This window comes from Rhodococcus gannanensis (assembly GCF_042681175.1).
GTDB lineage: Bacteria > Actinomycetota > Actinomycetes > Mycobacteriales > Mycobacteriaceae > Rhodococcus_G > Rhodococcus_G gannanensis.
In genome coordinates, this window is sequence record NZ_JBHUFB010000022.1 from 174354 (window position 1) to 230806 (window position 56453).

Here is a 56453-nt window from a genome sequence, read left to right on the forward strand (position 1 = left end):
AACCACGCCGTCATGGAGGGCATCGTCGAGGTCCGCGACCACTGACGGTGGCACCACCTCGCAGTAACCGACCGCGTCCGTCCCGTTTCGGCTGAAAGCCACGTTCATTCGGTCAGATCGAATGAACGTGGCTTTCAGCCGTTTCCGGAGTGGTCGTCAGGTGCGTTGTTCGTGCTGGAGTTCGAGGGCGATGTCGATGAGCTGGTCCTCCTGGCCGCCGACGAGCTTGCGCTTGCCCGCGCGCACCAGCATCTCCGCCGCGGACACCCCGTACCGCTCGGCCTGCCGCTCCGCGTGTTTCAGGAAGCTCGAGTAGACGCCGGCGTAGCCCATCATCAGAGCCTGCCGGTCGAGCAGGCATTCGGTCGGCATCGTCGGGCGGACGACGTCCTCCGCGGCGTCGGCGATCGCGAAGAAGTCGATACCCGTCTTCACACCGATCTTGTCGCACACCCCGACCAGCGCCTCGACCGGCGCGTTCCCGGCACCCGCGCCGAATCGCCTGGTACTGCCGTCGATCTGCCGGGCACCCGCGCGCACCGCCGCGACGGTGTTCGCGACGCCGAGCCCGAGGTTCTCGTGCCCGTGGAATCCGACCTGCGCGTCGTCGCCGAGCTCGGCGGTGAGCGCCTCGACTCGTTCGGTGACCTGCTCGAGGACGAGCGCGCCCGCGGAATCGACGACGTAGACGCACTGGCAGCCGGCGTCGGCCATGATCCGGGCCTGCGCGGCCAGCTTCTCCGGCGCGATGGTGTGCGCCATCATCAGGAACCCGACGGTTTCCAGTCCGCGTTCCCGCGCGAGCCCGAAGTGCTGGGCCGCGACGTCGGCTTCCGTGCAGTGCGTCGCGATACGGCAGATCGCGGCGCCGTTGTCCTGCGCCTCCGCGATGTCCTCCTTGATCCCGACGCCGGGCAACATGAGGAAGGCGATCTTCGCCTGCGTCGCGGTGTCGACGGCGATCCGGATCAGGTCCTGCTCGGGGGTGCGGGAGAAGCCGTAGTTGAACGACGATCCGCCGAGCCCGTCGCCGTGGGTGACCTCGATGACCGGCACCCCCGCGCCGTCGAGGGCGGCGACGATCGCGCGCACCTCGTCGCCGGTGAACTGGTGCCTCTTGTGGTGCGAGCCGTCCCGCAAGGAGGTGTCGGTGACCCGCACGTCGCGGGCCGGATCGAGACGAACTGCGGTTGCCGTGCCTGTCATGTCGTCACGCCCTCACGCTCAGGAGTGTGCGGGCGATCTCCTCGCCCACCTTCGTCGCCGCGGCGGTCATGATGTCGAGGTTGCCCGCGTACGGGGGCAGGAAGTCGCCTGCGCCCTCGACTTCGAGGAACGTGGTGACGGTGGCGTGCCCACCGGACACCACGCTCGGCTCGTCGAACTGTGGTTCGTTCAGAAGGCGGTAGCCCGGGACGTAGCTCTGCACGTCGGCGACGGTGCGGTGGATCGACTCGGTGATCGCGGTCCGGTCCGCGTCCTCCGGGATCGCGCAGAAGACGGTGTCGCGCATGATCATCGGTGGATCCGCCGGGTTGAGGATGATGATCGCCTTGCCTCGCCGGGCACCGCCGATCACCTGCACCCCGAGGCTGGTGGTCTTGGTGAACTCGTCGATGTTGGCGCGGGTTCCGGGTCCGGCAGACACCGAGGCGACCGACGCGACGATCTCCGCGTACGGAACGTCGACGACTCGCGACACCGCGTGCACGACAGGGATGGTGGCCTGGCCTCCGCAGGTGACCATGTTGACGTTCGGCGCGGCGAGGTGCTCGCGGAGGTTGGCCGTCGGCACCACACCCGGCCCGACCGCGGCCGGTGTCAGGTCGATCGCGCGGATGCCCGCCGCCTCGTACGCCGGTGCCGCGTCCCGGTGCACGCGGGCGGAGGTCGCCTCGAACACCAGGTCGGGTGTGTCCTCCCGGTCGAGCAGCCACCCGACGCCGTCCGCCGAGACGTCGAGGCCCATCGACCGGGCACGGGCCAGGCCCTCGCTGTCGGGGTCGATCCCGACCATCCACCGTGGTTCCAGCCACCCCGATCGCTGCAGCTTGTACAGCAGGTCCGTCCCGATGTTGCCCGACCCGACGACCGCGACGCGTGCCTTGGCCTGCGGCGTGTCCGACGGTGTCATGGCTCCTCCAGGGGTTTGGTCAGGCCGGCCGTTCCGTGGCCGGTGAGTCGATCGACGACTGGCTTCGGTCCGCGGCGTGCACGGCGGCGCGACGTCCGGAGAACACCGCGTCCGCGAGCGAGAGACCGCTGACATAGGAGTTCGAGCAGATCCCGACCGCGGTGCGGCCGGCCGCGTAGAGACCGCTGACGGGTGCGCCCGCCCGGTCGAGGACGCCACCGGTGTCCTCGTCGACGACCAGGCCGCCGAGCGTGATCATCGGCAGCGGATTGGTCAGGCTCTTCTTCAGCGAGACGTCGAACAGCGAGTACGGCCCGGCGGCGAGCGGGCGCCGGAAGTCGTCGGGCTTGCCCATCGGGTCGGGTTCGCCCTTCTCGATCGCGGCGTTGTGCGCGGCGACCGTGGCGGCCAGCCCGGCGGGGTCGATTCCGACTGCGGCTGCGGCCTTCTCGAGTGTGGCGGCCGTGGTCCCGTCGAGACGCATCATGGTCTCGGCCTGGAGCCGCTGGAACCAGTTGTTCTGGCTGCCGAGTTGGTTACGGGCCTGCTCGACGAGCGCGGCGTCGGCCACGAGCCAGCCGTGGCCGTCGCCCTCGGCGATCATCGCGTGCCCGAGTGCCGCGCCGTACCGCGACTCGTCCACCATCCGGTTGCCGTGCCGATCGACGAGGACGGATCCGAGGAACGCGCTGGGCGGGACGATGAACCGCCACGCCGAGATGTGCGAGAGCTTGGCGGTCGCGCCGCCTGCCTCGGCTCCCATTGCGATGCCGCTGCCGTCGTCGGCGGAGGTGCCGAGCGGAAGTCCGTCGAGGTACCGCGGTGCATGCGTGGCCACCATCTCCCGGTTGCCGATGAAGCCGCCCGCGCTGAGGATCACGCCGCCGCGGGCCTCGATCCGCAGCGTCTTCGCGTGGCGGGCCTCGATCCGGTTGACGATCCGATCGAGGAAGCGACGCAGCGGGGGGTAGTAGATGCCCGGCTTCGCCGAGATCGACGCGAGGCGGGCATGCCGGGCTCGCACCCGGGCGGGTGCGTCGCGAAGGCTCTGGCACTCCACGCCGACCACGTCCCCATTGTCGTCCGTGATCAGCCGGACCGCACGGGTTTGCCGCTCCAGGCGCAGACCCTTGGCCAGCGCGGACTCGACCAGAGGCCGGTACAGCATCTTCCCCGACACCCCGCGCCCGTGGGCTCGGTGACCCCGTGGCGCCGGCGGCGCGACGTCACGGAATCCACCCGCTGCCTCGCTACCGGAGAAGTAGAGGTAGTGCTTGTCGGTGGGATAGGACGTCTTGTACGGGCAGAGCGAACCCTCGAACGGGACACCGTTGCCGCGCAGCCAGTCGATGGTCGCGGGGCTGGTTTCACAGAATCGTCGCAGCGTGTCGGGCCGCACGGCATCGCCGATCTCCCGGGAGAGGTAGGCGAACATCGCGTCGACGGTGTCGGTGACGCCGGCTTCCCGCTGGACGGCGGTGCCGCCGCCCGCGTAGAAGATGCCGCCCGAGATCGTGCTGGTTCCACCGCCGCCGAACCGGTCGAGCGCCAGGACCTCCGCTCCGGCATCCAGGGCCTCGATTGCGGCGGATGCCCCCGCCACACCGGTGCCGACAACCACGACGTCCGCGGACAGATCCCACGTCACCCGCGCACCACCTTCCGCATTCGGTGAACGTGTTTCCGTTCAAGTTCGAGCGAATTGCACGATCGGACGATACTTCCTGGCAGAAAGGATGGACCAACCCACGGGTAATTCTATAACGTGTTCTACATGAGCAAGCAGGAATACGACATCGTCGTCGTCGGCAGCGGCGCTGCCGGTATGACCGCCGCCCTGACCGCCGCCCACCAGGGGCTCAGCGTCGTCCTTCTCGAGAAGGCCGCCCACTGGGGCGGTTCGACGGCCCGCTCCGGCGGTGGCGTCTGGATCCCCGGCAACAAGGCTCTTCTCGCCGCCGGCCGCCCGGACGACCGCGAGGAGGCCCGCAAGTACCTGCACTCGATCATCGGCAACGCGGCGCCCAAGGAGAAGATCGACACCTACATCGATCGCGGTGCCGAGGCGTTCGACTTCGTCCTCGACCACAGTCCGCTGAAGATGAAGTGGGTTCCCGGCTACTCCGACTACTACCCCGAGGCTCCGGGCGGCCTGTCCTCCGGGCGCTCCTGCGAGCCGGCGCCCTTCAACGCGAAGGTGCTCGGCGCCGAGCGTTTCAACCTCGAGCCGCCCTACAGCAAGGCTCCGCTCAACTTCGTCGTCACCCAGGCGGACTTCGTCAAGCTGAACCTGCTCAAGCGCAAGCCCACCGTCGGCATGACCCGCGCGATGCGTGTCGGCATCCGTGCCACCTGGGCCCGCGTCACCGGCAAGCACCTGCTCGGCATGGGCCAGGCGCTCGCCGCCGCCATCCGCAAGGGCCTGCAGGACGCGAAGGTCCCCGTCCTCCTGGAGACGCCGCTCACGGGCCTGATCGTCGAGAACGACCGCGTGATCGGTGTGCGCGCCACGCACAAGGGCGAGGAAGTCGAGTACATCGCCCGCCACGGTGTCGTCCTGGGCACCGGCGGCTTCGAGCACAACGCCGAGATGCGTGCGCAGTACCAGCGTCAGCCGATCACCACCGAGTGGACCACCGGCGCCCCCGCCAACACCGGCGACGGCATCATCGCCGGCCGCGACCTCGGCGGCGCCCTGGACGTGATGGCCGACGCGTGGTGGGGCCCGACGATCTTCAAGAGCGGGAAGCCGTGGTTCTGCCTGGCCGAGCGCAACCTGCCCGGCTGCATCATCGTCAACGCCGAGGGCAAGCGGTTCGGCAACGAGTCCGCCCCGTACGTCGAAGCGGTGCACACGATGTACGGCGGCACCTACGGCGAGGGCGAGGGCCCGGGCGAGAACATCCCCGCGTGGCTCGTGTTCGACCAGCGCTACCGCAACAACTACATGTTCGCCGCGCTCCAGCCGGGCCAGAAGATCCCGTCCCGCTGGATGGAGAACGACAACATCGTCAGCGCGCCCACCCTCGCCGATCTCGCCGCGAAACTCGGTGTGCCCGAGGCGAACCTCGCCGCAACCGTGGAGCGCTTCAACGGCTTCGCCAAGACCGGCGTGGACGAGGACTTCCACCGCGGCGACAGCGCGTACGACAAGTACTACGGCGACCCGACCGTCAAGCCGAACCCGTGCCTCGCGGGACTGGTGCAGGGCCCGTTCTACGCGGCCAAGATCGTCCCCGGCGACCTCGGCACCAAGGGCGGACTCGTCACGGACGTCAACGGTCGCGTCCAGCGCGAGGACGGGTCGACGATCGAGAACCTGTACGCGGCGGGCAACACCAGCGCGCCGGTCATGGGTCACACCTACGCCGGCCCCGGCGCGACCATCGGACCCGCGATCACCTTCGGTTACCTGGCCGCGCTCGACATCGCCGCGCGCGCGAAGAACACCGAAACCGATTCCGCAGCAGCCACTTCGAACTGACAAGGTAATACGTTGCCCATCGATCCCGCTATCGCGATCGGCGCCGAGCTGCCGGTCGAGGAGTTCACCTGGACGGCCTCGGACGTCCAGCTCTACCAACTCGCGCTCGGAGCCGGGTCCAACCCGCTCGACACCCGTGAGCTGCGCTACCTGGACGACGCGAAGCCCCAGGTGCTTCCCACGTTCGCCACCGTGGCGGCGAGTTTCCACGCCACCGAGGCGCCGAAGGTCTCGTTCCCCGGAATCGAGATCGACCTGGCGAAGGTCGTGCACGGCAGCCAGGAAGTGACCGTGCACCAGCCGATTCCGGCCGCAGGCAGCGCGCGCACGACCTCGCAGATCGTCGAGGTGTGGGACAAGGGCAAGGCCGCGGTGGTCGTGCGGGAGTTCGTGACCACCGACCTCGACGGCAATCCGCTGTGGACGGCCCGCTCGTCGATCTTCGCCCGCGGCGAAGGCGGGTTCGGAGGCGAGCGGGGCCCGTCCGAGTCGGTGGAGCTGCCGGACCGCGCACCCGACCACGAGGTCCTGGTGCCGACACTGCCGCAGCAGGCCCTGCTGTACCGCATGTGCGGCGATCGCAACCCACTGCACTCCGACCCGGAATTCGCTGCGGGAGCAGGCTTCCCGGCGCCGATCCTGCACGGCCTGTGCACCTACGGGATCGTCTGCAAGGCCGCCGTGGACACGGCGCTCGACGCGGATGCCACCCGTGTGAAGGGCTACAAGGCGCGCTTCGCCGGGGTCGTGTACCCGGGTGAAACGCTCCTCGTCCGGATCTGGGAGGAGTCGGGTCGCCTGCTGATCTCGGCATCGGTCCCGGCCCGGGAGGGCTCTCCGGCGCTCGCGGACGTCGTCCTCACCCTGGCCTGACCGTACGGGGCGGCCGGTTCGTCCGGCCGCCCCGTCAGGCCAACGCATTCCACCCACGCCGACGGCGTGGGTGCTTGCGTATCCCAAGGCTGCCGGGACCATGGGGACGTCGTCTGTCGATCGTTGATCAGGAACTATCCCGAACCCGCTGACGCGGGCCGAGTACCCGCCTAAGCTCCCTGGCAATCTGCGCGCGAAAGCGCTCATCAGCATCAGCCCCTTTCACCAATTCTGGAGACACGCATGTCGAAGACCGAAACCTCCTCCGGCTTCTCTCGGCGGGGATTCCTCACCGCAGGCGCCGGCGCGGTTGCAGTTACCGCGATGGGCGGTTGGACGCCCGTCTACGCCCTCCCGCTCCGTGCGGCCGGATCGCTCGACACGGGGTCGGCGGGCGGCGCCACGCTCCCCGCGCCCCCGGACTTCCCTGCCGACATCGACCTCGCGCAGCAGGCGTACCAGAACTGGTCCAAGGAGATCATGCTGGACGCGACCTGGACCGCGACGCCGAAGAACTCGGCCGAGGTCGTCCGCCTGACCAACTGGGCTCACTCGGTGGGTTACACCCTGCGCCCGCGCGGCGCGATGCACGGGTGGACGCCGCTGACCGTCGTCAACGGCGCGTCGGTGGACAAGGTGATCCTCGTCGACACCACCAAGCACCTCAACGGTGTCGTCGTCAACGCCGCCGGCTCCCCCGCGACCGTGACCGCAGGCCCGGGCGCCACCCTCGATGCCATCACCTCGGCACTGCAGGACAAGGGACTCGGCTGGGCGAACCTGCCCGCACCCGGCGTTCTCACCATCGCGGGCTGCCTCGCGGTGGACGCGCACGGCGCGGCCCTTCCGGCCGCCGGGCAGAGCACGCAGCCCGGTCACACCTACGGTTCGCTGTCGAACCTCGTCACCTCGCTGACCGCGGTCGTGTGGAACGGCACCGAGTACGCCGAGCGTTCCTTCTCGCGCAACGACCCGAAGATCCGACCGCTGCTGACCGCCCTCGGCCGCACCTTCATCACCTCGGTGACCATGCAGGCCGGTCCGAACTTCCGGATGCGCTGCCAGAGCATCACCGACATCAAGTGGCAGGAGCTGTTCGGCGCCAAGGGCGCATCGGGCCGCACCTTCCAGAGCTACGTCGAGTCCAACGGCGGCGTCGAGGCGATCTGGTACCCCTTCACCGAGAAGCCGTGGCTCAAGGTGTGGTCGGTGTCCCCGAACAAGCCCTCCGGCTCGAAGGAGGTCAACGCCCCGTACAACTACCCGTTCTCGGACAACCTGCCCGAGGTCATCACCGATCTGCTCGGCAAGATGAACAGTGGCGCACCGGGTATCGCTCCCCTGTTCGGACAGACCATGTACACGACCACGGTCGCCGGCCTCGCCGCAACCAACTCGTCGGACATCTGGGGCTGGTCGAAGGACATCCAGTTCTACATCAAGGCCACCACCCTGCGCCTGACGGAGGGCGGCGGCGCCGTCATCACGAGCCGGGAGAACATCGGCCAGGTCATCCACGACTTCGCCGTGTGGTTCAACGAGCGCATCGAGTTCTACAAGTCCAAGGGCCAGTACCCCCTCAACGGCCCCGTCGAGATCCGGTGCTGCGGCCTGGACCAGCAGGCGGACCTGAAGGTCCCGACGGCGGGCCCGCCGACCATCTCCGCGATGCGTCCGCGCCCGGATCACCCGGAGTGGGACACCGCCATCTGGCTGAACGTCCTCGGCGTCCCCGAGACCCCCGGTATGTTCGCGTTCTACCGCGAGATGGAGCAGTGGATGCGCTCGCACTACACCGGCGCGGACTACACCTTCCGTCCCGAATGGTCGAAGGGCTGGGCGTTCGGTCCGGAACTGCCCTACACCGACGGTGCGATCATCAGTGGCGCGCTGCCGCAGAGCTACCGCGAGGGCGTCCCCGCGGGCGACAACTGGGACACCGCGGTCGCGGCGTTCAACGAGTTCGATCCGCACAAGGTCTACAGCAACAGCTTCATGGATCAGCTGCTGCCGTAACCGGATCCCGGGGCAGGGCCCGACAACCCGCCCGGCAGTGAACGACGAAGGTCCGGTGCCCCCCTCCGAAGAGGGCGGGCACCGGACCTTCGTCGTGTCACCGCCGCTGCGGGAGCAGCGTCACGATCAACGCCACGACAGCCACGCCGGCGCCGATCCAGTACATGACGGTGAACGCGGTGAGGGTCGGCACCGTGACACCGGCGACCGTCACCGTCGACGCGGCCAGCACAGCCGCACCCACCGCACTCGCGGTCGAGGTGCCGACCGACCGGAGCAGACTGTTCACGCTGTTCGCCGACGCCGTCCGGTCGACCGGCACCGCCTCTGTGATCAGCACCGGCATCGCCGCCAGCGCCAGCGCCACACCCCCTGAGATCGTCGCGGCGCTCACGGTCACATTGGCCACCGACGCGCCGAGGACGGCGCGCAGGACGTACCCGCAGGCGATGATCGCGGCTCCGACTGCCAGCGTCACCCGGGCGCCGTGTCGCCGCGTCATGCGCGCGGACAACGGCGCGAGCACCAGCATGAGCAGGCCGCCCGGCATCATCGCCAGCCCGGCTTGCGCCTCCGACAGGCCGGGTCCGTAGCCGGTCTCGACCGGCGCCTGCAGTTCCTGCGTCGCGGTGTACGCGCTGAGGAACATCGCGAAGCCGAGCAGTACCGCACAGATGTTGGCGACGAGGACCGGACGCAGCATCGAGATCCGGAGATCGACCAGTGGGTGCGGGACGCGGAGTTCCAGCGGCACCCACGCCGCCAGCGCCACGACGCCGAGTGCGACACACCCCATCGTCGCTGCGCTGCTCCATCCCCACTGCCCGCCCTTGGAGACGGCGAGGAGCAACGTGAGCAGCGCCACGGTGAGCAGGACCGCCCCGGCGTGGTCGAAGCGGCCCCTGGCCCGCACCGGCGACTCGGGGACCGCCACGACGATCAGGATCGCCAGCACGAGGCCGACCACTCCGGTGACCCAGAACAGTGCCTGCCACCCGAGGTGGGTGTAGATGACCCCCGCCATCGGCATGCCGAACATGCTGCCGATACCCATCGTCCCGCTCATCAGGGCGACCGCGCCGCCCAGTCGCCCGGGCTCGAGCAGGTCGCGCAGCAGACCGATCCCGACCGGCAGCAGGGCGATGGAGAACCCCTGCATGACGCGTCCGGTCACCACGGTCGGAAACGACTGGCCCAGCGCGGCGACGGCCGACCCGGCGACCATCACCGCCAGGCACACCAGCATCATCGCCCGCTTCCCGGTCATGTCCGCGAGCCGGCCGATCAGCGGCGTCGCCACGGCACCGGTGAGCAGCGTGGCGGTCACCAGCCACGACGTCGTCGTCGACGAAACCCCGAGCACCACACTGAAATCCGGCAGGATCGGCACGACCAGCGTCTGCTGGAGCGCCACCACCACCCCGGTCACACTCAGGATCGCGACGATCAGCCGCTGGCTTCCGGCGCTCCGGACGACCGGCTGCGGCGATGCGGCCGGGGCACCGTCGCCGACGACCTCGGCACGACTCACCCGGTTACACGCGCGGCGTTGCCTGCGTCGACGGGAAGCACGGTGCCGCTCACGTGGGCGGCGGCCTCGGCGGCGAAGAACAGCACCACGCGGGTGATCTCCTCCGGCTCGAGCCACGGCACCGGCTGCGCGTGCAACGAGGTGAACACCGGCGCCACGTCGTCCACCGTCGGGGCGTCGAGGTCGGGACGCAGCATCGAGTACAACGCGGCGTTGTGGATCATCGGGGTCGAGATGTTGCCCGGGGCAATCGCATTGACCGTGATGCCGTGCTGCGCGAGGTCGAGCGCCGCGCTCTTGGTAAGACCGATGACGCCCCACTTCGACGCCGAGTAGGCGGCCATGTTGGTGTTGCCTGCGCGGCCGAGCATCGACGAGATCGTGACGATCCGTCCGTACCCGCGCTCGATCATCCCGGGAGACACCGCGCCGACCGTGTTGAACACACCCGTCAGGTTGCTCGAGATCGTCTCGTTCCACTGCGCGCTCGTCATCGACTGCACCGGCGCCGCCACGGACACGCCGGCGTTGGCGACCGCGATGTCGACCCGGCCGAACTCGTCGTGTGCCTGCGCCACGACCGCGTCCATCGCGGGACGGTCCGCGGTGTCCGCCTTGACGGCGATGCAGCGGCGCCCCGCCTTCTCGACCAGCCGTGCGGTCTCGGCGAGATCGTCCTCGGTCGCGAGCGGGTAGAACACCACGTCGCTGTCCTCGCACCGGTCGACGATCACGACGTCGGCGCCGCGTTCGGCGAAGGCGAGCGCATGCGCCCGCCCCTGCCCACGCGCGCCGCCCGTGATCAGTGCCACCTTGCCGTCGAATTCACCCATTGTGCTGCTCCTCGTCGTCGGAAGGCCCATCGTCGTCCCGAGCGGCCGCCCGCGGGCGCGAAGTCCCGGACACCGGAACGACGTCGTCCCGTTCGTCCGTTCCGTCCCGGTAGCGGTCCGCCCCACCTATCGTGGATTCACCAGCGGCAACACAGACACCCGGGAGCACCTGATGGATTCCGCGCTAGCCACGACCGCGCTACCGATCGCCTTGGCGATCATCATGTTCGGCCTCGGTTTGTCGCTCGTACCCGCCGACTTCGCCCGGGTCGTGCGGCATCCGAAGGCGGTCGCGGTCGCCCTGGTCTGCCAGTTGCTGGTGCTGCCCGCCGCCGCGTTCGGGCTCGTCGTGGCCTTCGACCTGTCGCCGGTTCTCGCGGTCGGCATGATGCTCCTCGCCGCGTCCCCTGGCGGTACCACCGCGAACCTGTTCTCGCACCTGTTCCGGGGGGACGTCGCCCTCAACGTCACCCTCACCGCCGTGAACTCGGTGATCGCGGTGGTGACGCTGCCGGTGATCACGAACGCCGCGATCGCGCACTTCGATCCGGCCGAGGGAGGAACCCTCGGACTGCAATTCGGGAAGGTCCTGCAGATCTTCGCGATCGTCCTGGTGCCCGTGGCGATCGGCATGTGGGTGCGCGGCACCCGGCCCGGTTTTGCGGCGCGCATGGACCGGCCGGTACGGATCGGGTCCGCGGCGGTGCTCGCCCTGGTGGTGATCGGCACCGTCGTCGCCGAGCGCGACAACGTCGGCGACTACCTTGCCGACATCGGAATCATGGTGCTGGTGTTCTGCCTGCTCTCCCTGTCGGTCGGGTACGTGGTGCCCCGGATCATCGGGGTCACTCAGCGGCAGTCGATCGCATGCTCGATGGAGATCGGCATCCACAACAGCACCCTCGCCATCACCATCGCCGTCAGTCTGCTCGACAGCACCGCGATCGCGGTGCCTGCCGCGGTGTACGGCGTGCTGATGTTCCCGGTCGCGGCGCTGTTCGGCTGGGCGATCACCCGGCGCCGCGAGGACGCGGCTCAGCCGGGTGCCGAGGATTCCGTGTCCGAGCCGGTCGAGCGACGGTAGGTGGTCGGGGTGAAGCCCAACACCGACCGGAAGTCGGTGCAGAGGTGCGCCTGGTCTGCGTAACCGAGGTCGGCGGCGACCGCGGCGACCGTCAGGTCGGGTTCCTCCCGTAGCCGCACCGCCGCCTCCTGCAGGCGGTAGCGGCGGATCATCGCCAGCGGCGGAACACCGACGTACCGGCGGGTCAGACGCTGCACGGCACGCATCGACAGGTCGAGTCGTTCCGCGAGCTGCTCGACCCGCACGATCCCGCGGTCCGACGCGACCAGGTCCTCGAGGTCGTTGGCCCGCTCGCCGTCCGCATCCGGCGGCGGCAGTCGCTCGCCCAGCCAGGCGCCGTACGCGGCGACCGCACCGTCCCGCCGGGCCACCGGGTCCGGAATCGCCATCGCAGCGACGACCGCCTCGTGCAGTTCCGGTGCGTCGACGCCGATTTCGTCGTCGCGAATCTCCCGCGGCTCCCTGTGCAGGGCCGCGATCCCGGCGGGCCGGAGCAGCGCCCCGACCGCCCACCCGGTGCCCGACAGGTCCCGGTGGGTGCGGCGCGTGGTGGGGCCGGACAGGGTGGTCCCGGCCGGTTCGACGACAAGGTTGGAGGCGGGGAACGCCAGCACCTCCTGCCGCGACGTCCGGCCCGGCGCGAGCTGCCACTCGGGGATCCAGAACCAGCGGACCAGGCCGCGCAGGGTGTCCGGAGCGAGGACGCGGGTGAACGTCGGCAGCCTCGCCGGGTAGAGCACTCCACGCCTGTCGATCTCGTCCACGTCGACCCCTGTCGCGAATCCACAAGTCGCATCCGTCGATCCGACCCTAGCGTCGGGGTATGACGAACAGCATCGCACCGGGCATCACCGGCACCCACACCACCGACGGAATTCCCCACGGCCACACGAGCCTGACACCGTTCCTCGCCGTCCCGCGCGCAGGGGAAGCCATCGAGTTCTACCGTGACGTGTTCGGCGCGCGCGTCGTCGACGTCACCGAGATGGGCGGCGTCGTCGTCCACGCCGACCTGGACTTCGGCACCGGACATCTGCAGCTGGGCGAACCGAACGCCGACTACGGACTCGTCGCAGCCCCAGCCGGCGACGAGGACTGCTACTCCATGGGCCTGTACTGCGCGAACGCGGACGAACTGGTCACCCGCGCCGAACGGGCAGGCGCCACCGTCCGCGAACCGCTGTCCACCTTCGTCTCCGGCGACCGGTACGCGTCGATCCGCGACCCGTTCGGGGTCCGGTGGTCGATCATGTCGCGGGTGGAGGACCTGTCGGAGGAGGAATCGGCCAGGCGCGTGGCCGAGTGGGCGGCGGAGCAGACCGGGTCGTGACGCGCCCGGCCGCGACAGCCCGCGCCGGACCGCTCGCCAACCTATATTCGGACGGTGGACACCACCGCGGAACCACTCGTCGAAGTCGACCAGCTGACCCGCCGCTTCGGTCCCCGGCGCGGCGTCACCGACGTCTCCTTCACCATCTCGCCCGGTGAGGTGTTCGGATTCCTCGGCCCCAACGGCGCCGGGAAGTCCACCACGATCCGGCTCCTGCTCGGGCTGTACCGCCCGACGTCCGGCCGCATGCGGGTGTTCGGTCTCGACCCGACCCGCGACGGGGTCGCGATCAACCGGCGCGTCGGCTACCTGCCGGGCGAACTGGCGTTGCCACCGAAACTGACCGGCACCCAACTGCTGGACCGCTTCGCGAGCTTCCGCGGGCTCACCGACCGGACCTACCGAGATGCCCTGTCGAAACGGTTCGGCGCGCAGCTCGACCAGCCGGTGCGCACCCTGTCGAAGGGGAATCGGCAGAAGCTCGGCATCGTCCTCGCGTTCATGCACCGGCCGGAACTGCTCGTGCTCGACGAGCCCACGTCAGGACTCGATCCGCTGATGCAGGACGAGTTCGCGCACCTGGTCCGCGAAACCGTCGACGACGGTCGCACGGTGCTGCTGTCGTCGCACGACCTCGAGGAGGTGCAGCAGCTCGGGGACCGGCTCGCGATCATCAAGGAGGGCCGGATCATCGTCACGGACAGCGTCGAGGGCCTGCGACGCAGCGCACCGAGGACCGTCGACCTGTGGTTCGAGGGCGACGTCGACACCGCGCAGATCACCGACCTCGACGGCGTGGAGCTGCGCGGCCACGAGGACGGGCGGTACACCTTCTCCGTCACCGGGACGGTCGCCGAACTCCTGTCGACGGCGGGCCGGCTCGGCGCGGTCGACATCTCCGCGCGGCGAGCCGATCTCGACGAGCTGTTCCTGAGCTACTACCGCGACGCCGCCGACGGCGGGACCACGGGCGGGGAGGTCACCGATGCGCACTGAGATCGCCGGGATGGATCTACTGCTGCGGCGGCGGTCGCTGCTCTGGTACGCGTTCGGGATGGGGTTGTACGCGCTGGTGGTGATCGCCCTGTACCCCACGTTCAAGGACGACTCCGGCCTCGACGACTTCGCATCGAGCAGCGAGACGATGGCCGCACTGTTCGGGGTCAGCGGATCGCTCACCTCCCCCGTCGGCTGGCTGAACGCCAACATCTACGGCAACTTCCTGCCGCTGGTGGTGTTGCTGGTGACCGTCGGGTACGGCGGAGCATGCCTCGCCGGGCAGAACGAGGAGGGCACACTCGGGCTGCTGGCGACCGAACCCCTGTCGCGGCGGACGATCGTCGCGCAGAAGTTCGGAGCCATGACGTTGCTCGCCATCCCGGTGTGCGTGGTCACCGCACTGTGCGTGGTGATCGGACGGGAATTCGAACTGTCCGTGGACTACTGGGCGCTGACCGGGACGACGGTCGGGGTGATCCTGCTCGGGGTGGTGTTCGGCGCACTCGCCATGGCGATCGGAGCGGCGACGGGCAGCCGGGGCGCCGCCGTCGGCATCACGTCCGCCGTCGCCGCCACCGCGTACTTGCTGAACTCGCTTGCCCCGGTGGTGAACTGGCTACACCCGTTCCGGTTCCTGTCGCCGTTCTTCTACGCGACCGGCGACAACCAGCTCGAGGACGGGATGCCGCTGGGATGGCTGGCGATCCTCGTCGCCATCGCCGCGGTCCTGCTCGTCGCCACCGTCGCCGCGTTCGAGCGGCTCGACATCAACTAGCTGTGCGCACTTTTGGTAGTTGGGGCTACCAAAAGTGCGCACAGGTCTAGGCGGTGAGGACGAGACCGGATGTCGGGACACCGGTGCCCGCGGTGACGAGGACGTTCTGCACGTCCGGCACCTGGTTCACGGAGGTGCCGCGGATCTGACGGACGCCCTCGGCGATGCCGTTCATGCCGTGGATGTAGCCCTCGCCGAGCTGACCACCGTGGGTGTTCAGCGGCAGGCGGCCACCGAGCTCGATCGCGCCGCCCGCGATGAAGTCCTTCGCCTCACCGCGACCACAGAAGCCGAGTTCCTCCAGCTGCATCAGCACGTACGGGGTGAAGTGGTCGTACAGGACCGCGGTCTGCATGTCCTCCGGCCGCAGACCCGACTGTGCCCACAGCTGATCGCCGACCAGACCCATCTCCGGCAGACCCGTCAGGCCGTCCCGGTAGTAGCTGGTCATGATGTACTGGTCCGCCCCGCTGCCCTGGGCCGCGGCCGCGATGATCGCGGGCGTGTTCGGCAGATCCTTCGCCCGCTCCGGCGACGTCACGACGATCGCGATGCCGCCGTCGGTCTCCTGGCAGCAGTCGAGCAGGTGCAGAGGCTCCGCGATGTACCGCGAGTTCTGGTGATCCTCGATGGTGATCGGCTTGCCGTGGAAGAACGCGTTCGGGTTCGTGGCCGCGTGCTTGCGGTCCGCGACCGCCACCGCACCGAAATCGGCACTGGTGGCGCCGGACACGTGCATGTACCGCTGCGCGATCATCGCGACGAACGACGCCGGGGTGCTCAGCCCGTGCGGGTAGGAGAACGCGTTGTCGGTGCCCGACGAGTTCACCTGCTGCACGAGCGCCGAGTTGACCTGGCCGAAGCGCATCCCCGACCGCTCGTTGAACGCCCGGTACGCGACCACGACGTCCGCGACGCCGGTGGCCACGGCCATCGCCGCCTGCTGGATGGTCGCGCAGGCCGCACCACCGCCGTAGTGGATGCGGGAGAAGAACTTGAGGTTCGGGATACCGACCGAACGGGCAACCGCCACTTCGGTGTTGGTGTCCATCGTGAACGAGGTGAGCCCGTCCACGTCGGACGGCTTGAGGCCCGCGTCGTCGAGTGCCGCCTGCACGGCCTCCGCGGCCAGGCGCAGTTCGCTGCGCCCGGAGTCCTTGGAGAAGTCGGTGGCGCCGATGCCGACGATCGCGGCCTTGCCCGAGAGTGCGTCGCTCATGCGCCTGCTCCGTCCATGACGAGGGTGACGGTCGACTTGATGTGGTCGCCGAGACTGTCCTTGCCGACGATGTCGAGCGTCACGAGCCCGTCCTCGACGGACGCGACGGTGCCCGTCAAAGTGAGGGTGTCGTAGGCGTACCACGGCACCCCGAGGCGCAGCTTGATCGACTTGATCACCGCACGCGGACCCGCCCAGTCGGTGACGAAGCGCTGCACCAACCCGGTGTCGGTGAGGATGTTGACGAAGATGTCCTTCGAGCCGCGCTGCTGCGCCTTGTCGCGGTCGTGGTGGACGTCCTGGAAGTCCCTGGTGGCCAGGGCCGTCGAGACGATGAACGTCGGGTCGCCGTGGATGGAAAGCGGCGGCAGCTGTTCTCCGACAGCCACATCGAGCACGTTGGTCATCACTGCTCCTTCACGGGACGCCACGCGTACAGCGTCCACGGCTGCTGGTCGGTCTCGTCGTCGCCGGGCAGGTCGAGGAACTCCACCTGCACGCGTGCGCCGATCGTGACGTCGGCGGGGTCGATGCCGCGCAGCTCACCGAGCATGCGGACACCTTCGTCGAGTTCGACGAGCGCGACGACGAACGGTACGGAACGGCCGGGCACCTTCGGTGCGTGGTGCACGACGTGGCTGAACACCGTACCGAGACCGGACGCGACGACGTAGTCGGTGGTCTCGGTCTTGTCCTTCCAGATCGCCGGGACCGGCGGATGCTGCAGAGACCCGTCGGGGCGCTGCTGGATGCGGAGTTCGTGTGCGGCGACGCCCTCCCAGAAGAACTCGGTGTCACGCGAGACGGACGGACGGAGCATCCGGGCCGGGTTCAGGTCGTCGAGCGAACCACCCAGCGACGACGACGCCTCGGTCCGGGTCGGCTCGGCCTGCTCGACCTTCGCCGGCGGCGCGAACTTCAGGATCCGGAAGAGCATCTCGGCGACGACCTCGTCGCCCACCTTCCAGTAGTTGCGAGTGGTGAAGAACCAGCCCTCGCCGAGCCCCGTCTTCTTCGGTCCCACAACGTCTTCGAGGACCGACTCGATCGTCACCTCCTCACCCGGACGCAGGTAGCGGTGGTACGTCTGATCGCAGTTCGTCGCGACGACCGAGGTGTATCCGGCCTCGTCGAGGATGTCCGTCATCCGGCCCAGCGGATCGTCCGCCTCGCGCACCGCGCCGAGGCCGCGCATCGTCCACACCTGCGCCATCGCGGGCGGCGCGACGATCCCGCCGTGCCCGGCCGCGACCGCGGCGTCCTCGTCGACGTAGATCGGGTTCTCGTCGCCGATCGCCTCGACCCAGTTGCGGATCATCGGCATGTTGATCGGATCCCGGCCCGCGCGCGCCTTGCTCGCGCCGGCGTCCCGAACCTGCTGCGCGGCAGCGAGGATTCCGGCTTCCTTCTCGGTCACCTCGTCGTTCACCTGGTTCTCCGTGAGGGTCATCGGCGGGCCACCTTCGGCAGTCCCAGGCCGGCGGTGGAGATGAGGTCACGCATGACCTCGTTGACGCCACCACCGAAGGTGATGACGAGGTTGCGCTTGGTCTGCGCGTCCAGCCACCGCAGCAGGTGACCGGTCTCCGGGTCGGCCGGGTCGCCCCAGCGTCCGACGAGTTCCTCGGCGAGCCTGCCCATCCTCTGGATCTGCTCGGTGGCGAAGACCTTGGTGGCGGAGGCGTCGGACATGTCGACCTCCCCCTCCGCGGACGCGACCTGCCAGTTGAGGAGTTCGTTGAGCCGGTAGATCGCGCGGATCTCGCCGAGGGTGCGCTGCACGTCCGGCTGGGTGGCCAGCGGCGCGCCGTCCTGGCCGGGACGGGTGGCCCACGCGCTGACGTGGTCGTAGAGACCGCCGACGCGACCGGACGGTCCGAGCATGACGCGCTCGTGGTTGAGCTGCGTGGTGATCAGCCGCCAGCCCTTGTTCTCCTCCCCGACGAGCATCGACGCCGGAACGCGGACGTTCTCGTAGTAGGTGGCGTTGACGTGGTGCGCGCCGTCCGCCGTGATGACCGGGGTCGACGAGAAGCCGGGATCGGTGGTGTCGACGATGAGGATCGAGATGCCGCGGTGCCGGTCCTCGGTGGTGCCGGTGCGGACCGCGAGCCAGATGTAGTCGGCGGCGTGACCGCCGGTGGTGAAGTACTTCTGGCCGTTGACGATGTACTCGTCCCCGTCACGGACGGCGGTGGTGCGCAGCGACGCGAGGTCGGTGCCGGCCTCCGGCTCGGTGTAACCGATCGCGAAGTGCACCTCCCCGGTGAGGATTCCGGGCAGGAACTTCTGCTTCTGCTCCTCGGTGCCGTACGCCTGGAGGGTCGGGCCGACGGTCTGCAGCGTCACCGACGGCAGCGGCACGTCCGCACGGACGGCCTCGTTGGTGAAGATCTGCTGTTCGATCTCACCGAAACCCTTGCCGCCGAACTCCTTCGGCCAGCCGACCCCGAGCCAACCGTCGCGTCCCATGCGGCGGATGACCTCGTGGTAGACCGGTCCGTGCCGGTCCGTCAGCATGATCTCCGCCTCCTCGGGCGAGATCAGGTCGGCGAAGTACTTGCGCAGTTCCGCCTGGAGCTTCTTCTGTTCTGGCGTCAGATCGATGAGCATGCTGCCTCCACACCGAGGTCGCGGGCGCTGAGGGCGCCGAGGATGGACAGACGCGACGACGGGCCGCCGACGAGTCGGGCGAAGTCCTTGGTCTGTTCGTAGTACAGGTGCGCCGGGTAGGTGACGTCCGCGCCGAGACCGCCGTGGACGTGGCTGCACTGCTGCATCGACACCGGCAACTGCTCGGCCAGCCAGTACGCGGCGACCGCGGTGTCCTCGGTGGCGTCGAGTCCCTCCGACAGCCGCCAGCACGCCGACGTCGCGGCCAGCTCCAGGGTGCGGGCGGTGACATAGGAGTCGGCAATCTGCTGCGACACCGCCTGGAAGGCGGCGATCGGCTTGCCGAACTGTTCGCGGGTGCTCACGTGCTTCGCCGCGAGTTCGGTCATCCCGGCACCGAGGCCTGCGGCCTGCGACGCGACGGCGGAGAGGGCGATGCGGTACAGCGCCTCGACCGGTGCGCCCGTGAGGAGTGCACCCGCGTCGATCCGCACGCCGTCGAGGGCCATCGTGTACTCCGGGGCCAGCGACGCGGTGAAGGTCCGGGTGAGGGTGACACCGTCGGCGTCGGGTGCGACGACAGCGACTCCTGCGTCCGTCGGAACCAGCACGTACGCAGCCTGTTCCGCGTACCGAACCCCGACCTTGCGGCCGGTCACCAGGTAGCCGTCGCCGTCCTGGGCCGCGGTGGTCGCGGGAACGGCGGGCAGCGGCGCGCCGGGCTCGGCGAGCGCCGCGGTGAGGATCGCGCCGCCGGGGACACCGGCGAGAAACCGCTGCGGGTCGCCGCCGAGCGCGAGCAGCGGCAGCACACCGAACCCGAGGGTCTCGAGAAGCGGGACCTGCGCCGCGTGCCGGCCGACCCGGTTCAGCAGCACACCGATCTCGGCGATGCCGAGATCGTCACCGCCGAGCGAGGACGGCACCGGCAACCCGAGCACACCCTCATCTGCGAGGCGCTGCCACAGGGACGTGTCCCACACGGGGGCGTCCCGGTCCATGGCGGCGAGGGTCTCGGCGCTCGCCGCCGTCTGCAGCACGGCGTCGGCCACCTCGGCCACCGCCTGCTGCTCACTGCCAAGAGTGAAGTCCACCTGAGAAATCCGTCCTGTCGTGATGAATTCAGCCGCGGGGAAGCCCGAGCAGCTGTTCTGCGGCGACCGTGAGCAGGATCTGCTCGGTGCCCCCGGCGATGGTCAGGCAGCGCGTGTTGAGGAACTGCTTGGACAGCGGACCCTCGACCGCACCCGCGACACCCGCGCACTCGAGCCCGAACTCGGCGACCGCCTGCCGGTGCCGCACACCGACCAGCTTCCGCACGCTCGACTCCGGACCCGGGTCCTGCCCGTCGATCTGACGCAGGGTGGTGCGGTGCTCGAGCAGGGAGCCGACCATCGCGTCCCCGACGAGGAAACCGATCCGGTCCTCGGTGACCGGGTCGGTACCGCCGCGCGCGGACAGTTCCAGGAGGTCCTCCATCGCCTTGCCGAGCGAGGAGCCGCCGCTCATCGCGACGCGCTCGTTGGCGAGGGTGGTGCGGGCCAGCTTCCACCCGCCGTTCACCTGCCCGACGACGTTCTCGTCCGGCACGAAGACACCGTCGAGGAACACCTCGTTGAACAGCTCGTCGCCGGTGATCTCGCGCAGCGGGGAGATCCGGATTCCGGCGCTGCGCATGTCGACGACGAAGTACGTGATTCCCTTGTGCTTGGGCGCGTCCTTGTCCGTACGCGCCAGGCAGATCGCCCAGTCCGCCTCACGGGCGAGCGAGGTCCACACCTTCTGCCCGTTCAGAACCCAACCGCCGTCCACCTTCTCGGCGGTGGTGCGCAGCGCGGCGAGGTCGGAGCCGGCACCGGGCTCGGAGAAGAGCTGGCACCAGATCAGGTCGCCGCGCAGGGTCGGCATCGCGAAACGTTCGATCTGCTCGGCGGTTCCGTGCTGCAGGATGGTCGGCACGGCCCACCAGCCGATCACCAGGTTCGGCGTCTCGAGCCCCGCCCGGGACTGCTCGTCACCGAACAGGATCTGCTCGGCCGCCTTCGCCGACTTCCCGTACGGGGCGGGCCAGTGCGGGGCCAGGTATCCCGACTCGGCGAACGCCACCCGGCGCTCCGCCTCGGGCAGCCCCGCGATCGCTTCGATGTCGGCGCGGACGCTCGCGCGCTGCGACTCCAGGTCACCGAGATCGACGGTCAGGTGCCGCCGCGCGCCGGCGCGCGTCAGTTCGGCGACCCGCGCCCGCCACGCCGCGCCGCCGCCGAGCAGCTGCCGCAGGGACACCATCCGGCGGAGGTAGAAGTGGGCGTCGTGCTCCCAGGTGAAACCGATGCCACCGAGAACCTGGATGCAGTCCTTCGCGGTGTCGACGGCCGCGTCCAGGGCGACCGACGCGGCGACGGCCGCCGCGATCGGCAGCTCCTCGCCCGACTCGGCCGCGACCGCGGCGTCCCACGCCACCGCCCGGATCTGCTCGGCGCGGCACAGCATCTCCGCGCACAGGTGCTTGATCGCCTGGAAGGAGCCGATGGGCTTGCCGAACTGCTCGCGGATCTTCGCGTACTCGACCGCGGTCGTCAGGCACCAGCCCGCGACGCCTGCCGCCTCCGCGGCCACCAGGGTGGCGGCGAGGTCGCGGACCCGGCCGGACGGCACGTCGGTGAGCACCCGGTCACCGGGGACCCGCAGCCCGTCACAGGTGACCGTCGCCAGCGGAACGCTGACGTCGACGTTCTGCACGGCCTCGACCACGAGGCCGTCGGTGCCCGCCTCGACGAGGCACCACACGAGCTCGTCACCGCGGGTCGCGGACAGCAGAATCCCCAGGTCGGGGGCGGCCCCGAGCGCGTGCCCGGCGGTACCGTCGAGCACGAGCGAACCGTCCGCCTCGGCGGTGGCGGTCACGTTCCCACCGAGCGCGACCCCGACGGGAAGCGTGCCCTCGGCGAGCTCCGGCCCCCACTGCTTCGCGGCCGGCTCGCCGCTGCGTCCGACGACCAGCGCGGCGAGCGCGGTCGAGAGCACGGGGCCGGGGACCAGTGCTGCGGCGGTGGCCTCGAGCATCGCGGCGAGGTCGACGACCTCGCCGTCGGCGCCGCCGACCTCCTCCGACTGGGCGACCATGAACACGCCGAGTTCGGCGAGCGCGCCCCAGTGCGTGCGCCACGCGTTGTTCTCGTCCGCGCGCAGCGTCTCGACAGGGCTCGCGGCGCGCGCCCAGGACCGAATCGACTCCTGAACCGCACGCTGCTCGTCTGTGGTGGCAATTGTCACAAGCCTGGTCGCCCTTCTCGGTACTGACAAATCACTCTAGAACGTGTTCTAATCTCTTAATCGGCTCTCAGTCAAGGCCGAGCCGCAAGCGCACATAGTTCCCTTAGACGATTCAGTTCGGAAAACACACAAGGAAGTTCGTTGATGACGTCCTCATCCCGCACCCGTTCGGCCGCCAAGGCCGGAACGAACGGCGCCGTCAGCACGCTGACGGACGACGACCTCAGCTCCAACGCCCAGCGCGAGCGCCGCAAGCGAATCCTCGATGCGACCCTCGCACTCGCGTCGAAGGGCGGGTACGAGGCCGTGCAGATGCGGGCGGTCGCCGAACGCGCCGACGTCGCCGTCGGGACCCTGTACCGCTACTTCCCGTCGAAGGTGCACCTGCTGGTCTCCGCACTGGCACGCGAGTTCGAGAAGATCGACAACCGCAAGCGGATGCCTCCGGGCAACAGCCCGATCGAGCGCATGAACCTGATCCTGGGGCAGATCACCCGTGCGATGCAGCGCGATCCCCTCCTCGCCGAGGCGATGACGCGGGCGTTCATGTTCGCCGACGCGTCCGCCGCCGCCGAGGTCGATCAGGTTGGTCGCCTGATGGACTCGCTGTTCGCCCGGGCCATGAGCGACGGCACACCCACCGAGGAGCAGCTCCAGATCGCACGCGTCGTCTCCGACGTGTGGCTGTCGAACCTGGTCGCGTGGCTGACACGACGGTCGTCCGCGACCGACGTCGCCAAGCGACTCGAACTGACCGTCGAACTGTTGCTCGGTGGCTACAAGGATCAGGGCGGTTTGTAAGTAGACTCTGCGCAGTGAGTGCGCAGGATCTACCAGTCGAGCTCCGTCGACGTCTCGTCGCCATCGCGCGGACGCCGCGCCTACTCGTCGCGTCCGACTACGACGGCACCATGGCGCCGATCGTCTCGGACCCGTCGAAGGCATTCCCCCACGCCGATGCGGTGCGCGCCATGCGCGCCCTCGCGATCCTCCCCGGGACGACGTCCGCCGTCATCTCCGGTCGTGCCCTGCGCGACCTGGCGATGCTGTCCCGGCTGCCGGTCGAGGTTCAGCTCGTCGGCAGCCACGGCTCCGAGTTCGACGTCGGTTTCGTCCACGAGATCAGCGACGACGCCCAGCGGCTGCTTCGCGAGGTGACCACCGAACTGCAGTCGATCGCGCAGGACGGACCCGGCATCGCCGTCGAGACGAAACCCGCCAGCGCTGCCCTGCACGTCCGCAACGCGGATCCCGACGTCGGTGAACGCGCACTCGAGAAGGTGCGCCAGGGCGCCGCCAAATGGAAGGGCGTCCAGGTCACCGAGGGCAAGGCGGTGATCGAGCTCGCCGTCATCGTCACCGACAAGGGTGAGGCCCTCGACATCCTGCGGCACCGCGAGGGCGCCGCCGCGGCGGTCTTCTTCGGTGACGACGTCACGGACGAGAAGGCGTTCGCCCGCCTGCAGGGACCCGACATCGGCGTCAAGGTCGGGTCCGGCGACTCGCTCGCCGAGTTCCGCATCGACAGCACCGAGGACGTCGGCACGGCGCTCGCCTTCCTCCTGGAGGAGCGGCGCACCTGGCTGCACGGGGAGAGCGCACCGCCGATCGAGCGGCTGACGATGCTCGCCAATCCGCGCACCGTCGCGCTGCTGACACCGGACGCGACCGTCACCTGGCTCTGTCACCCCGAACCCGATTCCGCAGCCGTGTTCGCGCACCTGCTCGGCGGCGTCGGTGCCGGGCACTTCAGTATCGGACCGCACCGCACGGGCCTTCCGCTGAGCCAGCGGTACGACGACGGCACCATGACGGTCCACACCAGCTGGGCGAGCCTGCAGGTCACCGACTACCTGCCGCACGACGTCCCCGTCGGACGCACCGAACTGACCCGGGTGATCACCGGCCGGGCGAAGGCTGTGGTGACCTTCGCGCCCCGGCCCGAGTTCGGTCAGGTGCAGGTCCACCTCGAGCAGGAGGAGGACGGCCTGCGGGTGTACGGCACCAACGACCCGGTGGTCCTCCGCTCACCGGGAGTCGTATGGGAGATCACCAGCGACGGCGTCCAGCAGACCGCGCACGCCGTCGTCGATCCGAGCACGGGCCCAGTGGTCCTCGAACTGCGCTGCGGCACAACGGACCTGAGCCCGTCGGTCGTGCCCGAGCCGGAGCGTCGAGCCGAATCGGAGTCGTACTGGCGGGAGTGGGCGGACAGCCTGACGCTGCCCGCCCGCAAGACCGGACTGATGAAGCGTTCCGCGCTGACGCTGCGCGGACTCGTCCACTCGGACACCGGATCGATCCTCGCCGCCGCGACCACGTCCCTGCCCGAGGATCTCGGCGGCGTCCGCAACTGGGACTACCGCTACTGCTGGCTCCGGGACGCGTCGATGACCGCGTCGGCGCTCGTCGCACTCGGCTCGCTCGGGGAGGCCGAGGCGTTCCTGGAGTGGGTGCACCGGGTCCTCGACACGCTGCCCGGGCCGGAGCGTCTGCACCCGCTGTACACGATCCAGGGCACCAACCTGCCTCCCGAGGCCGTGATCGACGAGCTTCCCGGGTACGGCGGCTCACGGCCCGTGCGCGTCGGCAACGCCGCGAATTCCCAAGTCCAGCTGGACGTCTTCGGCCCGATCGTCGAATTGATCGTCCACCTCGCCGAGGCCCGTCGGGACAAGGGCATCGTCGACGCCCTGACCGATCGGGACTGGAACCTGGTGCTGGCGATGGTGTCCGCGGTCGAACGACGGTGGGCCGAGCCCGACAACGGGATCTGGGAGATCCGCGGCAACCCGCGCCACCACGTGTACTCGAAGGTGATGTGCTGGGTGACCGTGGACCGGGCGCTGATCCTGGCCGAGGAGTTCGGCCGGGACGCCGGGGTCGGCTGGGCAGAGTTGCGCACCGAGATCGCCGACGAGGTGCGGGACCGCGGCTGGAGCGACCGCGCGAACTCGTACACCGCCGCCTACGACGGCACCGACCTCGACGCCGCGACCCTGCACATCGGGCTGTCCGGACTGATCGACCCGTCGGATCCCCGCTTCGCGGCGACGGTCACCGCGACCGAGGCCGAATTGCGCAGCGGTGCAACGGTGTACCGCTATCACCACGACGACGGCCTGCCGGGCGGCGAGGGCGGTTTCCACCTGTGCGCGGCGTGGCTGGTGGAGGCGTATCTGCTGATCGGGCAGCGCTCCGACGCCGAGGCGCTGTTCGCGCAGCTGGTCGCCGCAGCCGGACCCACCGGCCTGCTCGCGGAGGAGTACGACCCGGTCGCCGAACGCTCACTGGGCAACCACCCGCAGGCGTACAGCCACATCGGCCTGCTGCGCTGCGCCCACCTGCTCAGCTAGGCCGCTTCGCGGCTCGTGCGCGGTTAACGGGTTCAGAGACCCGTTAACCGCGCACGAGCGCCGGAGGCGCCTATTCGGCCGGGCCGCGGTGCCAGGTGCGGGGCGGGGCGGCGGTGTGACCGCGGATCAGCTCGGTGCCCAGGATCTCGACGCTGGATTCACCCGAGCTCGATCCCTGTTGCAGCAGCGCGCCGGCCCGGCGGCCCTTCTCCTCGGCGGGCTGACGCACGGTCGTCAACCCCGTCGCGAGCGCCTCGGGCACGCCGTCGAAACCGGTCACGGACAGCTCGGAGGGCACGTCGATGCCGCGCCACCGCGCGAATTCCCGTGCGCCGAGCGCCAACACGTCGGTCGTACAGATCAGCGCGGTGATGTCGGGGTTGATCGCCAGTGTCCGCTCCGCCGCCGCGTGGCCCGCGACCACGGTGTGCGCGGAACTCTCGACGACGGTCAGCGTCGCCGGGTCGAGACCGGTGGCCAGCATCGCGTCCTGCACGCCCGCGATGCGCTCGCGCTGCACGTGGAAGTGCGGCGACTGGAGTCGCTCGGCGTCGGCGCGGCCGTCGCGGGCGTCGTGCCCGAGACGCATGCACAGCACGCCCACCCGCGTGTGCCCGAGACCGAGCAGATGGTCCGCGAGTTCCCGCATCGCGCCGCGGTCGTCGATACCGACGAGGGAGGCCCCCTCGATCTCCCGCGGCTGGTCGCACACGACCATCGGCAGCCGCCGTTCGAGGACGGCAGCAAGATAGGGATCGTCGTCGGCGACCGAGTAGACGACGAAGCCGTCCACGCCGGCCTGCTGGACGACGGCGGCCGCCTCGACGTCGTCGCGGCCGGGTCCGGCGGGAATGAGCAGCAGCCCCTGGCCTGCCTCCTCGCAGGATTCGCTGAGGCCGGCGACGAAGCTGGTGGCGGCGGGGTCGCGGAACGAGTAGCTCAGCGCCTCGGTCAGCAGCAGGCCGACGGCACCCGCCTTCCTGGTGCGGAGCGACCGGGCGACCGGGTCGGGTCCCGGATAGCCGCGGCGCTTGGCGGCCTCGAGGACGCGGTTGCGCAGTTCCGCGGACAACTGGTCGGGCCGGTTGTACGCGTTCGAGACGGTGGTGCGGGAGACCTTCAACTCGGCAGCCAGCGACGCCAGTGTCGCCTGACGACGTGGATGACCGGATCGGGGCATATCGGGACGGTACTGGGTGCGCGCGTGATCGACAGCACGACCCCGCCAATGTACAACGGAAACGGTTTCCATTAATATTTAAACCATGCCCCACACACCCCGCAGTCTTCGCCGTGCCCGCACCCGTCTCCACGGGCGGACCGGCCGTGCGACCGCGGTGGCCGTGGGCTTGACCACGGCCGCCGCACTCGTTCTCGCCGGCTGCTCCTCCACCTCCGATGCCGCCGCCGACGGCCGCCTCACCGTCGTCGCCTCGACCAACGTGTGGGGATCCGTGGCCTCCGCCGTCGCAGGCGAGTACGCCGACGTGACGTCGATCATCAGCGAGCCGTCCGCCGATCCGCACTCCTACGAGGCCAGCCCTCGCGACGCGGCCGCCGTGACCGACGCCGACCTCGTCGTCTACAACGGCGGAGGGTACGACGAGTTCGTCGAGGACATCCTCGCGGCCGAGGGCGACAAGCCGACCGTCAACGCGTACGAACTGCTCGGCGCCGAATCCGATCTGCACGCCGGCCACGACCACGGCACCGAGGCGACCGAAGCAGTCGCCGAGGACACCGCGGCCCACGACGAGGCCGAGGGTCACGACTCGCACGCGGGCCACAGTCACGGCGGCGTCAACGAACACGTCTGGTACGACATCGCCACCGTCGACACCGTTGCCCACGCGATCGCCGCCGAGCTCGGCGACCTCGACCCCGCCAACGCCGCCGCCTACACCGCGAACGCCGAGTCGTTCCACGGGAAACTGCACAGCGTCGCGGACATCACCGCCGACGTCGCCGCCCGGCACGCACACACGCCCGTCGCCCAGACCGAACCGACCGCCCACTACCTGCTCGCGGCCGCGGACCTCGACGACCGCACGCCGGAGGACTTCACCCGCGCGATCGAGGAGGGCAACGACCCGCCGCCGGCCGCCATCGCCGCGACCCGAGACCTTCTCAGCGGCAAGCAGGTTGCCGTCCTCGTCTACAACAACCAGACCGAGGACAAGGTCACCCGCGACATGCGGTCCGTCGCCGAGGCCGCAGGCGTCCCAGTCGTCGAAGTCACCGAGACGCTGCCCGAGGGTGTCGACTACGTCCAGTGGCAGCTCTCCATCGCCGAACAGCTCGCGGCAGCGCTCGACGGCGCCGCGGCCGGAACACCCGAATGACCGCGACCCCCACCGTCTCGCTGCAGGGTGCCGAACTGTCGTACGGCACCCGCACGCTGTGGTCGGGGCTCGACCTCGACGTCGCGCCCGGCGAGTTCGTCGCCGTGCTCGGCCCCAACGGTTCCGGCAAGACCTCGCTGCTGAAGATACTGCTCGGCCAGGTCCCGCTGACGTCCGGGAGCGCCCGCATCGTCGGTGAACCGGTCCGCGCGGGCAACCCGCACATCGGCTACATCCCGCAGCAGAAGACGATGGACGAGGGGCTGCCGCTGCGTGGCCGCGACCTCGTCGGGCTGGGCGTGGACGGGCACCGCTGGGGCCTGGGATTCCGCAGCCGCCGCACCCGCAACGCCGTCGTCGACGCCGCGATCGCCGAGGTCGGAGCCCAGGCCTATGCCGACGCACCGATCGGCGCACTGTCCGGTGGCGAGCAGCAGCGCCTGCGCGTCGCACAGGCCCTCGTCGGCGATCCCGCCGTCCTGCTGTGCGACGAGCCGCTGCTGAGCCTCGACCTCGCGAACCAGCAGCGGGTCGCCGGCCTCATCGACGCCCGACGCCGCAGCCACGACACCGCGGTCCTGTTCGTCACCCACGAGATCAACCCGATCCTCCCGCTCGTCGACCGCGTGCTCTACCTCGTCGACGGGCGGTTCCGCATCGGCACCGCCGCCGAGGTGATGACCTCCGAGGTCCTCTCCGAGCTGTACCGCACCGAGGTCGAGGTACTGAAGGTCCGCGACCGGCTCGTCGTCGTCGGGACGGGCGACGCCATCGACGCTCTCGGCGGTGCGGGCGAACTGAGCACGGACTGCGCACACCACGAGGTTCACGAGTGAACGACAAACTCTCGGACGCGCTCGGCGCGATGTTCGACTGGCAGACCACCGTCGATCTGCTGGGGTACGACTTCGTTCAGCAGGCGGTCCTCGCCGCGGCGATCCTCGGCCTCCTCGCGGGTGCCATCGGACCGCTCATCATCAGTAGGCAGATGTCGTTCGCGGTACACGGCACCAGCGAGCTGTCCCTGACCGGCGCCTCCGCCGCCCTGCTCGCGGGCATCAGCGTCGGTGTCGGCGCGATCATCGGATCCGTCGTCGCCGCAGTCCTTTTCGCGCTGCTCGGCAGCAAGGCCCGGGAACGGGACTCCGTGATCGGCGTCATCATGTCCTTCGGGCTCGGCCTGTCGGTCCTGTTCATGTGGCTCTACCCGGGCCGCACCGGCACCAGCTTCTCGCTGCTCGTCGGTCAGATCGTCGGCGTCGGAAACGAGGGACTGCAGCTGCTGCTGGTGTGCGCGGTGGTCGTCCTCGCCGTCCTCGCCGTCGTGTACCGGCCGCTGCTGTTCGCCAGCACCGACCCCGACGTCGCGCGCGCCCGCGGCGTCCCGATCCGGGGGCTGTCGCTGGTGTTCGCGGTGCTCGTCGGCGTCGCCGCCGCCCTCGGTGTGCAGATCGTCGGGGCGCTGTTGGTGCTGTCGCTGCTCATCACGCCCGCCGCCGCGGCGGCGCGGGTCACGTCGAGTCCGCTCAAGACGACGCTGCTGGCGATCCTGTTCGCCGAACTCGCGGCGGTCGGAGGGATCATCCTCTCGCTCGCACCCGGCGTTCCGGTGTCGACGTTCGTCACGACCATCTCGTTCGTGATCTACCTGATCTGCCGCTTCATCGGTTCCCGCCGCCGCGCCAATTCCGGACGGGTCGTCGCCGCGGCCTAGGCTGAGCACGTGGCCATCGACCTGAACAGTGACCTCGGCGAGAGCTTCGGCGCCTGGCGGCTCGGTGACGACGAGGCGATGCTCGCGCTGGTGACGAGTGCCAACGTGGCGTGCGGTTTCCACGCCGGCGACCCGGCCACCCTGCTCGCGACGTGCCGCGGCGCGGCGCAGCGGGCGGTGCGGATCGGCGCCCAGGTCGGATACCGGGACCTCGCCGGATTCGGGCGGCGCTTCGTCGACGTCTCCCCCACCGACCTGACCGCCGACGTGATCTACCAGATCGGTGCCCTCGACGGCCTCGCACAGGCGTCGGGCTCCGCGGTCGCGTACGTCAAACCGCACGGCGCGCTCTACAACGCGATCGTCAACCACCGCGAGCAGGCCCGCGCCGTGGTCGCGGCGATCGTCGCGTACGACCCCACCCTGCCCGTCCTCGGGCTGCCGGGCTCGGTGTTCCTCGCCGAGGCGGAAGCGGCCGGACTGCGCACCGTCACCGAGGCATTCGCCGACCGCGGATACCTGCCGAGCGGTGAACTCGTCCCGCGCACCCGGCCGGGCGCGGTCCTGTCGGACCCGGACGTCGTCGCTGCCCGCGTGCTTCGGATGGTCGAGGACGGCGAGGTCGAGGCCGTCGACGGCAACATCGTCGCCACCCGGCCCGACTCGATCTGTGTGCACGGCGACAGCCCGGACGCCGTCGCGATGGCCGTCGCCATCCGCGACCGTCTCGCCGCAGCAGGCGTCGACCTGGTGCCCTTCGTCTGATGCGCCTCCTCGATGTCGGCGACGGCGCCGTACTCGCCGAATTCGACACACTGGACGCCGTTCTCGGCCTCTTCGGCGCCCTCGACGGGACCCGTCCGCCGGGAGTGGACGACGTCGTCCCGGCCGCCCGCACGATTCTCGTCCGCTTCGATCCACGCGTGACGACGCGCGACGAAGTCCGCTCGTGGCTCCGTGGCACCCGCCCCGCCGCCGTGACCGCCGACGGTCAAGGCGACACCGTGCACATCGACGTCCGCTATGACGGCCCCGATCTCGAGGAGGTCGGGGCCGTCACCGGATTGGGGGTCGACGGGGTGGTCGCCGCGCACACCGGTGCTGTCTGGACGGTGGCGTTCGCCGGATTCGCGCCCGGCTTCGGCTATCTCGTCGGCGGGCCGGAATCACTGCACGTACCGAGGCGGTCGACACCGCGTACCGCCGTGCCGCCGGGATCGGTCGGACTCGCCGGCGAATTCTCGGGCATCTACCCCCGCAGCTCCCCCGGCGGCTGGCAACTGATCGGCAGCACCGACGTGGCGTTGTGGGACACCGACCGCGACCCGCCGGCGCTGCTGCGCCCCGGCGTCACGGTCCGCTTCCGCGCTCTCTGAGGCCCACCGGCGTCCTGCCCCGCCGGTCAGCACACCCTTGAGGGCGTGAACGGACCGTCATGCCCGCCAACCGACAGCGTTCAGCCACCGAGAGCGAAGGCGACGAGGAAGCCGGCGGCCGTCGAGATGCCGACCCACCAGCCGCCCTCGCGGTACGCCTCGGGCATGAGCGAATCGGCGAGGACCGCGATCGTCGCGCCACCGGCGAACGCCTGGATGATCGCGATCTGCTGCGGCTGGATCGAATCGGCGGCGGCATTCGCCGCGACCACCACCAGCACGAGGACGACAGCGGTCGCCACCCAGAGCAGCCGCGCCCGGCGAACATCGAAGCTGGGCTGCTTCCGCATCGACGCCGCTCCGGCCACCGCCTCGGGGACGTTGCCCACCGCGATCGCCACCAGTAGGACCAGTCCCCCTTCCGCACCGAGCGACACACCGAGCGCGGTGTTCTCGGGAATGCCGTCGAGAAGCGCGCCGAGCATCAGCGCCCAGCCCAGCGCGGCGGGCCCGAGCCTGTTCTCGATGAGGTGGTCGGCGACCACGTAGACGAGGGCGCCGAGCATCAGCGCGATCCCGGCGACGACCACACCTTCCGATTCGAACGCCGGCTGGAACAGCTCGGTGGACACCGCGGCGACCATCGCACCCGCACCGAACGCCATCAGCCCCGCCAGTGCGGGTCGTGGCAGGTCGTAGCGCAACCCGACGACGGCACCGACCAGCATCGGCAGAGCCGTCCCGAGACCGTAGAGGAGCGCAGTCGACATGCGGCGATGCTACGACGATGGACCGGCGCCGACCGGGTACGCCACAATGTGATTCGTGAGCTTGATCGAGGTGCAGCGGGTGGGCGCGCTCGTCACGGTGCAGGATCGGGGCCGCCCCGGATACGCGCACCTCGGTGTCGGCCGGTCGGGCGCCGCGGACCGCACCGCCCACGACGCGGCCAACCGCCTGGTGGGCAACGATCCCAGCGCCGCCACCCTGGAGGTCACGCTCGGAGGACTCCGGATCCGCGCCGCCGACACCGCGACTCTCGCCGTCACCGGAGCTCGGGTTCCACTGTCGCTCAAAGGTATTGCGTTTCCCGCCTACAGCACACTGCACCTGAGGGCGGGAGACGTGCTCACGCTCGGCGTGCCCGCGGACGGACTGCGCAGCTACCTCGCGGTCCGCGGAGGAATCGACGTGCCGCCGGTCCTCGGCAGCCGCGCAACCGACACTCTCGCGGGACTCGGACCGGAGCCGGTGCGCGCAGGAGACCGGCTCCCGATCGGGCGGGCCCGGAGCGCATGGCCCGCGACCGAACTCGCCCCGCCACCACCCGAGCACACCGGGCCGGTGGTGCTCCGGATCCGGATCGGACCGCGTCACACCATGTTCGACGCCGACGCGCTGCGCGTGCTCACCGGCGAGCCGTGGACTGTCACACCCGACGCGAACCGGGTGGGTGCGCGTCTCACCGGTCCGCGGCCACTGGTCCGTTCCGACACCCGCGAGCTACCGAGCGAGGGCATGGTGCCGGGATCGCTGCAGGTGCCCAGCTCGGGGTTCCCGGTGCTGTTCCTCGCCGACCACCCGGTGACGGGCGGCTACCCGGTGATCGCCGTCGTCACCGACGTCGACCTACCGGCCGCGGCGCAACTCCGCCCGGGTGACGTGGTCCGGTTCTCGGCAGCTCAGCGCCGCTGACGGGCGATGTCGGAGAGGACGACGCCTGCCGCGACGGACGCGTTGAGCGACTCGACCGGGCCCGCCATCGGAATGCTGAGGATGGTGTCGCAGGTTTCGCGCACGAGCCGCGACAGGCCCTTGCCCTCGGACCCGACCACGACCACGACCGGGCCGGAGCCGTCGTACTCGTCGAGGGTGGTGTCGCCGCCCGCGTCGAGGCCGACGACCTGAACGCCCTTGGCAGCCCAGTCCTTGAGTGTGCGGGTGAGGTTCGTGGCCTGCGCGATCGGCAACCGCGCCGCCGCACCCGCACTGGTCCGCCACGCCACGGCCGTCACCGAGGCACTGCGGCGCTGCGGGATCACCACACCGTGACCGCCGAACGCAGCGACGGAGCGCACCACGGCACCGAGGTTGCGGGGGTCGGTGATGTTGTCGAGCGCCACCAGCAGCGGCGCCTCCTGCCGGGCGCGGGCGTTGGCGAGCAGATCGTCGGGATGCGAGTACCGGAACGGCGGCACCTGCAGCGCAACACCCTGGTGCAGGCCGTTGGCGCTCATCCGATCCAGGTCGGTGCGCGGCACCTCGAGGATCGAGATGCCGTTGTCGGCCGCGATCTGCACGCTCTCGGAGAGCCGGTCGTCGTTCTCGGTGCCGACCGCGACGTACAGCGCGGTCGCGGGCACACCGGCCCGCAGGCACTCGAGGACGGGGTTGCGGCCGAGGACGTTCTCCGGCCCGGCATCGCCCTTGCGTGGGGATCCACCACGCCCACGCGGAGCGCTGCCACCGGTGCGGCCGGAGTTGGCAGCAGCCTTCTCGGCCGCCCGGGCGCGCTTCGCAGCGGGATGCTTGGTCCGCTCGGCGGCGGGCGGGGTCGCGCCGCGGCCCTCGAGGCTGCGACGGCCCTTGCCGCCCGAGCCGGTGACCTGCCCCTTCTTGGTGCCGGTCTTGCGGACCGCGCCGCGCCTGCTCGAATTGCCTGCCATGTCTACCCTGCTTCGTCGTGGTTTTTCTCGAGGGACCACTCGGGTCCGTTCGTGGTGTCCGTGACCGCGATGCCCGCCGCGGCGAGCCGGTCCCGAATGGCGTCGGCGGTCGCCCAATCCTTGTCCGCCTTGGCCTGCTGGCGTGCTTCCAGACTGGACTGCACCAGCACGTCGAGCGCCGCATGCGCGGCGGATGCATCGGACGATTCGCTCGCCCAGTGCGGATCGAGGGGATCGACACCGAGGATGCCCATCATCGCGCGGACCTGCCCGGCGACCGCGACAGCGGTGTCGAGGTCACCCGCCGCCAGCGCGCGATTGCCCTCGCGCTGGCGACCGTGGATCTCGGCGAGCGCCTTCGGAACGCCGAGATCGTCGTTCAACGCCTCCGCGAAGGCGTCGGTCCAGGCACCGACCGGAACATCTCCGGCCCGCTCCGCGGTCTTGAGCACGAAAGCCTCGATACCGCGGTAGGTTTCGGCGGCGACGTCGAGTGCGTGATCGGAGTACTCCAGCATCGACCGATAGTGCGCACCACCCAGATAGAACCGGAGTTCCTGCGGCCGAACACGTTTGAGGACGTTCGGCACCGACAGCACGTTGCCGAGCGACTTCGACATCTTCTCGCCGCCCATGGTCACCCAGCCGTTGTGCAGCCAGTAGCGTGCGAAACCGTCGCCCGCGGCACGCGACTGCGCGAGCTCGTTCTCGTGGTGTGGGAAGACCAGATCGAGTCCACCACAGTGGATGTCGAACTCGCCGCCGAGGTACGCCTCGGCCATCGCGGAGCACTCGAGGTGCCAGCCCGGCCTGCCACGACCCCAAGGCGTCGGCCACGACGGCTCGCCCGGCTTCTCCGCCTTCCACAACGTGAAGTCGCGGGGGTCGCGCTTGCCCTCCGCGACACTCTCCCCCTGGTGCACGTCGTCGAGCTTGTGCCCGGACAGGACGCCGTACTTCTGCCAGCTCTGCACGTCGAAGTAGACGTCTCCGGCGGCGGCGTAGGCGTGCCCGGCGTCGATGAGGCGCTGCATCAGCTCCACCATCTGGGTGACGTGCCCCGTCGCGCGCGGCTCGACCGACGGCGGCAGCACCCCGAGCTGGTCGTAGGCCCACGTGAAGGACCGCTCGAAGGTGGCTGCCCACTCCCACCACGGGCGTCCGGCGTCCGCGGCCTTGTTCAGGATCTTGTCGTCGATGTCGGTGACGTTGCGCACGAACGCCACGTCCAGTCCGTTCGCGGCCAGCCAACGGCGCAGCACGTCGAACGCGACACCACTGCGGACGTGACCGATGTGCGGCTCGCCCTGCACAGTTGCCCCACACAGATAGATCGACGCGTGGCCGGGGACCAGCGGAACGAAATCACGCAGGGCCCGCGTTTCGGTGTCGAAGAGTCGCAGGGTCACGACGTGCGATCTTACCGGTCCGCAGCGGTCGGTAAGACCAGCGCGGTCGCAACCGCGGCGATGCCCTCACCGCGACCGGTGAGCCCGAGGCCGTCGGTCGTCGTCGCGGACACCGACACCGGGGCACCGAGAACGGCGGCGAGCACCTCCTGGGCCTCCGCACGGCGGGGACCGATCTTCGGACGGTTGCCGATCACCTGCACCGCCGCGTTGCCGACCTCGAACCGGTTCTCTGCGAGGAGTCGGCGCACTTCGGTCAGCAAGGTGACGCCGCTCGCCCCCGACCACTCCGGCCGGCCGGTTCCGAACACGGAACCCAGGTCACCCAGGCCTGCCGCGGACAGCAGCGCGTCGCACAACGCGTGCGCGGCCACGTCCCCGTCGGAGTGGCCGGAGCAGCCGTCCTCACCCTCGAAGAGAAGTCCTGCCACCCAGCACGGCCGCCCCTTCTCGATCGGATGAACGTCCGTCCCGATGCCGACTCGCACGGTGGGTGACTCCTATTCGTTGGTGTCCGGGTCCGTCAACGCCCGCGCCAGCGCGAGGTCGAGCGGAGTGGTGATCTTGAAGGCGAGGGGTTCGCCTGCGATGGTGCGGACCGTCGCGCCGACCCGCTCGACGAGCCCCGCGTCGTCGGTCGCGATCTCCTCGCTGCCCGCGTAGGCGCGGCGCAGCAGGTCCGCGTCGAAGCCCTGGGGCGTCTGCACGGCCCGGAGTTCCGACCGCTCGGGCGTCGCGACGACGACGCCGAGCAGGTCGACGGTCTTGACGGTGTCGGTGACCGGCAGTGCGGGGACGACGGCCTCGCGGCCGGCCCGCAGCTCCGCGACCACCCTGGCGATCAGTGCGGGTGGGGTGAGCGCCCGGGCCGCGTCGTGCACGAGCAGCAGGTCCGCGTCGGGCGCGGCCGCGATGCCTGCGCGCACCGAGTCGGTCCGCTCGGCTCCGCCCGCGACCACCGAGACCCCGCCGGGCAGATCCGCGCGGACCTCACCGACCCGATCCGCGGGCACGATCACCACGACCTCGTCGACCACGCCGGAGTCGAGCAGTCCCGCGACGGCCCGCTGCAGCAGGGTCCGCCCCCGCAGTTCCACGAACGCCTTGGGCATTCCCTCGCCCAGCCGAGTCCCCTGTCCGGCCGCCGGCACCAAGGCGACGACCCGGCCACCGCTGCGCGCGTCGGCCGGGTCGTTCACGTTGTTCATCTGTTACCGAATGCTGTCGCGGACGTCAGGACGCTGCCGCGAGAACCTCGTCGAGAATGGTCTCCGCCTTCTCGTCGTCGGTGCCCTCGGCGAGCGCGAGCTCACCGACGAGGATCTGACGAGCCTTCGCGAGCATCCGCTTCTCGCCTGCGGAGAGGCCGCGATCCTGCTCCCGGCGCCACAGGTCACGAACCACCTCGGCAACCTTGTTGACGTCGCCGGAGGCCAGCTTCTCCAGGTTGGCCTTGTACCGCCGCGACCAGTTGGTGGGTTCCTCCGTGTGCGGCGCGCGCAACACCTGGAAGACCTTGTCCAGCCCTTCCTGCCCGACGACATCGCGAACGCCGACGTACTCGGCATTGTCTGCGGGGACTCGGACGGTGAGGTCGCCCTGCGCGACCTTCAGTACCAGATATTCCTTTTGTTCACCCTTGATGGTGCGAGTCTCGATTGCTTCGATCAACGCCGCGCCGTGATGGGGGTATACGACGGTGTCTCCGACCTTGAAAATCATCTGTCCCGTGCCCCTTTCGATCTGCCCAGTTTATCACGGGTCCTCCGCGGAGCGGTTCCAACGTTGCTGGTCAGCGGCACAGAGGGAAGATAACGGGGGTTGACACCAGGTCACGAACGTGCATCGCAGCCGGGTCCGGGAGGTCCTCCCGAAGCCCTTCCGGGTCGCAGCACCGCCGACACCCGGGCCCGAAAAGATCGACCCGGAGGCGCCCGCCCGCGTGATGACTACTACTCTGCCTAGTTGTTACGACCCGACGCCGTGGAGGACACCCCGTGACAGCACTCAATGCGTCGACTCGCCGAGTCGCCACCGCCGTTGCCCTGGCCGCAGCAGCTGCCATCTCGCTGTCCGCCTGCAGCGCGGGACAGATCACCCAGACCGCCACCCAGGTCGCAGCCGTCAACGGCAACTACGCGAACCAGGGCGACATCTCGCTGCGCAACGTGCACGTCGTCTACCCCGACAGCGAGGAGTACAGCCTCGAGCCAGGTGGCACCGTCGCACTCGCGTTCACCGCGATCAACGAGAGCGAGTACCAGACCGAGCGTCTGACCAAGATCACGACCGACAAGGCCGCCTCCGTCACCATCGCGGGAGAGGCCGGCGCGCGCATCATCCCGCCGCAGACCGCGCTGGCAGCGGGCACCGTCGACGCGACCGTCGTCGACGACGGCGAGGAGATCGAGTCGAAGATCATCCTGGTCACCCTCGACGACATCGGTGCGGACGTGTACCCGGGCCTGACCATGCCGGTTACGTTCAGCTTCGAGCGGGCCGGCGACATCACCGTCGACGTTCCCGTCGACGCGGGCCCGGCGCTCGACCGTCACGAGTCCGACAAGTCCGGCAACGAGGGTGCGGGCACCCTCGCCGAGCACGCCGGCGGTCACTGACCCACAGGCATCACAGCGGCCCCCGACCTCACCGAGGTCGGGGGCCGCTGTCGTCGCGCGCCGTGTCGATATGGTGACCCGACCATCCGACGAAGAGGAGAACCAGAATGACCGGACCGACCGTGGTGTCCTTCGACGACGGCGCGACGCCGCGCCTCGCCGACTCGGCCTGGCTGGCCCCGACCGCCACCGTCATCGGCGACGTCACACTCGAGGAGAACGCCAGCATCTGGTACGGCGCGGTCGCGCGCGGCGACGCCGACTCCATCCGCATCGGCGCCGGATCCAACATCCAGGACAACGTGACGATGCACGCCGATCCCGGCTTCCCGCTCACCGTCGGCGCAAACGTCAGCGTCGGGCACAACGCGGTCCTGCACGGCTGCACCGTCGGCGACGCCTCCCTGATCGGCATGGGCGCCGTGGTGCTCAACGGCGCCACCCTCGGCGCCAACTGCCTCGTCGCCGCCGGCGCCGTCATCCTCGAGGGAACGCAGGTCCCGCCGCGGTCCCTGGTGGCGGGCGTCCCCGCGAAGGTGCGCCGCGAGCTGACCGACGACGAGGTCAAGCACATCGAGTTCAACGCCGAGGGCTACCGGGCCCTGTCCGCGAAACACCGGTCCGCCACGTCCTGACGCATGGCGAGCGGAGCGACGGGGAATCTGTTGCTGTCGGTGCCCCGCCCTACGCTTGGGCACCGTGGCGAAAACGAAGACCAGCTACCGCTGCACCGCCTGCCAGTACACGACTGCGAAATGGGTGGGCCGGTGCCCCGAATGCGGTGAATGGGGTTCGGTCGAGGAGGCCGCGCCGGTGCTCGCCGCGGTGAGCAACCGTCCGGGTGCCACCGCGGCACGCGGCGCGGCGCTGGTCCCCAACTCGCCGGCGACACCCCTCTCGCAGGTCAGCGCGACCGTCAGCAGGGCGAAGTCGACGGGCGTGCCGGAACTCGACCGGGTTCTCGGCGGCGGCATCGTCCCCGGGTCCGTGGTCCTGCTGGCGGGCGAGCCGGGCGTCGGGAAGTCGACGCTGTTGCTCGAGGTCGTGCACCGGTGGGCCCGCCGCGGCCCCGACGACCGGTCCCTCTACGTCACCGGCGAGGAGTCGGCGGGCCAGGTGCGGCTGCGGGCCGACCGGACCGGCGCCGTCCACGACCGCGTCTACCTCGCCGCCGAATCGGACCTGGCGACGGTGTTCGGGCACGTCGAGCAGGTGAAGCCGACGCTGCTGATCGTCGACTCGGTGCAGACGATGCTCGCCGCCGACGTCGAGGGCGTCACCGGCGGCGTCACCCAGGTCCGGGCGATCACCGCGGCGCTGACCACCCTCGCGAAGACCAGCGGCATCCCGGTCCTACTGATCGGTCACGTCACCAAGGACGGCGCGGTCGCCGGGCCGCGCGCACTCGAGCACCTCGTCGACGTGGTGCTGCACTTCGAGGGCGACAAGCACTCGACGCTGCGCATGCTGCGCGGCGTGAAGAACCGGTTCGGATCCGCCGACGAGGTCGGCTGCTTCGAACTGCACGAGGACGGCATCGCCTGCGTCACCGACCCGTCCGGACTGTTCCTCCATCACCGCGACGACACCGCGCCCGGCACGGCCGTCACTGTCGCGATGGACGGCAAGCGGGCCCTGCTCGGCGAGGTGCAGGGGCTCGTGGTGCCCACGCAGAACCCGTCGCCACGCCGCGCGGTCAGCGGCATGGACGCCGCGCGCGTCGCGATGGTGCTCGCCGTCCTCGCGAAGCACGGCGGATCCCGCACCTACGACAAAGAGGTGTACGCCGCGACCGTCGGCGGGATGAAGCTCACCGAACCGTCGGCGGACCTGGCGCTGGCCCTCGCACTCGCCTCCGCCGAGCGGGACGTGGCGCTTCCCGCAGGACTCGTGGTGCTCGGCGAGGTCGGCCTCGCCGGCGAGGTCCGGCGCGTCACCGGTGTCGGACGGCGACTGGCCGAGGCCGCTCGCCTGGGCTTCACGCAGGCGCTGGTACCGCCGGACTCGGGAACCCATCCCGCAGGAATGAAGGTGCACGAGGTGGCGACGCTCCGGGAGGCACTCCGTTTCGTGCCCCGCCGGAAGTCGGCCGACGGTTAGGACGTCAGAGCGTCGAGTTCCCGAAGCTCGGCATCGTCGGCACACCGTCGACGAACTCGGCCATGGGCGTGAAGTGCTCCGGCTTGATCCGCAGGAACAGTCCGCGCGACGTCGCAACCACCTCGTCACTCGCCGCGGGGCCCTCCACGATCCTGGCCTCGGCGCTGGTGTAGACCTTGCGACGGATCGTGCCGTCGATCCGGGCCCGAAACTCGAGCACGGATCCGAGCGGAATCGGTCGGGCGAAGTCGATCTGCAGGTGACCGGTCACCACGGGCGACCCGAGCACCATGCACGCGATGCCCTGCGTTTCGTCGAACGCGGTGGTCAGGATTCCACCGTGGATCACACCCGGGCCGCCCTGGTAGCGGGACTCCACGGTCAGCCTGCCCGCAACCTCGATTCCCTCCGCAGCGGTGAACCGCATCGCGATTCCGGTCGGCTGGTCGTCGCCACATCCGAAGCACTTCGACCAGTGCTGGGGGAGGTCTCCTCCCGGAGCGGGAAAGAAGTCGGGGCGAATCGGAACTTCGAGGTCGTCGGGCAATGTCCAGGTACCGCTCATACCTCGGTAATCTAGTCGCGACATGTTCACGCGGAACCACAGGCTTCCGCGCACGAGACGTGCGCCACAGGGCGCCGAGGCAGGGGGACGGCGTTGGACGACACCGCGGCCACCCTCCGCGAAACCCTCGCCCGGCTCGCCCCCGGCACCGAGCTGCGTGACGGTCTCGAACGCATTCTCCGTGGACGTACCGGTGCCCTGATCGTGCTCGGCTACGACGACCTGATCGAGGAACTGTGCGACGGCGGCTTCGAGCTGGACGTCGAGTTCAAGCCGACCCGGCTCCGCGAGCTGTCGAAGATGGACGGCGCGGTCGTGCTCTCGACCGACGGCACCCGCATCGTCCGAGCAAACGTGCAGCTGGTCCCGGACTACAAGATCCCGACCGTCGAATCGGGGACCCGGCACCGCGCCGCGGAACGGACAGCGATCCAGACCGGCTACCCGGTGGTGTCGGTCAGCCAGTCGATGAGCATCGTGTCGGTGTACGTCGGCGGTGTCCGGCACGTCCTGGAGGGGTCGCCGACCATCCTGTCGCGGGCGAACCAGGCGGTCGCGACGCTGGAACGGTACAAGTCGCGGCTGACCGAGGTCACCAGCTCGCTCTCCGTGGTGGAGATCGAGGACTTCGTGACCCTCCGCGACGCGCTGACCGTCGCCCAGCGGTTGGAGATGGTGCGGCGGGTGTCCGTCGAGATCGAACGGGACGTGCTGGAACTGGGCACCGACGGCCGGCAGCTGGCCCTCCAGCTCGAGGAGCTCGTCGGGGACAACGACGTGGCGAGGCAGCTGGTCGCGCGCGACTACCTCGCGGGAACCGGCCAGCCGTCCACCGAGGCGGTCGACTCGGCACTCGCGGCGATCGACAAGCTCACCGACGCCGACCTGCTCGACCTGACGACACTCGCGCGGGCATTCGGCTATCCCGCGACGATCGAGTCGCTCGACGCGCCGATGAGCCCGCGCGGCTACCGGGTCCTGGCACGGGTGCCGCGGCTGCAGTTCCACCAGGTGCACCGGCTGGTCGCGTCGTTCGGCACGTTGCAGGGTCTGCTCGCCGCGTCCGCGGCCGACCTGCAGTCCGTCGAGGGCATCGGCGGGCTGTGGGCCCGGCACATCCGGGAGGGTCTGTCACGGCTCGCGGAGACCTCGATCACCGGTCCGTTCGACTGAAGATGCGCTGCGCGCCTGTGCGTGAATTCCACCCTCCACGGGGTGAAATTCACGCACAGCAGCGGAGCCGCGTCAGCTCAGGTTGAACGGTTCCGGGGCGCTGCGCAGGTTCCCGAGCTGTCCGACCACCGAGTACGCGCCTGCGGGCACCGGTTCGCGGGGTGCCGTGCAGCCGGGCGCGGACGTCGCGCCCGACCACTTGACGGTGAACGCGGCCTGCTGGCCGGGTTCGAGCGTCCGGACGTCGGCGTCGGAATTCGGGAAGCAGTCGTTGTTCGACCACAGTCGCTGCTGGGTGTCGAGCGTGTAGACGAGCACCTGCTGCATCCCCGCGCCGAGCTCGCGGTCGCACGCGGCGTTTCCGATGTTCGTGACGACGATGCCGAACTCCGGTTCCTCACCGGCCGGGTACGTCGGCTTCCCGGGGCTGACCTTGACGGCGAGCGAGCTGTCGGGGCACTGCCCGGCGGCAACCGCGGCAGCGGCGGACGCCTCGGCGGTGCCGGACGGCTCGGCGCTTCCCGAGGAGTCGTCCGTCGACCCCGATTCGGAGGTCGAACCCGATGCGGACGCGGGCGTCGACGCGGACGCCGAGGTCGTCGCGGTCAGTGACGAACTCACGGCGGCCGCATCGGTGGCCTGGTCGTCGTCGCCGCCGCGCAACGCGGAGACGATCCAGATCAGCAACACGAGAGCGACAATCGCCGCACCGATGGCAAGCCAGCGGCGGCGCCGGTAGATCTCGGGGGGCAGCGGTCCGGACGGTTCCATCACGGATACCACGTTATGTCCAGGTCCGACCGGTGCCGCCCACCAGGTCCGGCGTGTCGCTCACACGAGCGGCGTCAGACCGCCACGACCTCGGTGTCTCCGACGTCGCCGACCGTGCTGCGCAGCTTGATGCCGCCGTCGGCGAGCGTGTAGGTGACGCCGACGATCGCGCAGGTGCCCGCCTCGACCTTCTCGGCGATGATCCGCGACCGCTCCTGCAGCAGGCGGCCCGTCTCGACGACGTGCCTGGCCTCGAACTGGTCGGCGGTGGTCAGGCCCTCGGTGCGGCTCACGAGGATGGACGGCGTGACGCGCTCGACGATGTCGCGGATGAAACCGCCCGGCACCTGGCCGGTGTCGAGGGCGTTGACCGTCGCGGCGACGGCGCCGCAGCTGTCGTGGCCGAACACCACGATCAGCGGGACGTTCAGAACTCCGACGGCGTACTCGATGGAGCCGAGGACGGCGCTGTCGATCACGTGACCGGCGGTGCGCACGACGAACATGTCGCCGAGGCCCTGGTCGAAGATGATCTCCGCGGCGACACGGGAGTCGCCGCAACCGAAGATCACCGCGGTCGGATGCTGGCCGCCGACGAGTTTCGCCCGGTCGGCGATTCCCTGACTCGGGTGCAGCGGGGTTCCGCTGACGAACCGCTCGTTACCCTCTTTGAGGGCCTTCCAGGCCGAGATTGGATTCGAATTGGGCATGACTGACATTGTGCACACGACCGGAGTCGGCAAGTTGCCCGACCTGGCGAAACAGCAAAGAGCAGGTGTGACGATCCAGTGAAATCCTCCGCACTGATCGGCTGGTACGAGCGCCAGGCGCGCGATCTGCCGTGGCGCCGCGACGGAGTGACGGCCTGGCACATCCTGATGAGCGAGATCATGCTGCAGCAGACGCCGGTGGCGCGGGTGGCACCGATCTGGGAGCAGTGGGTCGAGCGGTGGCCGGTGCCGTCGGCGATGGCCACCGCAAACCAGGGCGACGTGCTGCGTGCCTGGGGGAAGCTGGGATACCCGCGCCGCGCGCTGCGGCTGCACGAGTGCGCCGGCGTCCTCGCGGCGGAGCACGGGGACGTGGTTCCGGGCGACGTGGACGTGCTGCTGTCCCTGCCCGGCATCGGCGCGTACACCGCCCGGGCAGTCGCGTGCTTCGCGTACGGTCAGCGAGTTCCCGTGGTGGACACCAACGTTCGACGGGTGATCGCGCGGGCGGTGCACGGCGCCGCCGAGCCGGGCAACCCGTCCACCACACGTGACCTCGCCGACGCCGAGGCGCTGCTCCCCCGCACCCGACTGCGCGCCGCGGTGTTCTCCGCGGCCCTGATGGAACTCGGCGCGACGGTCTGCACGGCGCGCAACCCCGACTGCGGCCGGTGCCCGCTGGACGACTGCGCGTGGACGCTGGCGGGCCGCCCCGCCCACACCGGGCCGCCGCGCAAGGTGCAGAAGTTCGCGGGCACCGACCGCCAGGTGCGCGGCAAACTGATGGACGTGCTGCGCGGCAGCCACGGCCCGGTGGAACGCGCACTCCTGGACCAGGTCTGGCTCACCGACACCGCGCAGCGCGACCGCGCCCTCGACTCGCTGCTCGTCGACGGACTGATCGAGCAGACCGACGACGGCCTGTTCGCCCTCGCAGGGGAGGCGTAGGCCGCCACCGACGAGTACGTTCGGGGCATGCCGCCCCGCGACGCCGCCGACGCCCGGACGAATCGCGAGAAGATGCTGGCCGGTGACCTGTACGTCGCGGGCGACCCCGAGAACGAGTGCATGATGCGCCGGGCGGCTCGCCTGCTCGAGGACTACCGCGTCGCGTCGGTCGCCGGGGACGACTCCGCTTCTCACCTACTGGCGGAGGTCCTCGGCACCCTCGGTGACGATGCCGTCGTCAGGCCGCCACTCTTCGTCGACTTCGGCGAGAACATCCACATCGGCGCCCGCACCTTCGTCAACTACAACCTCACCGCACTCGACGTCGCGACAATCACGATCGGCGAGGACTGCCAGATCGGGCCCAACGTGCAACTGCTCACCCCCACCCATCCGATCGACCCCGTCCAGCGCAGGGCCAAACTCGAGGCCGCGGAACCGATCACGATCGGGGACAACGTGTGGCTGGGCGGCGGTGTGATCGTCTGTCCCGGAGTGTCGATCGGCGACAACTCGGTCGTTGGCGCAGGCGCCGTCGTCACCAGGGACATTCCGTCCGATTCCGTCGCGGTCGGGAATCCTGCCCGCGTCGTCCGGAGCGTCCAGGACTGACGCTGCGCCCGCCTCCCCCGACCGTGTCAGTGGTCGGACAGGAACGACTCGACAGCGGCCCGGTACTCGTCGGGCCGGTCGTCGTGCACGAGGTGCCCGGCGCCTGCCACGCACTCGTAGCGCGTCGCGGATTCCCTTGGGGTACCGGCCATCTCCCGCATCTGACCGTCCGGGGTAATGGTGAACTCGCCTTCGAGCAGCAACGCGGGAGCCCGCACGGCCCGCCACTGCGCCCAGAAGTCGCGGGTTCCCCACTCCTCCGATATGTCCCGCCACACGGGCACCTCGCCGTGCAGGTGGTAACCGTCCTCACGCAGTTCGAACGAGTCCATGAAGTACTGCCCCGCGACGGGACCGAAATAGTCGAGCATCACGCCCGCGTCCGCGAACGGGACCGGCCACTCCCCGATCATCGCCGCCCACCCCGCGGCGGTGCGGCCCCGGAAATCGGGTGCCATGTCCTCGACGACCAGCGCACGCACCCGATCCGGATGCGCTGCGGCGAAACACCATCCGTGCAGGCCACCCATGGAGTGCCCGATGACGACCATCGGTTCCGCGATCGGATCGAGTGCGGCCGCAAGGTCGTCCACGAACGCCTCGGTGGTCAACCGGCCCGGCGCGGGCCTGCCGTGCCCGGCGGCGTCGAACGTGTACACGTGCCCGTGCTCGCGCAGCCACGGCACGTGGCGCTGCCAGGTACGGGCGCTGCCCATCAGCCCGTGGAGCAGCAGGATCGGCCGACCGGTTCCACCCTCGTCATGCAACACGGCACCGAGGTTATCGGGAGACGCCACCGGCGGCCGTCACTTCGGGGGACAGCCGCGTCCACGGGCGGTTCAAGGCTGCATCACGGGACCGCCGCCACGAGTACGCTCGCGGCCATGGCAGTCGTGAAGATCAACGCAATCGAGGTGCCCGAGGGCGCCGGCCCCGAACTGGAGAAGCGGTTCGCGGCGCGCGCGGGCACCGTGGAGAACTCCCCCGGATTCCTCGGGTTCCAGCTGCTCCGCCCGACCGGCGGCGAATCCCGCTACTTCGTGGTGACCCAGTGGGAGTCCGAGGACGCATTCGCCGCGTGGCGCGACGGCGATGCCCGTGCCGCACACGCCGGCGAGGCGAAGAAGCCCGTCGCCACCGGCGCCTCTCTGCTCGAGTTCGAGGTCGTCCTCGACGTGGCGGCCAAGCAGTCCTGACCTGGTAGTACAGCCACGAACAGGCGACGCGCCGGCCGCTGCACCCAGCGGTCGGCGCGTCACCGTTCGTGGCGTTGCAGCGCGTCCGCGGTGGCCGCGTCGGCGGGGTGGAAGGTTTCGACCGCCAGTTCCGCGACCGTGACGTCCAGCGGGGTCCCGAACACCGTCGTCGTGCTCAGGAACGCGAGTTCGCCGGCGTCGGTGCGAATGCGGATCGGCACCACGAGCGCCCCGGGCTCGGGCGGCCCGGCGGGGTCCTCGCACGGGTAGTCGGCGAGTTCGACAGCGAGGTCCGCGAGCACGTCGTCACCGGTCACCGCGATCTGGTGGTCGAGCCGGTGCAGCAGGTGCGCACGCCACTGACCGAGGTTCGCGATGCGTGGCGCCATCCCGTCCGGATGCAGACTCAGCCGCAGCACGTTGACCGGCGGCTCGAGGAGCCGCGGCGAGCATCCCTCGACCAGCAGTGCCACGGCGTCGTTCCCGTCGACCATCTGCCAGTGCCGATCCACGACCACCGCCGGGGCGGGAAGATGCGCGTGCAGGATCTGCCCGATCGCGTCTGCGACCGCGGCCATCGGGACATCCCCGAGCGCGTGCTCCGGATATGCGGGGGCGAATCCACCGGCCAGCAGCAGTGAGTTGCGTTCACGCAGTGGAATGTCCAACTGTTCGCTGAGTCGCAGCAGCATCGCCCGGGTGGGCCGCGACCGTCCGGTCTCGAGGAAGCTCACGTGCCGCGCCGACACCTCGGCGAGCCCGGCGAGCTGGAGCTGGCTCATCCTCCGACGTTCCCGCCAGTGCCGGAGCAGGGTCCCGATGGGCCGGTCCGTCTCCGCGAGCGTCGTCATGTCCCGAGAGTAGGTCCGAGCACGGAAGCGCGGCCATTACCTCGCAGGTAATCGACGGCGAACACTGCTGCACCGCAGAGTTGTCGTCGACCGGCCACCCGGGTCGGCACGGAGAATCGGGAGACGACATGAGCGACTTCGACGCCCTGGCCACCAGGTACATCGCGGTGTGGAACGAGACCGACGCCGCCGTCCGGCGCGCCGCGATCGAAGATCTGTGGGCGCCCGACGGGCGGTACGTGGATCCGGCTGTTGCGGCACACGGCCACGACGACATCGACGCCACCATCGGTGCGGTTCAGGCGCAGTTCCCCGGGATGCGGTTCCGGCTCCGTGGTCCCGTCGACGGCCACCACGAGCAGGCCCGGTTCGGGTGGCAGCTCGGGCCGGCCGGCGCCGAGGACCTCGTCGAGGGTTTCGACGTCGTCGAGCGGGACGCCGACGGCCGACTGGTCCACGTGCTCGGGTTCCTGGACAAGGTGCCTGCCTGAATTACGGCCTGCGGCCGCCCGAACCGGGTGGCCGCAGGCCGTTTCGTCCCAATTGACAGTGCGAACGGTGCGTGCGACAGTGCGCGAGTAAATAGCGACGGCGACGGGAATCCGGTGACAATCCGGAGCGGTCGCGCCACTGTGATCGGGGCCAGCCCCCGACAGCCAGACCCTGCCGTCGTCGCATGGGCTTTTACGGGACGCGTTTATCCCAGGAGGAACCAATGGCTGTCGTATCCACACCCGACAGGTCGACCGAGTCGGCCGGTCTCGCACTGATCGTCGCGGGCGTCGTACTGCTCGCGATGCTCACCCTCTACCTAGTCGGATTCGACCAGGGCGCGGTGTCGCGTACCGGCATGTACATGCATGAGCTCATGCACGACGGTCGTCACCTGCTGGGGCTTCCGTGCCACTGACCGACAACTTCCTGAAGCTCCTCGTCCGCGGCCTGCTGGCCGGCCTCGTCGCCGGTCTGGTTGCCGGTGCCGTCGCGTTCGTGATCGGTGAACCGCACGTCGACGCCGCCATCGCGATCGAGGAGGCGGCGTCCGCCCCCGAGGAGCCGGTCGCCGATCATTCCCACGACACCGCAGCGACCCACGACCACGAGGAAGCCGAAGCAGGGCACTCGCACGGCGAGGACGCCCTGGTCAGCCGCGACGGCCAGAAGGCGGGCCTGTTCCTCGCGACGACGCTCGCCGGCATGGCGCTCGGCGCGATCTTCGCCGCGGTCGCGCACTACGCGCGGCGGGTGACCGCCCTCTCCGGTCCGGTGCTGGCGCTGGCCCTCGCCGGAATGGGCTGGCTCGCAATCGAGGCGGTGCCGTTCTTCAAGTACCCGGCCAATCCGCCCGCGGTGGGCGACCCGGAGACGATCAACGAGCGCACCTGGTTGTGGCTCGCCGCAGTCGCGCTGGGTGTCGTCGCGGTCGCCGTCGCCGCATACGTCGCCCGCGTCGTCGCGGCGAACGACTTCCTGTCGGTGCGGGTCGCGGCACCGGTCGCCGCGTTCCTGGCGATCGTCGTCATCGGGTACGTCGCGTTGCCCGGCGTCAACGAGGTCGGCGAGGACTTCCCCGCGACACTGCTGTGGGAGTTCCGGATCTCGTCGCTGGCGATCCAGGCGACGCTCTGGCTGGTGCTGGGCCTCGCGTTCGCGTTCCTCACCGAGCGCGCGACGTCGCAGGCACGCCGACCGGAGCTGGTCGGTCAGAACTGACCCGTTCCGCCCCGAACGACGCGAAGGGCATTCGATCGCACCACACGATCGAATGCCCTTCGTCGTTCCCGGGTCGCCTCAGACCGAGCAGGCGTCACCTTCGCAGGATCCGGCGTCGTCCGAGCCGGCGACGGCGCCACTGTCCTCCCACGCCTTCTCCAGCAGCTGGGTGAACACCTCGACCGGCTGGGCCCCGGACACGGCGATCGCCCGGTTGGCGACGAAGAACGGGACACCGGTGACGCCGAGTGCACGGGCCTGTGAGAGATCCTCGCGGACCTGGTCGGCGTGGGCGTCGGACGCGAGGACGGCCGCGACGTCGTCCGCGTCGAAGCCCGCAGACGCGGCTATCTCGACGAGTTCGGCGTGGTCGTCGATGACACGGCCCTGTTCGAAGTGGGCACGGAACAGCGCGGCCAGCATCTCGGGGCCGCGGTCGCCGGCGAAGTGCACGAGCCGGTGCGCGTCGAAGGTGTTGGCGGCGATGACGGTGTCGAAGTCGAGGGTGAGACCGTCGGCGGCGCCGGTCGCGGCGACGTGGGCGAACATCTGCCGCACCTGGTCGGCGGGCATCCCCTTCATCTCCACGAGGGCCTCGAGCTCCGGCTTGCGCAGGCCCGCGGGGGTGTCCGGGGACAGCTGGTAGGAGCGCCACACGACCTCGACCCGGTCGCGGTGCGGGAACTGCTCCAGTGCGGTCTCGAAGCGCCGCTTGCCGATGTGGCACCACGGGCACGCGATGTCGGACCACACCTCCATCACGAGCGCGGCGGTGGCGGACTTCTCGGGAGATTCGATGCTCACGAATGGTTGAAACGTCCACCACCGCCCGATTGTTCCTCCCCGCTCAGCGACCACCGGTCGTCGTACGCCCCAGCTGCCGGATCCAGGACCTCGACCGAGCCGGGTCGATCACGTCGTCGACCTCGAACGTCGTGCCTGCGTGCAGCGCCTTTCCGTGCTCGTACGCCGTCGCCAGGAGAGTTGCGAACAGGGCGTCCCGCTCGGCCGGATCCTCGACCGCGTCGAGTTCCTTCCGGAATCCGAGCCGCACCGCACCCTCGAGTCCCATGGGCCCGATCTCCCCCGTCGGCCACGCCACCGTGAACTCCGGCGCGTGGAACGAACCACCCGCCATCGCCATCGCCCCCAGCCCGTAACCCTTGCGCAGGATGATCGTGCCGAACGGCACGGTGAGCCGAGCGCCGGCGACGAACAGCCGACTGAACCGCCGCACCGTCGCCTCCTGCTCCGAATCAGGGCCGACCATGAATCCAGGGGTGTCACAGAGCGTGAGCACCGGAATCCGGTGGGCCTCGCACAGCGTCAGGAACTCGGCGCCCTTGTCTGCCGCCTCGGCGTCGATCGCGCCGCCGAGGTGGTGACTGGAATTGGCCAGCACCCCGTAGGCGACACCCTCGACGCGGATCAGCGCCGTCACGAATCCGACCCCGTAGTCGGGCTGCAACTCGAGCACCGAGTCGACGTCGGCGATCGCGGTAACCGCCGCGCGGACATCGTATGCGCGCAATCGGTTCTCGGGGACGACGTGCCGCGCCGACCGCTCGTCGGGTGCCCTCCAGTCGGTGGTCGTTCCCTGGAAGTACGACAGGTACTGCTTGGCGAGTTCGACGGCGTGAGCCTCGTCGCGGGCGAGCAGGTGCACGACGCCGTTGCGGGTCTGGACGTCGATCGGTCCGATGTCCTCCGGCCGGAACATCCCCAGCCCTCCGCCTTCGACCATCGCCGGGCCACCCATGCCGATGTTCGCGTCGGGTGTCGCGATCAGGACGTCGCAGGCACCGGCGAGTGCGGCGTTGCCTGCGAAGCACCGCCCCGACACGACGGCGACCGTCGGGACCACGCCGCGCAGCGCGGCCATCGCGCGGAACGTCCCCAGTTCCAGTCCGGCGGCACCGTTGGCGTCGGTGTCACCGGGCCGTCCGCCGCCGCCCTCCGCGAACAGGACGAACGGGATGCGTTTGCGCGCGGCCAGTTCCAACATCCTGTCGGTCTTGGTGTGATTGCGCATGCCCTGCGTTCCCGCGAGGACCGTGTAGTCGTAGGACACGACGACGGCCTCCGCTGCGGCCCCACCGAACGTGTCGGCGCCGATCGTCGCGACTCCGCCGATCAGTCCGTCGGCCGGGGTGTTCTCGATCAGGTCCTGCTCGGTGCGCCGTGTCCGCTGGGCCGCCAGTGCGAGCGCCCCGTACTCGACGAAGCTGCCGCCGTCGACGAGGTCGGCGATGTTCTCGCGGGCCGTCCGGCGGCCGGCCCGGTGCCGCTTGGCGACGGCGGCCGGACGACCGGCGTCGAGGGTCACCGCGTGCCGCGCGAGCACCTCGGCGAGGTCGGGCCGGATGCGGTCGGGATCGAGCGCCTCCGCCGCGACGTCGTCCGATGCGGCGTCGGCACCGCACACGACGGCGAGGACGTCGCCCGCGGCCACCACCTGACCGGGCCGGACGAGGACCCGCAGGACCCGCGAATCCTCTTCGGCGGCAACGACGTGCTGCATCTTCATCGCTTCGAGCACGACCACCTGTGTGCCGGCCGGGACGACGTCCCCGACCGCCGCGACCTCGACGACGGTGCCCGGCAGCGTTGCGTGAATCGCCGCCTCACCCTCGTCCAGATCCGGGACCGGACGCGCGGCCGGCTCGGACGCACCGGCGGTGCCCGCCACCAGGTCGGCGAGGCGCTCGCCGAGGAAGGTCGTCGGCACCGAACCGGACCCGAAGTCCTTGTCCGCGAGGATCGCCAGCAGGAGATCGACGTTCGTCGACACGCCGGCGACCTCGAACTCGCGCAGCGCCGCCGCGGTCTTGCGTACCGCGGCGGTGAAGTCGTCGGACCGGGTGTGCGTGATCACCTTCGCCAGCAGGGAGTCGTAGCGCGCGCTGGTCTCGAGTCCGACCCGGCCGAAGGTGTCGACGCGGACGCCCGGCCCCGTGGGCGCGGAGAAGACGGCGAGCCTGCCCGCCGAGGGGACCGTCGTCCCGTCCGGCGTCATGGACTCCATGTTGACCCGGGCCTGGACGGCGACGCCGCGAGCCCGGGCGGGGGTGCCCGTGACCTCACCTCCGCCCGCGAGAAGACCCGCGGGTAGGTCGAGGTCGCCCAGTGTGGCGCCACGCGCGATGTCGAGACCGACCGCGACGAGGTCGATTCCGGTGACCTCCTCGGTGATCGTGTGCTCGACCTGGATGCGCGGGTTCACCTCCAGGAAGACGAACTCGTCTCCCGTGACCAGGAACTCGACGGTCGCGAGGCCGCGGTAGCCCTGATCGGCGCACAGGAGAGCCGCGGCACGGTGCAGCCCGGACCGGACCGCGTCGCCGAGGCGTTGCGCGGGCGCGATCTCGACGAGCTTCTGGTGCCTGCGCTGCACACTGCAGTCACGGTCACCCAGCGCGAGCGCGAGTGTGCGTCCGTCGGCGTCCGGCGCTGCGACGACCTGGACCTCGATGTGGCGGGCATCCTCGCACAACGCCTCCGCGAGGAGGTCGGGAGTGCCGAATCCCAGCTCGGCTTCTGCGGCTGCGGCCCGGAACGCGCCCTCGACCTCGTCGACTGTGCGGACGGCGCGCATTCCTCGTCCGCCGCCGCCGGCCACCGCCTTGATCATCACCCCCTCCGGGTGTTCGGCCAGGAAGTCGCGGACGTCGTCGGGTCCGATCCCACCGCCGGTGGCGTCGAGCACCGGCACGCCCGAGGCGATCGCCGCGGCCCGCGCCGCCGCCTTGTCCCCGAAGGTGTCGAGCAGTGTGGCGTCCGGCCCCACGAAGGTCACGCCGGCCGCAGCACAGTCGCGGGCGAACTCTGCGTTCTCGCTGAGGAATCCGTATCCGGGATGGATCAGCGTCGCGCCGGTCGCCGCGGCGGCCGCGAGGATCGCGCTCCGATCCAGGTAAGCGGACGGTCCGGATCCCGACAGCGCCACCGCCGTGGTGGCTGCGGCGACGTGCGGCGTGTCCACGTCGTCCTCGGCGTACACCGCGACGGTGTCGAGACCGAGTTCGGTTGCGGACCGGATGATTCGCAGCGCGATCTCGCCGCGGTTCGCGACCAGCACCGTGGTCGTGGACAGTTCGGACATCGTCAGCGCTCCTCGGCCATCGCGAACAGGTCACCCTTGCGGACCTTGCCCGTCGCGGTCATCGGCAGCACGTCCAGGACTTCGATCTGCGGAACCTTGTAGCCCGCCATGTTCTCCCGCGCCCAGCCGACGAGTTCCTCTGCGCCCACGGCGTTTCCGTCGACGAGCTGGACGAACGCGAACGCCACCTGCCCGCGATCCGGGTCGGGTTTCGGAACCACGGCGGCCTTCTCGATCGCCGGGTGCAGCATGAGCAACGCCTCGACCTCGGACGGGAACACACTCATCCCGTTGGTCTTGATCATCTCCTTGTTGCGCGCCAGGTAGTGCAGCGCGCCGCGTTCGCTGAACTTGCCGAGGTCACCGGTCTGGAGCCACCCGTCCCGCAGTGCCTCCGCGGTGGCGGCCGGATTACCGTGGTAGCCGGTCATGACGGACGGGCTGCGAACGATGATCTGCCCCTGCTCACCCACCGGTACCGGGTTGTCGTCCGCGTCGACGATCAGGATGTCCGTGCCCGGCACGGGTAGTCCGCAGAAGACGGGATCCCCGCTCAGGTCGTAGTCGCCGTCCTGGAAGCCGAGCGTGATCGTGTCCGCCGTGTGCGTCTCGGTCATGCCGTAGCTGCCCTCACGCAGGGTCCGGCCGGTCGCGGCCCGCCACCGGCCGCGGATCTCGGCGTCGAGCTTCAGCACGAATGACACCGCCATCGGAGTGTCCAGGCTGCTGAGGTCGTGGTCGGCGAAGTCGGAGCGGTCCATCAGTTCGACGTAGTTGTCGACGGTCGCCACCATCGAGGTGACACGTCGACGCTCGACGGCGCGCAGCGCGACACCGGCATCCCACCGGGACAGGAGCACCACGGTCCCGCCGTTGACGAGCGGCATCAGGATGCCGAAGTCCTCGCCCGCGATCCAGAACACGGGAAGGAAGACGAGGGCGGTGGGCGGGTTCTCACCGACTCGCCGCCCGGTCGCCGCCGTCGCGGTGACCGCGGTGTAGACCATGTGCCGCTGGGTGTGTTCGCACCCCTTCGGCATTCCGGTGGTGCCACCGGTGTAGTTCAGGGCTGCCAACGCGTCCGGATCGGTCGTGACCGGTTCGGCACGGTCGCTGTCCATGATCGTCTGCCAGTCGGTCCGCGCCGGATCCGACGGCTCGAACGGTGCGTCGCCAAGCGATGTCGTCACCATGTCGCCGAGGTCGGTCACCGCCACGAGCCGGACGGGGGTGCGCTCGCGCACCGACTCGACGAGCGGTGCCAGTGCAGGCTGGGTCAGCACGACGGTGACCCCGGCATCGGAAAGCTCGTGCGCCAGTTCGTGTTCGCGGAGCATCGGGTTGACCGGGACGTGGACGCCACCGACCTTGAGGATGCCGAGCATCGCGATGTGGAACTGGGGGCAGTTCCCCAGGTGGACGCCGACTCGGTCGCCGCGACGGACACCGTTGTCGGTGAGCCAACCGGCGAACCGGTCGGACAACTCGTCGTACTCGGCGTAGGAGATCTCCCTGCCGTAGAAGTCGATGGCGACCGTGTCGGGCCGCTCGGACGCCCAGTGCCGCAGGTGGTCCACGAGACCGGCTGCCGCGACGAGGTATTCGACCTCCCGCGGAACCTCGTCGGGCCAGTTCTCCTGCTGCAACGTCCGCAGCTCGGCCAGTGCGGTCTCGAACGATGCCGCCATGGGTCCTCCACTCTTGTCTGTCGCTGCCCGATCCCGTGGATCAGGCGAAACCGATGAGTCGCTCGGACATCACGATCATGTCCGAGATGTACTGCGCCCTTTCGTCATCCGATGCGGATTCGAGCCGGGCGGCGCCGACGAGCTGCGCGTCGGCGAGCGTCTGCGCCACGGTGCGGGGCGGCGCGCAGGGCGTCGCCTCACCGCTCTGCGCGATGCGCTCGATGAACCGCGTGTACCGGCCGACGAGCCGGTCACGCACCGACGTCCACAGCTCCCCGATCGCCGGATCGAGTCGGGACCGATGGTCGACGAGACCGACGATCGCGCCGTGCCGGAAGTAGGCGCCGATCACGGCCTCCGTGGTCGCGCGGAGGACCGCGCGCACGTCGTCCACCACGGGCCCCTCGAGGTGCTGGGCATCGAGAAGTTGCTGGCACACCTGCTCCGCGACGGCCGCGAAGACCTCCTCGCGGGAGGAGAAGTAGGCGTAGAAGGTGGCGCGGGAAACCCCGGCCCGCACGGTGATCGCCTGTGCGGTCGTCGCCTCGTAGCCGTACTCGCCGAAGCAGGATGCCGCCACGGCGAGAAGCTCCCGGCGGCGCAGACCGTCGGACGCGCGGCGCGCCGACCTCGCCTGCTCCTGCTGGTCGCTTGTGGTCACCGTCACATCATGTATTGACGTTGACGTCAACGTCAAGACTATGGATCGGAGAGAGGGGTGCCGCACCCCGTGCGAACACCCCTCACCTGCGATTGCCCGGGCTCAGACCAGCGCGGCGTCCAGCGTGATCTCCACACCGGTGAGCGCCTTACTCACCGGGCAGGTCTCCTTCGCGGCCTGCGCGGCCTGCGCGAAACCGTCCGCGTCGAGGCCCTCGACCTCACCGCGCACCGTCAGCGCGATCCCGGTCAGCTTGAAGCCGACGGTGTCGGGTCCGAGCCCGACGACGGCCGTCACCTCCAGGCTCTGCGGCACACCACCTGCCTCACCGATCAGGGCGGACAGCTGCATCGCGTAGCAGGACGAGTGCGCCGCGGCGATGAGCTCCTCGGGACTGGTCGCGCCGTTCGCGTCGTCCGCCGCGCGTTTGGGGAACGACACGTCGAAGGTCGCGAGCCCGGAGCTGGTGAGTTCGGTCTGACCGCCGCCGTCCTGCAACGTTCCGTTCCAGGCGGTGCGAGCTGTGCGAGTGGGCATGAACCAACCTTTCTGTTGTCGGCCGTCCGGCCGGTGACGGAGACTCCGTTCCAGTCTTCCCCCGAAATGTCGTCACGCGCTGGGAACGACCCCCTCCGACTCCTCGTCCTCGGCCTGGTACCGGGCGAGCAGGGTGCGCTCCTCGTCGCGCTTCGGGAAGACGAAGAACACCAGCACCGCGCCGATCAGGACGATTCCGATGGCCGCGGCGTAGGCACGGTCGTCGCCGTCCAGGAAGGCCGTACGCGCCGCTCCGATGATCTGCTCCGCGTACTGCGGATACCGTTCGGCGATGTTCACCGCGCCGGCGAACGACTTCTCCAGCGCCGCCTGCGTCTGCTCGCCGACCTGCTCCGCCTGTGGCGTGTTCTGGAGGGTCTTCGTGAACGATGCCGTGTACCCGGCCGTCAGCAACGCACCGAGGATCGACTGCACGATGGCACCGCCGAGGTCGCGCTGCAGATCGGCGGTACCCGACGCCATACCCGCCCTCGACACCGGAACGGACCCGGTCAGCGAGTGCGATGCCGGCGTCCCCGCCAGGCCGACGCCGGCGCCCAGGCACATGAAGGCGAGCGCGATCATCCAGTAGTCGGCGTTCTCGTCCCAGAGAACCAGCGCGACGACGAGTCCCACCAGGATCGCCACGTATCCGCACAGCAGGGTGAAACGCGCGCCCCTCGCCTCGACCAGCTTCGCGGACTGCGGCGCGACCAGGACCATGACGATCGCGGCGGGCAGCGCCGCCGACCCGGCCTGGAGGGTGTCGTAGGCCAGCACGTTCTGCAGATACTGCTGGCTGACGTACATCACGCCCATAAGGGTGCCGAAGACGACGATGCCTGCGACGGCAGCGACCCAGAAGATCCGACGCGCCGCGACGTGCAGGTCGTACAGCGGATTGCGGGCACGCAACTGCCGCAACACGAAGACGATCCCCGCCACGACGGCGACGCCGAGCGCGACGACGGCGGTCGTCTTCATGCCGTCCACCGGCAGGAAGTTGATCCCGAGCACCAGCGCACCGACGAACAGCACCGACACGGTGCCGCCGAAGTGGTCGACCGGGTCCGTCGACTCGTTCACGTGGCTCGGCACCAGCCACAGGGTCATGCCGAGGGCGATGGCCGCCAGCGGAATCGTCACCAGGAACACCGAACCCCAGAAGAACCACTCCAGCA

General features: G+C 69.9%; 56 protein-coding genes and 1 riboswitch (2 of these 57 cut by a window edge). Of the genes, 26 read left to right on the forward strand and 30 right to left on the reverse strand.

Translation table 11 applies throughout. The annotated features are described in order from the left end of the window. Window positions 1-45, forward strand: partial view of a hypothetical protein gene (locus ACFSJG_RS26210; protein WP_378488180.1) — the end only. Its footprint begins 279 nt before the window's first position; only the last 45 of its 324 coding nucleotides appear in the window; its start codon lies beyond the left edge, outside the window; the stop codon is at window positions 43-45. A gap of 111 nt (window positions 46-156) precedes the next feature. On the opposite strand, the gene dmpG is transcribed toward ACFSJG_RS26210, so the two are convergent. Genes dmpG through ACFSJG_RS26225 form a run of 3 tightly spaced genes read right to left on the reverse strand, consistent with a single transcriptional unit; the run spans window position 157 to window position 3782 of the window. Beyond that, window positions 157-1206 (reverse strand): 4-hydroxy-2-oxovalerate aldolase, encoded by a 1050-nt coding sequence (dmpG, locus tag ACFSJG_RS26215; RefSeq protein ID WP_378488181.1) that lies wholly within the window; start codon window positions 1204-1206, stop codon window positions 157-159. Between the two features lie 4 nt (window positions 1207-1210). Beyond that, a complete protein-coding gene (locus ACFSJG_RS26220; protein WP_378488182.1) occupies window positions 1211-2134 on the reverse strand; it encodes an acetaldehyde dehydrogenase (acetylating) in 924 nt (307 codons plus the stop codon). A gap of 19 nt (window positions 2135-2153) precedes the next feature. Next, the gene (locus tag ACFSJG_RS26225; protein WP_378488183.1) at window positions 2154-3782 is read right to left on the reverse strand and encodes an FAD-binding protein; all 1629 of its coding nucleotides are present in this window, start codon (window positions 3780-3782) and stop codon (window positions 2154-2156) included. 126 nt (window positions 3783-3908) lie between these two features. Between ACFSJG_RS26225 and kstD the strand changes: the two genes are divergently transcribed. The 3 genes from kstD (at window position 3909) to ACFSJG_RS26240 (ending at window position 8507) form a co-directional block, all read left to right on the forward strand. Further along, the gene (kstD, locus tag ACFSJG_RS26230) at window positions 3909-5618 is read left to right on the forward strand and encodes a 3-oxosteroid 1-dehydrogenase (protein WP_378488184.1); all 1710 of its coding nucleotides are present in this window, start codon (window positions 3909-3911) and stop codon (window positions 5616-5618) included. A gap of 12 nt (window positions 5619-5630) precedes the next feature. Beyond that, on the forward strand, window positions 5631-6491 hold the full coding sequence (locus ACFSJG_RS26235) for a MaoC/PaaZ C-terminal domain-containing protein (protein ID WP_378488185.1): 861 nt from the start codon (window positions 5631-5633) through the stop codon (window positions 6489-6491). A 243-nt stretch (window positions 6492-6734) separates the two neighbouring features. Then, a complete protein-coding gene (locus tag ACFSJG_RS26240) occupies window positions 6735-8507 on the forward strand; it encodes a cholesterol oxidase substrate-binding domain-containing protein (RefSeq protein ID WP_378488186.1) in 1773 nt (590 codons plus the stop codon). Window positions 8508-8604: 97 nt separating this feature from the next. Here the strand turns inward: ACFSJG_RS26240 and ACFSJG_RS26245 are convergent, their stop codons facing one another. Then, window positions 8605-10038 carry an MFS transporter gene (locus tag ACFSJG_RS26245; protein ID WP_378488187.1) on the reverse strand — a complete coding sequence of 478 codons (1434 nt, stop codon included), beginning with the start codon at window positions 10036-10038 and terminating at the stop codon, window positions 8605-8607. Next, complete coding sequence (locus ACFSJG_RS26250; protein ID WP_378488188.1) at window positions 10035-10871, reverse strand: mycofactocin-coupled SDR family oxidoreductase; 837 nt, start codon at window positions 10869-10871, stop codon at window positions 10035-10037. The genes ACFSJG_RS26245 and ACFSJG_RS26250 overlap by 4 nt, the downstream gene beginning before the upstream one ends. A 172-nt stretch (window positions 10872-11043) precedes the next feature. Between ACFSJG_RS26250 and ACFSJG_RS26255 the strand changes: the two genes are divergently transcribed. Continuing rightward, a complete protein-coding gene (locus tag ACFSJG_RS26255) occupies window positions 11044-11955 on the forward strand; it encodes a bile acid:sodium symporter family protein (RefSeq protein WP_378488189.1) in 912 nt (303 codons plus the stop codon). Here ACFSJG_RS26255 and ACFSJG_RS26260 read toward each other — a convergent pair. Then, window positions 11907-12719, reverse strand: a complete 813-nt coding sequence (locus ACFSJG_RS26260) for an AraC family transcriptional regulator (RefSeq protein WP_378488190.1) — start codon at window positions 12717-12719, stop codon at window positions 11907-11909. The two genes, ACFSJG_RS26255 and ACFSJG_RS26260, sit on opposite strands and share 49 nt — an antisense overlap. A gap of 59 nt (window positions 12720-12778) precedes the next feature. On the opposite strand from ACFSJG_RS26260, the gene ACFSJG_RS26265 reads away from it, so the two are divergent. Genes ACFSJG_RS26265 through ACFSJG_RS26275 form a run of 3 tightly spaced genes read left to right on the forward strand, consistent with a single transcriptional unit; the run spans window position 12779 to window position 15059 of the window. Beyond that, the gene (locus ACFSJG_RS26265; RefSeq protein WP_378488191.1) at window positions 12779-13285 is read left to right on the forward strand and encodes a VOC family protein; all 507 of its coding nucleotides are present in this window, start codon (window positions 12779-12781) and stop codon (window positions 13283-13285) included. A 54-nt stretch (window positions 13286-13339) separates the two neighbouring features. Continuing rightward, window positions 13340-14281, forward strand: coding sequence for an ABC transporter ATP-binding protein (locus tag ACFSJG_RS26270; protein ID WP_378488192.1), 942 nt, complete (start codon window positions 13340-13342; stop codon window positions 14279-14281). Then, on the forward strand, window positions 14271-15059 hold the full coding sequence (locus ACFSJG_RS26275) for an ABC transporter permease subunit (protein ID WP_378488193.1): 789 nt from the start codon (window positions 14271-14273) through the stop codon (window positions 15057-15059). Before ACFSJG_RS26270 ends, ACFSJG_RS26275 begins: the two co-directional genes overlap by 11 nt. Window positions 15060-15105: 46 nt before the next feature. Here the strand turns inward: ACFSJG_RS26275 and ACFSJG_RS26280 are convergent, their stop codons facing one another. The 6 genes from ACFSJG_RS26280 to ACFSJG_RS26305 are packed head-to-tail and all read right to left on the reverse strand — an operon-like array spanning window position 15106 to window position 22164. After that, window positions 15106-16278, reverse strand: a complete 1173-nt coding sequence (locus ACFSJG_RS26280; RefSeq protein WP_007528415.1) for a lipid-transfer protein — start codon at window positions 16276-16278, stop codon at window positions 15106-15108. Continuing rightward, complete coding sequence (locus tag ACFSJG_RS26285) at window positions 16275-16685, reverse strand: MaoC family dehydratase (protein ID WP_378488194.1); 411 nt, start codon at window positions 16683-16685, stop codon at window positions 16275-16277. Before ACFSJG_RS26285 ends, ACFSJG_RS26280 begins: the two co-directional genes overlap by 4 nt. After that, complete coding sequence (locus ACFSJG_RS26290; protein WP_378488195.1) at window positions 16685-17728, reverse strand: bifunctional MaoC family dehydratase N-terminal/OB-fold nucleic acid binding domain-containing protein; 1044 nt, start codon at window positions 17726-17728, stop codon at window positions 16685-16687. The genes ACFSJG_RS26285 and ACFSJG_RS26290 overlap by 1 nt, the downstream gene beginning before the upstream one ends. Beyond that, on the reverse strand, window positions 17725-18891 hold the full coding sequence (locus ACFSJG_RS26295; protein WP_378488196.1) for an acyl-CoA dehydrogenase family protein: 1167 nt from the start codon (window positions 18889-18891) through the stop codon (window positions 17725-17727). Before ACFSJG_RS26295 ends, ACFSJG_RS26290 begins: the two co-directional genes overlap by 4 nt. Beyond that, window positions 18876-19985, reverse strand: coding sequence for an acyl-CoA dehydrogenase family protein (locus ACFSJG_RS26300; protein ID WP_378488197.1), 1110 nt, complete (start codon window positions 19983-19985; stop codon window positions 18876-18878). Before ACFSJG_RS26300 ends, ACFSJG_RS26295 begins: the two co-directional genes overlap by 16 nt. Window positions 19986-20013: 28 nt before the next feature. After that, the gene (locus ACFSJG_RS26305; protein ID WP_378488198.1) at window positions 20014-22164 is read right to left on the reverse strand and encodes an acyl-CoA dehydrogenase; all 2151 of its coding nucleotides are present in this window, start codon (window positions 22162-22164) and stop codon (window positions 20014-20016) included. Between the two features lie 144 nt (window positions 22165-22308). Between ACFSJG_RS26305 and kstR the strand changes: the two genes are divergently transcribed. Further along, window positions 22309-22965, forward strand: a complete 657-nt coding sequence (gene kstR, locus ACFSJG_RS26310) for a cholesterol catabolism transcriptional regulator KstR (protein ID WP_378488199.1) — start codon at window positions 22309-22311, stop codon at window positions 22963-22965. Between the two features lie 14 nt (window positions 22966-22979). Further along, window positions 22980-25520: a trehalose-phosphatase gene (gene otsB / locus ACFSJG_RS26315; protein ID WP_378488200.1), complete on the forward strand. Its 2541-nt coding sequence runs from the start codon at window positions 22980-22982 to the stop codon at window positions 25518-25520. A gap of 70 nt (window positions 25521-25590) precedes the next feature. On the opposite strand, the gene ACFSJG_RS26320 is transcribed toward otsB, so the two are convergent. Further along, window positions 25591-26700, reverse strand: a complete 1110-nt coding sequence (locus tag ACFSJG_RS26320) for a LacI family DNA-binding transcriptional regulator (RefSeq protein WP_378488201.1) — start codon at window positions 26698-26700, stop codon at window positions 25591-25593. A gap of 85 nt (window positions 26701-26785) precedes the next feature. On the opposite strand from ACFSJG_RS26320, the gene ACFSJG_RS26325 reads away from it, so the two are divergent. From ACFSJG_RS26325 to ACFSJG_RS26345, 5 genes are read left to right on the forward strand one after another with little or no spacing between them, the layout of a single operon-like run. Continuing rightward, window positions 26786-27862, forward strand: a complete 1077-nt coding sequence (locus ACFSJG_RS26325; RefSeq protein WP_378488202.1) for a metal ABC transporter solute-binding protein, Zn/Mn family — start codon at window positions 26786-26788, stop codon at window positions 27860-27862. Next, a complete protein-coding gene (locus ACFSJG_RS26330) occupies window positions 27859-28698 on the forward strand; it encodes a metal ABC transporter ATP-binding protein (RefSeq protein ID WP_378488203.1) in 840 nt (279 codons plus the stop codon). The genes ACFSJG_RS26325 and ACFSJG_RS26330 overlap by 4 nt, the downstream gene beginning before the upstream one ends. A gap of 29 nt (window positions 28699-28727) precedes the next feature. Next, a complete protein-coding gene (locus ACFSJG_RS26335) occupies window positions 28728-29576 on the forward strand; it encodes a metal ABC transporter permease (RefSeq protein WP_378488353.1) in 849 nt (282 codons plus the stop codon). Window positions 29577-29585: 9 nt separating this feature from the next. Beyond that, the gene (locus tag ACFSJG_RS26340) at window positions 29586-30341 is read left to right on the forward strand and encodes a LamB/YcsF family protein (RefSeq protein ID WP_378488204.1); all 756 of its coding nucleotides are present in this window, start codon (window positions 29586-29588) and stop codon (window positions 30339-30341) included. Continuing rightward, window positions 30341-30952, forward strand: coding sequence for a 5-oxoprolinase subunit B family protein (locus ACFSJG_RS26345; RefSeq protein WP_378488205.1), 612 nt, complete (start codon window positions 30341-30343; stop codon window positions 30950-30952). The genes ACFSJG_RS26340 and ACFSJG_RS26345 overlap by 1 nt, the downstream gene beginning before the upstream one ends. An 80-nt stretch (window positions 30953-31032) precedes the next feature. Here the strand turns inward: ACFSJG_RS26345 and ACFSJG_RS26350 are convergent, their stop codons facing one another. Next, window positions 31033-31722, reverse strand: coding sequence for a ZIP family metal transporter (locus ACFSJG_RS26350; protein WP_378488206.1), 690 nt, complete (start codon window positions 31720-31722; stop codon window positions 31033-31035). 55 nt (window positions 31723-31777) lie between these two features. On the opposite strand from ACFSJG_RS26350, the gene ACFSJG_RS26355 reads away from it, so the two are divergent. Further along, window positions 31778-32647 (forward strand): 5-oxoprolinase subunit C family protein, encoded by an 870-nt coding sequence (locus tag ACFSJG_RS26355; protein WP_378488207.1) that lies wholly within the window; start codon window positions 31778-31780, stop codon window positions 32645-32647. On the opposite strand, the gene rlmB is transcribed toward ACFSJG_RS26355, so the two are convergent. From rlmB to carD, 5 genes are read right to left on the reverse strand one after another with little or no spacing between them, the layout of a single operon-like run. Beyond that, window positions 32635-33618 (reverse strand): 23S rRNA (guanosine(2251)-2'-O)-methyltransferase RlmB, encoded by a 984-nt coding sequence (gene rlmB, locus ACFSJG_RS26360; protein ID WP_378488208.1) that lies wholly within the window; start codon window positions 33616-33618, stop codon window positions 32635-32637. The two genes, ACFSJG_RS26355 and rlmB, sit on opposite strands and share 13 nt — an antisense overlap. A gap of 2 nt (window positions 33619-33620) precedes the next feature. After that, window positions 33621-35027, reverse strand: coding sequence for a cysteine--tRNA ligase (gene cysS / locus ACFSJG_RS26365; RefSeq protein WP_378488209.1), 1407 nt, complete (start codon window positions 35025-35027; stop codon window positions 33621-33623). Between the two features lie 11 nt (window positions 35028-35038). After that, window positions 35039-35515 (reverse strand): 2-C-methyl-D-erythritol 2,4-cyclodiphosphate synthase, encoded by a 477-nt coding sequence (gene ispF / locus ACFSJG_RS26370; RefSeq protein ID WP_378488210.1) that lies wholly within the window; start codon window positions 35513-35515, stop codon window positions 35039-35041. A 12-nt stretch (window positions 35516-35527) separates the two neighbouring features. Then, a complete protein-coding gene (ispD, locus tag ACFSJG_RS26375) occupies window positions 35528-36235 on the reverse strand; it encodes a 2-C-methyl-D-erythritol 4-phosphate cytidylyltransferase (RefSeq protein ID WP_378488211.1) in 708 nt (235 codons plus the stop codon). A gap of 25 nt (window positions 36236-36260) precedes the next feature. Continuing rightward, the gene (gene carD / locus ACFSJG_RS26380; protein ID WP_378488212.1) at window positions 36261-36749 is read right to left on the reverse strand and encodes an RNA polymerase-binding transcription factor CarD; all 489 of its coding nucleotides are present in this window, start codon (window positions 36747-36749) and stop codon (window positions 36261-36263) included. Between the two features lie 275 nt (window positions 36750-37024). Between carD and ACFSJG_RS26385 the strand changes: the two genes are divergently transcribed. The 3 genes from ACFSJG_RS26385 (at window position 37025) to radA (ending at window position 39745) form a co-directional block, all read left to right on the forward strand. After that, on the forward strand, window positions 37025-37645 hold the full coding sequence (locus tag ACFSJG_RS26385) for a copper chaperone PCu(A)C domain-containing protein (RefSeq protein WP_378488213.1): 621 nt from the start codon (window positions 37025-37027) through the stop codon (window positions 37643-37645). Between the two features lie 107 nt (window positions 37646-37752). Next, window positions 37753-38280, forward strand: coding sequence for a gamma carbonic anhydrase family protein (locus tag ACFSJG_RS26390; protein WP_378488214.1), 528 nt, complete (start codon window positions 37753-37755; stop codon window positions 38278-38280). 64 nt (window positions 38281-38344) lie between these two features. Next, the gene (radA, locus tag ACFSJG_RS26395; RefSeq protein ID WP_378488215.1) at window positions 38345-39745 is read left to right on the forward strand and encodes a DNA repair protein RadA; all 1401 of its coding nucleotides are present in this window, start codon (window positions 38345-38347) and stop codon (window positions 39743-39745) included. A 4-nt stretch (window positions 39746-39749) separates the two neighbouring features. On the opposite strand, the gene ACFSJG_RS26400 is transcribed toward radA, so the two are convergent. Next, on the reverse strand, window positions 39750-40310 hold the full coding sequence (locus tag ACFSJG_RS26400; RefSeq protein WP_378488216.1) for a PaaI family thioesterase: 561 nt from the start codon (window positions 40308-40310) through the stop codon (window positions 39750-39752). 93 nt (window positions 40311-40403) lie between these two features. On the opposite strand from ACFSJG_RS26400, the gene disA reads away from it, so the two are divergent. Continuing rightward, window positions 40404-41483, forward strand: a complete 1080-nt coding sequence (gene disA / locus ACFSJG_RS26405) for a DNA integrity scanning diadenylate cyclase DisA (RefSeq protein ID WP_378488217.1) — start codon at window positions 40404-40406, stop codon at window positions 41481-41483. Between the two features lie 72 nt (window positions 41484-41555). Here the strand turns inward: disA and ACFSJG_RS26410 are convergent, their stop codons facing one another. Further along, the gene (locus ACFSJG_RS26410) at window positions 41556-42257 is read right to left on the reverse strand and encodes a DUF4232 domain-containing protein (protein WP_378488218.1); all 702 of its coding nucleotides are present in this window, start codon (window positions 42255-42257) and stop codon (window positions 41556-41558) included. A 71-nt stretch (window positions 42258-42328) separates the two neighbouring features. Next, on the reverse strand, window positions 42329-42964 hold the full coding sequence (locus ACFSJG_RS26415) for a carbonic anhydrase (protein ID WP_378488219.1): 636 nt from the start codon (window positions 42962-42964) through the stop codon (window positions 42329-42331). 78 nt (window positions 42965-43042) lie between these two features. On the opposite strand from ACFSJG_RS26415, the gene ACFSJG_RS26420 reads away from it, so the two are divergent. Beyond that, window positions 43043-43912 carry an HhH-GPD family protein gene (locus ACFSJG_RS26420; RefSeq protein ID WP_378488220.1) on the forward strand — a complete coding sequence of 290 codons (870 nt, stop codon included), beginning with the start codon at window positions 43043-43045 and terminating at the stop codon, window positions 43910-43912. Between the two features lie 27 nt (window positions 43913-43939). Further along, the gene (locus ACFSJG_RS26425) at window positions 43940-44524 is read left to right on the forward strand and encodes a sugar O-acetyltransferase (RefSeq protein WP_378488221.1); all 585 of its coding nucleotides are present in this window, start codon (window positions 43940-43942) and stop codon (window positions 44522-44524) included. A gap of 26 nt (window positions 44525-44550) precedes the next feature. On the opposite strand, the gene ACFSJG_RS26430 is transcribed toward ACFSJG_RS26425, so the two are convergent. Next, window positions 44551-45294, reverse strand: coding sequence for an alpha/beta fold hydrolase (locus ACFSJG_RS26430; protein ID WP_378488222.1), 744 nt, complete (start codon window positions 45292-45294; stop codon window positions 44551-44553). Between the two features lie 114 nt (window positions 45295-45408). Between ACFSJG_RS26430 and ACFSJG_RS26435 the strand changes: the two genes are divergently transcribed. Further along, window positions 45409-45720 carry an antibiotic biosynthesis monooxygenase family protein gene (locus ACFSJG_RS26435; RefSeq protein WP_378488223.1) on the forward strand — a complete coding sequence of 104 codons (312 nt, stop codon included), beginning with the start codon at window positions 45409-45411 and terminating at the stop codon, window positions 45718-45720. Window positions 45721-45779: 59 nt separating this feature from the next. Here ACFSJG_RS26435 and ACFSJG_RS26440 read toward each other — a convergent pair whose 3' ends face one another. Further along, on the reverse strand, window positions 45780-46571 hold the full coding sequence (locus ACFSJG_RS26440; protein ID WP_378488224.1) for a helix-turn-helix domain-containing protein: 792 nt from the start codon (window positions 46569-46571) through the stop codon (window positions 45780-45782). 128 nt (window positions 46572-46699) lie between these two features. Between ACFSJG_RS26440 and ACFSJG_RS26445 the strand changes: the two genes are divergently transcribed. The 3 genes from ACFSJG_RS26445 (at window position 46700) to ACFSJG_RS26455 (ending at window position 48284) form a co-directional block, all read left to right on the forward strand. Further along, window positions 46700-47062 (forward strand): nuclear transport factor 2 family protein, encoded by a 363-nt coding sequence (locus ACFSJG_RS26445; RefSeq protein ID WP_378488225.1) that lies wholly within the window; start codon window positions 46700-46702, stop codon window positions 47060-47062. A gap of 50 nt (window positions 47063-47112) precedes the next feature. Further along, window positions 47113-47256, forward strand: a riboswitch (cobalamin riboswitch). A gap of 30 nt (window positions 47257-47286) precedes the next feature. Next, window positions 47287-47481, forward strand: a complete 195-nt coding sequence (locus ACFSJG_RS26450; RefSeq protein ID WP_378488226.1) for a CbtB domain-containing protein — start codon at window positions 47287-47289, stop codon at window positions 47479-47481. Continuing rightward, window positions 47472-48284 carry a CbtA family protein gene (locus ACFSJG_RS26455; protein WP_378488227.1) on the forward strand — a complete coding sequence of 271 codons (813 nt, stop codon included), beginning with the start codon at window positions 47472-47474 and terminating at the stop codon, window positions 48282-48284. The genes ACFSJG_RS26450 and ACFSJG_RS26455 overlap by 10 nt, the downstream gene beginning before the upstream one ends. A gap of 78 nt (window positions 48285-48362) precedes the next feature. Here ACFSJG_RS26455 and ACFSJG_RS26460 read toward each other — a convergent pair whose 3' ends face one another. The 6 genes from ACFSJG_RS26460 to ACFSJG_RS26485 form a co-directional block, all read right to left on the reverse strand. Beyond that, complete coding sequence (locus tag ACFSJG_RS26460) at window positions 48363-49043, reverse strand: DsbA family oxidoreductase (protein WP_378488354.1); 681 nt, start codon at window positions 49041-49043, stop codon at window positions 48363-48365. An 88-nt stretch (window positions 49044-49131) separates the two neighbouring features. Next, entirely contained in the window at window positions 49132-52386 is a 3255-nt protein-coding gene (locus ACFSJG_RS26465; protein ID WP_378488228.1) for an acetyl-CoA carboxylase family protein, read from the reverse strand. A gap of 2 nt (window positions 52387-52388) precedes the next feature. Beyond that, complete coding sequence (locus ACFSJG_RS26470; protein WP_378488229.1) at window positions 52389-54074, reverse strand: AMP-binding protein; 1686 nt, start codon at window positions 54072-54074, stop codon at window positions 52389-52391. A gap of 40 nt (window positions 54075-54114) precedes the next feature. Next, window positions 54115-54741 (reverse strand): TetR/AcrR family transcriptional regulator, encoded by a 627-nt coding sequence (locus ACFSJG_RS26475; RefSeq protein WP_378488230.1) that lies wholly within the window; start codon window positions 54739-54741, stop codon window positions 54115-54117. 96 nt (window positions 54742-54837) lie between these two features. Then, window positions 54838-55272, reverse strand: coding sequence for an OsmC family peroxiredoxin (locus tag ACFSJG_RS26480; RefSeq protein ID WP_378488231.1), 435 nt, complete (start codon window positions 55270-55272; stop codon window positions 54838-54840). A gap of 72 nt (window positions 55273-55344) precedes the next feature. After that, on the reverse strand, window positions 55345-56453 hold the 3' portion of the coding sequence (locus ACFSJG_RS26485; RefSeq protein ID WP_378488232.1) for an MFS transporter. It continues 481 nt past the right edge of the window; 1109 of the gene's 1590 nt are visible here — the last part of the coding sequence; the start codon falls outside the window, past its right edge; it ends in the stop codon at window positions 55345-55347.

Bases quoted from the DNA above. Each gene is read 5' to 3' on its own strand.
- ACFSJG_RS26320 (WP_378488201.1), bottom strand. From the start codon at position 26,700: ATGCCCCGATCCGGTCATCCACGTCGTCAGGCGACACTGGCGTCGCTG.
- ACFSJG_RS26275 (WP_378488193.1), top strand. From the start codon at position 14,271: ATGCGCACTGAGATCGCCGGGATGGATCTACTGCTGCGGCGGCGGTCG.
- ACFSJG_RS26290 (WP_378488195.1), bottom strand. From the start codon at position 17,728: ATGACCCTCACGGAGAACCAGGTGAACGACGAGGTGACCGAGAAGGAA.
- ispD (WP_378488211.1), bottom strand. From the start codon at position 36,235: ATGAACAACGTGAACGACCCGGCCGACGCGCGCAGCGGTGGCCGGGTC.
- ACFSJG_RS26450 (WP_378488226.1), top strand. From the start codon at position 47,287: ATGGCTGTCGTATCCACACCCGACAGGTCGACCGAGTCGGCCGGTCTC.
- kstR (WP_378488199.1), top strand. From the start codon at position 22,309: ATGACGTCCTCATCCCGCACCCGTTCGGCCGCCAAGGCCGGAACGAAC.
- ACFSJG_RS26330 (WP_378488203.1), top strand. From the start codon at position 27,859: ATGACCGCGACCCCCACCGTCTCGCTGCAGGGTGCCGAACTGTCGTAC.
- ACFSJG_RS26435 (WP_378488223.1), top strand. From the start codon at position 45,409: ATGGCAGTCGTGAAGATCAACGCAATCGAGGTGCCCGAGGGCGCCGGC.
- ACFSJG_RS26220 (WP_378488182.1), bottom strand. From the start codon at position 2,134: ATGACACCGTCGGACACGCCGCAGGCCAAGGCACGCGTCGCGGTCGTC.
- ACFSJG_RS26460 (WP_378488354.1), bottom strand. From the start codon at position 49,043: ATGGAGGTGTGGTCCGACATCGCGTGCCCGTGGTGCCACATCGGCAAG.
- kstD (WP_378488184.1), top strand. From the start codon at position 3,909: ATGAGCAAGCAGGAATACGACATCGTCGTCGTCGGCAGCGGCGCTGCC.
- ACFSJG_RS26415 (WP_378488219.1), bottom strand. From the start codon at position 42,964: ATGCCCAATTCGAATCCAATCTCGGCCTGGAAGGCCCTCAAAGAGGGT.
- ACFSJG_RS26440 (WP_378488224.1), bottom strand. From the start codon at position 46,571: ATGACGACGCTCGCGGAGACGGACCGGCCCATCGGGACCCTGCTCCGG.
- carD (WP_378488212.1), bottom strand. From the start codon at position 36,749: ATGATTTTCAAGGTCGGAGACACCGTCGTATACCCCCATCACGGCGCG.
- ACFSJG_RS26265 (WP_378488191.1), top strand. From the start codon at position 12,779: ATGACGAACAGCATCGCACCGGGCATCACCGGCACCCACACCACCGAC.
- ACFSJG_RS26390 (WP_378488214.1), top strand. From the start codon at position 37,753: ATGACCGGACCGACCGTGGTGTCCTTCGACGACGGCGCGACGCCGCGC.
- ACFSJG_RS26480 (WP_378488231.1), bottom strand. From the start codon at position 55,272: ATGCCCACTCGCACAGCTCGCACCGCCTGGAACGGAACGTTGCAGGAC.
- ACFSJG_RS26425 (WP_378488221.1), top strand. From the start codon at position 43,940: ATGCCGCCCCGCGACGCCGCCGACGCCCGGACGAATCGCGAGAAGATG.
- ACFSJG_RS26350 (WP_378488206.1), bottom strand. From the start codon at position 31,722: ATGTCGACTGCGCTCCTCTACGGTCTCGGGACGGCTCTGCCGATGCTG.
- ACFSJG_RS26445 (WP_378488225.1), top strand. From the start codon at position 46,700: ATGAGCGACTTCGACGCCCTGGCCACCAGGTACATCGCGGTGTGGAAC.
- ACFSJG_RS26470 (WP_378488229.1), bottom strand. From the start codon at position 54,074: ATGGCGGCATCGTTCGAGACCGCACTGGCCGAGCTGCGGACGTTGCAG.
- ACFSJG_RS26335 (WP_378488353.1), top strand. From the start codon at position 28,728: ATGTTCGACTGGCAGACCACCGTCGATCTGCTGGGGTACGACTTCGTT.
- ACFSJG_RS26465 (WP_378488228.1), bottom strand. From the start codon at position 52,386: ATGTCCGAACTGTCCACGACCACGGTGCTGGTCGCGAACCGCGGCGAG.
- ACFSJG_RS26295 (WP_378488196.1), bottom strand. From the start codon at position 18,891: ATGCTCATCGATCTGACGCCAGAACAGAAGAAGCTCCAGGCGGAACTG.
- ACFSJG_RS26400 (WP_378488216.1), bottom strand. From the start codon at position 40,310: ATGAGCGGTACCTGGACATTGCCCGACGACCTCGAAGTTCCGATTCGC.
- ACFSJG_RS26285 (WP_378488194.1), bottom strand. From the start codon at position 16,685: ATGACCAACGTGCTCGATGTGGCTGTCGGAGAACAGCTGCCGCCGCTT.
- ACFSJG_RS26345 (WP_378488205.1), top strand. From the start codon at position 30,341: ATGCGCCTCCTCGATGTCGGCGACGGCGCCGTACTCGCCGAATTCGAC.
- rlmB (WP_378488208.1), bottom strand. From the start codon at position 33,618: ATGGCAGGCAATTCGAGCAGGCGCGGCGCGGTCCGCAAGACCGGCACC.
- dmpG (WP_378488181.1), bottom strand. From the start codon at position 1,206: ATGACAGGCACGGCAACCGCAGTTCGTCTCGATCCGGCCCGCGACGTG.
- ACFSJG_RS26240 (WP_378488186.1), top strand. From the start codon at position 6,735: ATGTCGAAGACCGAAACCTCCTCCGGCTTCTCTCGGCGGGGATTCCTC.
- ACFSJG_RS26250 (WP_378488188.1), bottom strand. From the start codon at position 10,871: ATGGGTGAATTCGACGGCAAGGTGGCACTGATCACGGGCGGCGCGCGT.
- ACFSJG_RS26280 (WP_007528415.1), bottom strand. From the start codon at position 16,278: ATGAGCGACGCACTCTCGGGCAAGGCCGCGATCGTCGGCATCGGCGCC.
- ACFSJG_RS26325 (WP_378488202.1), top strand. From the start codon at position 26,786: ATGCCCCACACACCCCGCAGTCTTCGCCGTGCCCGCACCCGTCTCCAC.
- ACFSJG_RS26255 (WP_378488189.1), top strand. From the start codon at position 11,044: ATGGATTCCGCGCTAGCCACGACCGCGCTACCGATCGCCTTGGCGATC.